The sequence below is a fragment of the Salinisphaera sp. G21_0 genome, assembly GCF_017744115.1.
Taxonomy (GTDB): domain Bacteria; phylum Pseudomonadota; class Gammaproteobacteria; order Pseudomonadales; family Endozoicomonadaceae; genus Endozoicomonas.
In genome coordinates, this window is sequence record NZ_JAGHQW010000039.1 from 1 (window position 1) to 57,671 (window position 57,671).

51 protein-coding genes and 2 tRNA genes (1 of these 53 running past the window's edge) are annotated in these 57,671 nt (G+C 48.2%); 21 read left to right on the forward strand and 32 right to left on the reverse strand.

Annotated elements, in window-relative coordinates:
* Positions 1 to 288: 288 nt before the first annotated feature.
* The 6 genes from J7439_RS17225 to J7439_RS17250 form a co-directional block, all read right to left on the reverse strand.
* Positions 289 to 375, reverse strand: a tRNA-Leu gene (locus J7439_RS17225).
* A gap of 33 nt (positions 376 to 408) precedes the next feature.
* Positions 409 to 495 (reverse strand) — tRNA-Leu (locus J7439_RS17230).
* Between the two features lie 82 nt (positions 496 to 577).
* Positions 578 to 760 (reverse strand): hypothetical protein, encoded by a 183-nt coding sequence (locus J7439_RS17235; RefSeq protein WP_209203197.1) that lies wholly within the window; start codon positions 758 to 760, stop codon positions 578 to 580.
* Positions 761 to 888: 128 nt separating this feature from the next.
* The gene (locus J7439_RS17240; protein ID WP_209203198.1) at positions 889 to 1,212 is read right to left on the reverse strand and encodes a helicase; all 324 of its coding nucleotides are present in this window, start codon (positions 1,210 to 1,212) and stop codon (positions 889 to 891) included.
* Between the two features lie 217 nt (positions 1,213 to 1,429).
* Entirely contained in the window at positions 1,430 to 1,702 is a 273-nt protein-coding gene (locus J7439_RS17245; RefSeq protein WP_209203199.1) for an HU family DNA-binding protein, read from the reverse strand.
* Between the two features lie 202 nt (positions 1,703 to 1,904).
* Positions 1,905 to 2,072 carry a rubredoxin gene (locus J7439_RS17250; RefSeq protein ID WP_101748276.1) on the reverse strand — a complete coding sequence of 56 codons (168 nt, stop codon included), beginning with the start codon at positions 2,070 to 2,072 and terminating at the stop codon, positions 1,905 to 1,907.
* Between the two features lie 367 nt (positions 2,073 to 2,439).
* Between J7439_RS17250 and J7439_RS17255 the strand changes: the two genes are divergently transcribed.
* The 5 genes from J7439_RS17255 (at position 2,440) to J7439_RS17275 (ending at position 7,956) form a co-directional block, all read left to right on the forward strand.
* Positions 2,440 to 4,122 carry an ABC transporter ATP-binding protein gene (locus J7439_RS17255; RefSeq protein ID WP_209203200.1) on the forward strand — a complete coding sequence of 561 codons (1,683 nt, stop codon included), beginning with the start codon at positions 2,440 to 2,442 and terminating at the stop codon, positions 4,120 to 4,122.
* Positions 4,122 to 5,222 (forward strand): ABC transporter permease, encoded by a 1,101-nt coding sequence (locus J7439_RS17260; RefSeq protein ID WP_209203201.1) that lies wholly within the window; start codon positions 4,122 to 4,124, stop codon positions 5,220 to 5,222. Before J7439_RS17255 ends, J7439_RS17260 begins: the two co-directional genes overlap by 1 nt.
* Positions 5,222 to 6,148, forward strand: coding sequence for an ABC transporter permease (locus J7439_RS17265; protein WP_209203202.1), 927 nt, complete (start codon positions 5,222 to 5,224; stop codon positions 6,146 to 6,148). The genes J7439_RS17260 and J7439_RS17265 overlap by 1 nt, the downstream gene beginning before the upstream one ends.
* Before the next feature lie 85 nt (positions 6,149 to 6,233).
* Positions 6,234 to 7,319: a BMP family ABC transporter substrate-binding protein gene (locus J7439_RS17270; RefSeq protein WP_209203203.1), complete on the forward strand. Its 1,086-nt coding sequence runs from the start codon at positions 6,234 to 6,236 to the stop codon at positions 7,317 to 7,319.
* Between the two features lie 7 nt (positions 7,320 to 7,326).
* Complete coding sequence (locus J7439_RS17275) at positions 7,327 to 7,956, forward strand: chorismate--pyruvate lyase family protein (RefSeq protein ID WP_209203204.1); 630 nt, start codon at positions 7,327 to 7,329, stop codon at positions 7,954 to 7,956.
* A 43-nt stretch (positions 7,957 to 7,999) separates the two neighbouring features.
* On the opposite strand, the gene J7439_RS17280 is transcribed toward J7439_RS17275, so the two are convergent.
* The 3 genes from J7439_RS17280 to J7439_RS17290 form a co-directional block, all read right to left on the reverse strand.
* Positions 8,000 to 8,890, reverse strand: coding sequence for an ankyrin repeat domain-containing protein (locus J7439_RS17280; protein ID WP_209203205.1), 891 nt, complete (start codon positions 8,888 to 8,890; stop codon positions 8,000 to 8,002).
* Between the two features lie 32 nt (positions 8,891 to 8,922).
* Positions 8,923 to 9,951 carry an ankyrin repeat domain-containing protein gene (locus tag J7439_RS17285; protein WP_209203206.1) on the reverse strand — a complete coding sequence of 343 codons (1,029 nt, stop codon included), beginning with the start codon at positions 9,949 to 9,951 and terminating at the stop codon, positions 8,923 to 8,925.
* A 190-nt stretch (positions 9,952 to 10,141) separates the two neighbouring features.
* Positions 10,142 to 10,954 (reverse strand): DUF3050 domain-containing protein, encoded by an 813-nt coding sequence (locus tag J7439_RS17290; protein WP_209203207.1) that lies wholly within the window; start codon positions 10,952 to 10,954, stop codon positions 10,142 to 10,144.
* Positions 10,955 to 11,113: 159 nt separating this feature from the next.
* On the opposite strand from J7439_RS17290, the gene ubiA reads away from it, so the two are divergent.
* From ubiA to phoR, 3 genes are all read left to right on the forward strand, one after another.
* Positions 11,114 to 12,022, forward strand: coding sequence for a 4-hydroxybenzoate octaprenyltransferase (ubiA, locus tag J7439_RS17295; protein WP_209203208.1), 909 nt, complete (start codon positions 11,114 to 11,116; stop codon positions 12,020 to 12,022).
* A gap of 230 nt (positions 12,023 to 12,252) precedes the next feature.
* Positions 12,253 to 12,942: a phosphate regulon transcriptional regulator PhoB gene (phoB, locus tag J7439_RS17300; protein WP_209203209.1), complete on the forward strand. Its 690-nt coding sequence runs from the start codon at positions 12,253 to 12,255 to the stop codon at positions 12,940 to 12,942.
* A gap of 115 nt (positions 12,943 to 13,057) precedes the next feature.
* Positions 13,058 to 14,386 carry a phosphate regulon sensor histidine kinase PhoR gene (gene phoR / locus J7439_RS17305; protein WP_209203210.1) on the forward strand — a complete coding sequence of 443 codons (1,329 nt, stop codon included), beginning with the start codon at positions 13,058 to 13,060 and terminating at the stop codon, positions 14,384 to 14,386.
* A 122-nt stretch (positions 14,387 to 14,508) separates the two neighbouring features.
* On the opposite strand, the gene J7439_RS17310 is transcribed toward phoR, so the two are convergent.
* The 8 genes from J7439_RS17310 to J7439_RS17345 form a co-directional block, all read right to left on the reverse strand.
* Complete coding sequence (locus J7439_RS17310; protein WP_101748265.1) at positions 14,509 to 14,949, reverse strand: H-NS family histone-like protein; 441 nt, start codon at positions 14,947 to 14,949, stop codon at positions 14,509 to 14,511.
* Positions 14,950 to 15,318: 369 nt separating this feature from the next.
* Positions 15,319 to 16,821 carry a SpoVR family protein gene (locus J7439_RS17315; protein ID WP_209203211.1) on the reverse strand — a complete coding sequence of 501 codons (1,503 nt, stop codon included), beginning with the start codon at positions 16,819 to 16,821 and terminating at the stop codon, positions 15,319 to 15,321.
* Entirely contained in the window at positions 16,818 to 18,095 is a 1,278-nt protein-coding gene (locus tag J7439_RS17320) for a YeaH/YhbH family protein (protein ID WP_209203212.1), read from the reverse strand. Before J7439_RS17320 ends, J7439_RS17315 begins: the two co-directional genes overlap by 4 nt.
* Positions 18,096 to 18,171: 76 nt before the next feature.
* Positions 18,172 to 20,094 (reverse strand): PrkA family serine protein kinase, encoded by a 1,923-nt coding sequence (locus J7439_RS17325; protein ID WP_101748262.1) that lies wholly within the window; start codon positions 20,092 to 20,094, stop codon positions 18,172 to 18,174.
* 523 nt (positions 20,095 to 20,617) lie between these two features.
* Complete coding sequence (locus tag J7439_RS17330; protein ID WP_209203213.1) at positions 20,618 to 21,709, reverse strand: dihydrolipoamide acetyltransferase family protein; 1,092 nt, start codon at positions 21,707 to 21,709, stop codon at positions 20,618 to 20,620.
* Between the two features lie 118 nt (positions 21,710 to 21,827).
* Positions 21,828 to 22,811 carry an alpha-ketoacid dehydrogenase subunit beta gene (locus J7439_RS17335; RefSeq protein ID WP_209203214.1) on the reverse strand — a complete coding sequence of 328 codons (984 nt, stop codon included), beginning with the start codon at positions 22,809 to 22,811 and terminating at the stop codon, positions 21,828 to 21,830.
* Positions 22,804 to 23,928 carry a pyruvate dehydrogenase (acetyl-transferring) E1 component subunit alpha gene (gene pdhA / locus J7439_RS17340; RefSeq protein ID WP_209203215.1) on the reverse strand — a complete coding sequence of 375 codons (1,125 nt, stop codon included), beginning with the start codon at positions 23,926 to 23,928 and terminating at the stop codon, positions 22,804 to 22,806. The genes J7439_RS17335 and pdhA overlap by 8 nt, the downstream gene beginning before the upstream one ends.
* 11 nt (positions 23,929 to 23,939) lie before the next feature.
* Positions 23,940 to 24,986, reverse strand: coding sequence for a Leu/Phe/Val dehydrogenase (locus J7439_RS17345; RefSeq protein WP_209203216.1), 1,047 nt, complete (start codon positions 24,984 to 24,986; stop codon positions 23,940 to 23,942).
* Positions 24,987 to 25,397: 411 nt separating this feature from the next.
* Here J7439_RS17345 and J7439_RS17350 point away from each other — a divergent pair, with 411 nt between their 5' ends.
* A complete protein-coding gene (locus J7439_RS17350; RefSeq protein WP_209203217.1) occupies positions 25,398 to 25,769 on the forward strand; it encodes a PilZ domain-containing protein in 372 nt (123 codons plus the stop codon).
* A gap of 69 nt (positions 25,770 to 25,838) precedes the next feature.
* Here the strand turns inward: J7439_RS17350 and lrp are convergent, their stop codons facing one another.
* Positions 25,839 to 26,327, reverse strand: coding sequence for a leucine-responsive transcriptional regulator Lrp (lrp, locus tag J7439_RS17355; protein ID WP_020582577.1), 489 nt, complete (start codon positions 26,325 to 26,327; stop codon positions 25,839 to 25,841).
* A gap of 445 nt (positions 26,328 to 26,772) precedes the next feature.
* Here lrp and potA point away from each other — a divergent pair, with 445 nt between their 5' ends.
* From potA to J7439_RS17370, 3 genes are all read left to right on the forward strand, one after another.
* A complete protein-coding gene (potA, locus tag J7439_RS17360) occupies positions 26,773 to 27,942 on the forward strand; it encodes a polyamine ABC transporter ATP-binding protein (protein ID WP_209203218.1) in 1,170 nt (389 codons plus the stop codon).
* A 156-nt stretch (positions 27,943 to 28,098) separates the two neighbouring features.
* Positions 28,099 to 29,049 (forward strand): ABC transporter permease subunit, encoded by a 951-nt coding sequence (locus tag J7439_RS17365; RefSeq protein ID WP_209203219.1) that lies wholly within the window; start codon positions 28,099 to 28,101, stop codon positions 29,047 to 29,049.
* A gap of 77 nt (positions 29,050 to 29,126) precedes the next feature.
* Positions 29,127 to 29,930: an ABC transporter permease subunit gene (locus tag J7439_RS17370; protein WP_209203243.1), complete on the forward strand. Its 804-nt coding sequence runs from the start codon at positions 29,127 to 29,129 to the stop codon at positions 29,928 to 29,930.
* A gap of 248 nt (positions 29,931 to 30,178) precedes the next feature.
* Here J7439_RS17370 and J7439_RS17375 read toward each other — a convergent pair whose 3' ends face one another.
* The 7 genes from J7439_RS17375 to J7439_RS17405 all read right to left on the reverse strand — a co-directional run bounded on the left by J7439_RS17375 (position 30,179) and on the right by J7439_RS17405 (position 39,502).
* Positions 30,179 to 32,500: a macro domain-containing protein gene (locus J7439_RS17375; RefSeq protein WP_209203220.1), complete on the reverse strand. Its 2,322-nt coding sequence runs from the start codon at positions 32,498 to 32,500 to the stop codon at positions 30,179 to 30,181.
* 313 nt (positions 32,501 to 32,813) lie between these two features.
* Positions 32,814 to 33,230: a hypothetical protein gene (locus tag J7439_RS17380; RefSeq protein ID WP_209203221.1), complete on the reverse strand. Its 417-nt coding sequence runs from the start codon at positions 33,228 to 33,230 to the stop codon at positions 32,814 to 32,816.
* Positions 33,231 to 33,507: 277 nt separating this feature from the next.
* Positions 33,508 to 34,536: a hypothetical protein gene (locus tag J7439_RS17385; protein WP_209203222.1), complete on the reverse strand. Its 1,029-nt coding sequence runs from the start codon at positions 34,534 to 34,536 to the stop codon at positions 33,508 to 33,510.
* Between the two features lie 157 nt (positions 34,537 to 34,693).
* Positions 34,694 to 35,560, reverse strand: a complete 867-nt coding sequence (locus tag J7439_RS17390; protein WP_209203223.1) for a hypothetical protein — start codon at positions 35,558 to 35,560, stop codon at positions 34,694 to 34,696.
* An 85-nt stretch (positions 35,561 to 35,645) separates the two neighbouring features.
* On the reverse strand, positions 35,646 to 36,776 hold the full coding sequence (gene alr, locus J7439_RS17395; protein ID WP_209203224.1) for an alanine racemase: 1,131 nt from the start codon (positions 36,774 to 36,776) through the stop codon (positions 35,646 to 35,648).
* Between the two features lie 276 nt (positions 36,777 to 37,052).
* A complete protein-coding gene (locus J7439_RS17400; protein ID WP_209203225.1) occupies positions 37,053 to 38,057 on the reverse strand; it encodes a YcjF family protein in 1,005 nt (334 codons plus the stop codon).
* Positions 38,054 to 39,502 (reverse strand): YcjX family protein, encoded by a 1,449-nt coding sequence (locus tag J7439_RS17405; RefSeq protein WP_209203226.1) that lies wholly within the window; start codon positions 39,500 to 39,502, stop codon positions 38,054 to 38,056. The genes J7439_RS17400 and J7439_RS17405 overlap by 4 nt, the downstream gene beginning before the upstream one ends.
* A 162-nt stretch (positions 39,503 to 39,664) precedes the next feature.
* Between J7439_RS17405 and J7439_RS17410 the strand changes: the two genes are divergently transcribed.
* Positions 39,665 to 42,430: a hypothetical protein gene (locus J7439_RS17410; protein ID WP_209203227.1), complete on the forward strand. Its 2,766-nt coding sequence runs from the start codon at positions 39,665 to 39,667 to the stop codon at positions 42,428 to 42,430.
* 64 nt (positions 42,431 to 42,494) lie between these two features.
* Here the strand turns inward: J7439_RS17410 and J7439_RS17415 are convergent, their stop codons facing one another.
* Positions 42,495 to 44,639: a hypothetical protein gene (locus J7439_RS17415; protein ID WP_209203228.1), complete on the reverse strand. Its 2,145-nt coding sequence runs from the start codon at positions 44,637 to 44,639 to the stop codon at positions 42,495 to 42,497.
* Positions 44,640 to 44,938: 299 nt separating this feature from the next.
* Between J7439_RS17415 and J7439_RS17420 the strand changes: the two genes are divergently transcribed.
* Both J7439_RS17420 and J7439_RS17425 read left to right on the forward strand, forming a co-directional pair.
* Positions 44,939 to 45,373 carry a hypothetical protein gene (locus tag J7439_RS17420; RefSeq protein ID WP_209203229.1) on the forward strand — a complete coding sequence of 145 codons (435 nt, stop codon included), beginning with the start codon at positions 44,939 to 44,941 and terminating at the stop codon, positions 45,371 to 45,373.
* A 243-nt stretch (positions 45,374 to 45,616) separates the two neighbouring features.
* The gene (locus tag J7439_RS17425; protein WP_209203230.1) at positions 45,617 to 46,009 is read left to right on the forward strand and encodes a hypothetical protein; all 393 of its coding nucleotides are present in this window, start codon (positions 45,617 to 45,619) and stop codon (positions 46,007 to 46,009) included.
* Between the two features lie 41 nt (positions 46,010 to 46,050).
* Here the strand turns inward: J7439_RS17425 and J7439_RS17430 are convergent, their stop codons facing one another.
* Positions 46,051 to 46,503, reverse strand: a complete 453-nt coding sequence (locus J7439_RS17430) for an Lrp/AsnC family transcriptional regulator (RefSeq protein ID WP_209203231.1) — start codon at positions 46,501 to 46,503, stop codon at positions 46,051 to 46,053.
* The gene (locus J7439_RS17435; RefSeq protein WP_209203232.1) at positions 46,496 to 47,422 is read right to left on the reverse strand and encodes an SIS domain-containing protein; all 927 of its coding nucleotides are present in this window, start codon (positions 47,420 to 47,422) and stop codon (positions 46,496 to 46,498) included. Before J7439_RS17435 ends, J7439_RS17430 begins: the two co-directional genes overlap by 8 nt.
* 136 nt (positions 47,423 to 47,558) lie before the next feature.
* On the opposite strand from J7439_RS17435, the gene J7439_RS17440 reads away from it, so the two are divergent.
* Complete coding sequence (locus J7439_RS17440) at positions 47,559 to 48,035, forward strand: hypothetical protein (protein WP_209203233.1); 477 nt, start codon at positions 47,559 to 47,561, stop codon at positions 48,033 to 48,035.
* 148 nt (positions 48,036 to 48,183) lie between these two features.
* Here J7439_RS17440 and J7439_RS17445 read toward each other — a convergent pair whose 3' ends face one another.
* Positions 48,184 to 48,498 carry a Rieske (2Fe-2S) protein gene (locus tag J7439_RS17445; protein WP_209203234.1) on the reverse strand — a complete coding sequence of 105 codons (315 nt, stop codon included), beginning with the start codon at positions 48,496 to 48,498 and terminating at the stop codon, positions 48,184 to 48,186.
* A gap of 100 nt (positions 48,499 to 48,598) precedes the next feature.
* On the reverse strand, positions 48,599 to 48,781 hold the full coding sequence (locus J7439_RS17450; protein ID WP_209203235.1) for a type II toxin-antitoxin system RelB/DinJ family antitoxin: 183 nt from the start codon (positions 48,779 to 48,781) through the stop codon (positions 48,599 to 48,601).
* A gap of 382 nt (positions 48,782 to 49,163) precedes the next feature.
* On the opposite strand from J7439_RS17450, the gene J7439_RS17455 reads away from it, so the two are divergent.
* Entirely contained in the window at positions 49,164 to 51,116 is a 1,953-nt protein-coding gene (locus J7439_RS17455) for a transglycosylase SLT domain-containing protein (protein WP_209203236.1), read from the forward strand.
* Between the two features lie 89 nt (positions 51,117 to 51,205).
* Positions 51,206 to 52,441, forward strand: a complete 1,236-nt coding sequence (gene ispG / locus J7439_RS17460; protein ID WP_209203237.1) for a flavodoxin-dependent (E)-4-hydroxy-3-methylbut-2-enyl-diphosphate synthase — start codon at positions 51,206 to 51,208, stop codon at positions 52,439 to 52,441.
* A gap of 170 nt (positions 52,442 to 52,611) precedes the next feature.
* On the opposite strand, the gene J7439_RS17465 is transcribed toward ispG, so the two are convergent.
* Positions 52,612 to 54,903 (reverse strand): penicillin acylase family protein, encoded by a 2,292-nt coding sequence (locus tag J7439_RS17465; RefSeq protein ID WP_209203238.1) that lies wholly within the window; start codon positions 54,901 to 54,903, stop codon positions 52,612 to 52,614.
* A gap of 373 nt (positions 54,904 to 55,276) precedes the next feature.
* Between J7439_RS17465 and J7439_RS17470 the strand changes: the two genes are divergently transcribed.
* Together J7439_RS17470 and J7439_RS17475 are read left to right on the forward strand one after the other, a co-directional pair.
* Positions 55,277 to 55,936, forward strand: coding sequence for a 7-cyano-7-deazaguanine/7-aminomethyl-7-deazaguanine transporter (locus J7439_RS17470; RefSeq protein WP_209203239.1), 660 nt, complete (start codon positions 55,277 to 55,279; stop codon positions 55,934 to 55,936).
* Positions 55,937 to 56,031: 95 nt separating this feature from the next.
* On the forward strand, positions 56,032 to 56,433 hold the full coding sequence (locus tag J7439_RS17475; protein WP_209203240.1) for a PPC domain-containing DNA-binding protein: 402 nt from the start codon (positions 56,032 to 56,034) through the stop codon (positions 56,431 to 56,433).
* Here the strand turns inward: J7439_RS17475 and J7439_RS17480 are convergent.
* Positions 56,430 to 56,969 (reverse strand): chorismate mutase, encoded by a 540-nt coding sequence (locus J7439_RS17480; protein ID WP_209203241.1) that lies wholly within the window; start codon positions 56,967 to 56,969, stop codon positions 56,430 to 56,432. The genes J7439_RS17475 and J7439_RS17480 overlap by 4 nt on opposite strands.
* A 318-nt stretch (positions 56,970 to 57,287) precedes the next feature.
* Between J7439_RS17480 and J7439_RS17485 the strand changes: the two genes are divergently transcribed.
* Positions 57,288 to 57,671, forward strand: the 5' portion of a protein-coding gene (locus J7439_RS17485) for a hypothetical protein (protein ID WP_209203242.1). 87 nt of this gene lie beyond the right edge of the window; the window shows 384 of its 471 coding nt (coding positions 1-384); the start codon lies at positions 57,288 to 57,290; its stop codon lies off the right edge, out of view.

Here is a 57,671-nt window from a genome sequence, read left to right on the forward strand (position 1 = left end):
TCGCGAGACTGCACTTGCCTTAAGCTAGTGGTTGTCATCAGCAGGCGTCTTTACCGCCAGTCAAATGTAGGTTCTCCCACAGGGGACTTTCACCCCATCAGTTCATGCCCATGCCGGGCGTACCAAAACATTGGAAGCAAAGAAAATCTATATCCGGAAAACCCAGGAAGTACAGGGTACGAGATAATCGCAAGGAAGAGCTATCAAAAGGAAGCGATATGAGAGGTTCAATCACCGGGCAAAAGTCCGGTTTTTTTGCCGTCAATTACACGACATATCTTTGAGAATTGGTGCCCAGGAGAAGACTCGAACTTCCACAACCATACAGTTACTAGCACCTGAAGCTAGCGCGTCTACCAATTCCGCCACCTGGGCATATACGACAATTTACTACTTTTTAACGATGTTTGGTGCCCAGGAGAAGACTCGAACTTCCACACCCTTTCGGATACTAGCACCTGAAGCTAGCGCGTCTACCAATTCCGCCACCTGGGCATCGTCAAAATTTTCGATCAACTTTTTACAACTTTGGCGCTAAAAACTCAAATGTTTTTAGCCGGTTTTTTTAGGAATTTTTTTAGGAAACGACAAAAGTCATATAACTTAAGAAAAAACCTAAACCATTGTTCTGGAAATAAATTTCTTCCAAAACAAGACGACAACCGGTTAATGGCACGTCAGCACCTGAAGCTAGCGCGTCTACCAATTCCGCCACCTGGGCCTTGCCATCGCTGTTCAACATCTCAGCGATGCGGCGCATATTAGAGATCGCTGGGTGGACTGTCAACCACTTAAAATCAGATTAACCAAAGATTATGGAAGCTACGTATCCTGCTATCGGTTATTTACATCGCATCCGATAGCAGGGCGTTAAGAGGATAGAATTTACTACCCCTTCATGGCTCTGGTCATGGTTTGAAACCACATCACTTTACTGAGATCACCGGTTGCCACGATATTCTGCTCCTGAACACCACGCATAAAGGCTTCCTGGGTATTTTTTGCCGTCAGGATTTCAAACCCTTTCGTGGCACTGGAGAAAGAAAGCTCAAATGTTGGCTCGGTGGTGGTTCCGGCAACCGGGTAAACCTGTTTGTCTTTGACAATATAGTGCCGGGCGACACCGTCTTTACTGCTGAGCTGAAAGGTCAGGTCCTGGCCTTCAAGCGTCTTCTGAAATGAGGGTTTCTTTCGACTGGCACGTTTCATCATGAAACCCAGTGCCCATAACAACAATTTGAATTTCACTACTTCAGTCCCGAACTCTATTTAAAAAGAAAACACTTCCCCATGGCGCAACTTGCAAAAGCTGGCAATGGAAAAATGCTTTCTGAGAGGTTGTGCAAACAGTTTTTATGAAGATAGTAAAACCTGTAGCCGGTTTACCATTCTCTGGCACATCAATGGCAGCTGGCCAGATGGAGATCTATCAGTTTACGGCTTCTTTCAGGGCTTTGCCCGGCTTGAAAGCCACCGTCTTACTGGCCTTGATCTGGATGGTTTCACCGGTTTGGGGATTTTTACCGGTACGGGCTGCACGGCTGCGCTGTTCAAAAGTACCAAAGCCAACAAGGTTGACAGAGTCTGCTGATTTCATGGCACCGGTGATGGCTTCAAGTATGGCATTAAGCGCCAAAGAAGCCTTGTCCTTGCTGATATCCGCTTCGTCAGCGATGACATTGACCAGATCGGGTTTACGCATAGGTAATACACTCCGTTTTGTTTTTCTTGTTTCTTCCCTTGAATCAAGGGTTTTTTGCTTCCTGAGCAAGGACTGCAACAGCTCTTGACTGCAGGTGTATGGCTCACAGACAAAAACAGACTAAAACACCGCTGCTCTCAGGGCAATAGTCTGGACCAACTGTTTGTAAGATTTTTGTCAGAAATCCGGGTTTTTCGATCAATTAACTGACTTCCATCATCTCAAAATCAGATTTGCTGGCTCCACAATCCGGACAGAGCCAGTCCTCCGGAACATCCTCCCAGGCAGTTCCGGCAGGTATGCCATCATCAGGCCAACCGACAGACTCATCATAAACAAAACCACAGACGATACACTGCCACTTTTTCATCATTCTCTCCGGTTCATACATGCCAATCGTTGTTTATTTCTGGCACGTTTTGTGCATTTAAAAACACCCCAAATGCTCAACAGGTAAATCCATAAACAAAGATTCACACTGCAACTGCCAGCATAAATCTTTTCTGGTAGTAAAAAACTGTGATCTTCTGGCAAAATGCCCATCCTGAGTTTTGCATTATTGGCTGTTGCATTTCTGCTCTGAACAGAGCACTGCCTACGAGCGATTAAACTGTGCAAACCGTGAGATCCAGCAACATTATGTTTAGCAAAAAAAATCAAAAAAGCGCTGTATCAAACAGACTCCAGTGATAAACGGATTCACCAAGAAGAATAAATATACGTCATCAGAGATCATCATGCCCGCAAGTCACCAGCCGGAATCCAGCCGGTCACACCGCCTGGACAGTAAAGGCGCTGTTTTTGACAACCGCAGCGGTGGAGACCGCTGCTACCGTATTCGCTGTGCAGGAATCACCAAAGTCTATCCCGGGGTTGTTGCCAATGACCAGGTCAGCCTTGCCATCCAACCCGGTGAAATCCATGCGCTGCTGGGCGAAAATGGTGCAGGCAAAAGCACCTTGATGAAAATTCTCTATGGTGTGACGCAGCCAGACAGCGGAAGTATCTGGTTTGATGGCCAGCAGCACACCCTTAAATCTCCAGCCCATGCAAGACGCCTTGGCATCGGCATGGTATTCCAGCACTTCTCATTGTTTGAAACCTTAACCGTGGTGGAAAACATTGCACTCTCTTTTTACGGGAAGGCGATGGATAAAAGAGCAGCAGGCCAACTGAAGGATCTAGCCCGACGCATCGAGGAAATCTCCAGCCATTACGGCATGCCCATTGATCCTCATCGCCATGTGCACAGTTTATCCACCGGAGAACGCCAGCGGGTTGAGATCATTCGCTGTCTGGTACAAGACATTAGTCTTTTGATTCTGGATGAGCCCACCTCGGTGCTGACACCACAGGAAGTCAGCAGCTTGTTTGTCACCTTGAAAAAGCTGGCCGCTGAAGGCTGCAGTCTGCTGTTTATCAGCCACAAGCTTCAGGAAGTTAAAGCCCTGTGTGATAGCGCCACAGTGCTGAGACACGGAAAAATTGCCGGAACCTGTGACCCTAAAACCACCAGCACTGAGGATATGGCCAGTATGATGGTGGGCAGCCAGACGACACTGGGTCAGCGCTACAGTTTTTCCACCAGTAAGAATGAAGATAAACGCCTCGCCGTCACAGGGCTGACGGAAGCGGCAATGGGTGAGTTTGGCGCTCCATTGCACGACATCCATTTTTCGGTAAAACCCGGGGAGATTCTTGGCATCGCCGGTGTTGCTGGCAATGGCCAGAGAGAATTAATTCAACTGCTCAGTGGGGAGAGACTGGCTACTTCACCCGACTTTATCACGCTGGATAACCAGGCCATTGGCCAGTTAACTCCCGGTAAACGACGACGCCTGGGCATGGCCGTAGTGCCGGAAGAACGCCTTGGTCGCGGAGCGGTGCCTGATATGTCGCTGTCAGAAAATGGCCTGCTCACCGGCTTTTTACAAAACCTTGTGTCCGGGGGTTTTTTAAGACAGCGACGAATTCACGGATTTGCCAACAACGTTATCAGCCGCTTTCGGGTAAAAGCCCACGGCAACTCAGCGGATGCCAAAAGCCTTTCCGGCGGTAATCTGCAGAAGTTCATCATTGGCCGGGAAATTTTACAAGATCCCAAACTGCTAATCTGTGCCAGCCCTACCTGGGGCGTTGATGTTGGTGCCGCCAACCTGATCCATCAGTCCCTGATTGCTCTGCGGGACAAGGGCACGGCCATCGTCGTGCTTTCTGAAGACCTGGATGAGCTGTTCCAGATTTCGGACCGAATTGGTGCACTCTGCCACGGCAAACTGTCGCCGGTGAAACCGGTCAGGGAAACCTCCATTAACGAAGTGGGTCAGTGGATGGCCGGTGTATTTGATCATCCGGAAAAATCAGCCTCAGCACCGATGGCAATGGAACCTGACAGACAGGCAAAGGAGTATACCCCCTGATGAAGATTGCCATTGAAAGACGGCCACAAGACTCCAGCCTGATGAAATATCTATCCCCCGTTCTGGCGGTGTTGCTCACCTTGATGGCCGGGAGTGTGATTTTTGCCTTGCAGGGGCAGGACCCATGGACCGGCTTATATACCTTCTTCATTCTGCCCGTCAGCGATAGCTATGGCCTGTCCGAGCTGGGTGTCAAAGCCGCCCCGATACTGCTCTGTGCCATGGGTCTGGCGGTGTGCTTTAGAGCCAATATCTGGAACATCGGCGCGGAAGGACAGTTACTGATGGGGGCTCTAATGGGCAGCTGGGCCGCCCTGAGCTGGATGGATTCAGAAGGCGTCTGGGTACTCCCCGCTGTACTGATAACCGGTACTGTGGCCGGTTTGCTCTGGGCATTGATCCCTGCGGTGCTGAGGAATCATTTCAATACCAATGAAATCCTCACCACCATTATGTTGAACTATATTGCCCTGAATCTGCTGCTGTATGCCGTGCACGGCCCCCTGAAAGATCCCCATGGTTTTAACTTCCCGGAATCCGCTCTATTTACCAATGCGGTTACGCTGCCACTGTTGCTGGAGGGAAGCCGCCTGCATATTGGCCTGGCCTTCGGACTGCTGGCCGGGGTGTGCATCTGGGTCTTGATGACCAGGACCTTTCTGGGCTTTCAGCTGAAGGTCATTGGTCTGGATGCCAGTGCCGGGCACTTTGCCGGTTTCCGTGAGCGCCGACTGGTGTATTTCAGTCTGTTGCTGTGCGGTGCTTTGGCCGGGCTTGCCGGTATCTCGGAAGTCAGTGGCCCGATTGGTCAGCTGGTGCCATCGGTCTCCCCCGGCTACGGTTATGCCGCTATTATTGTTGCCTTTCTTGGTCGCCTGCACCCTATTGGTATTTTACTGGCCAGCCTGCTGATGGCGCTGGTTTATATGGGGGGCGAGATGGGTCAGATTGATCTTGGCCTGCCTCTGGCCATGGGCAGCCTGTTTCAGGGGATGTTGCTGTTCTTCCTGCTGGCCTGTGACTTTCTGATCAGTTACCGCTTGAAAATCTCTGCTCATCAACCCCCGGCTCACGGACATCATGCAGGAGTCAACGGCTAATGGATATGGACCTGATTACTAACATTCTGTTTGCCATGGTTCGAACCGGCACGCCACTGCTGCTGGTCGCCCTGGGGGAACTGGTCTGTGAAAAGAGCGGTGTGCTCAACCTGGGGCAGGAGGGCATGATGCTGATGGGCGCGGTGATCGGCTTTATTGCCGCACTCACCACAGGCAGCCTGATCTTCGGGGTGATAATGAGCCTGCTGGTTGGCATGGCCATGGCTATGTTGTTTGGCCTGCTGGCGATCCAGTTACGGGCCAATCAGGTGGCCACCGGCCTGGCCCTGACCATTTTTGGTGCAGGCCTGAGCGCTTATGTGGGCACTGACTACATCGGTCAGGCACTGGCAGGCTTCCAGCCAATGTTGATCCCGCTGTTATCAGACATACCAATTCTGGGCAAAGCCCTGTTCAGTCAGGACATTCTGGTTTACTGCTCTTTGGGTATCGCGTTGGCTATCTGGCTGTTCTTCCGCTTCAGCCGTCCCGGCCTGATGGTGAAAGCCATCGGGGAAAGCCCATATTCAGCCACGGCCGTAGGCTTACCGGTGATAATGACCCGGTGGCTGGCCTTGCTGTTTGGTGGTGCCATGGCTGGCCTCGGGGGCGCTTATCTGTCACTGGCTTATACGCCACTGTGGGCGGAAGGCATGACTGCAGGGCGCGGCTGGATTGCCCTGGCCCTGGTGGTATTTGCCAGCTGGAAGGTAGAGCGGGTATTACTGGGGGCCTGGCTGTTTGGTTTGGCAAGCATTATGCATCTGGTACTGCAGGGGATGGGTGCCTCCATCTCATCCAATCTGCTGGCGACCCTGCCTTATCTGGCAACGATTGTGGTGCTGGTACTGCTATCAAGCAACCAGTCCAGAAGCCGGTTGCTGGCACCAATGTCCCTTGGCAAACCCTACCATCCGGCGGGGTAGTCATTGACGTTTTCACTCTGGCCTGACAGGGAACCCGGGCCATTATTCTAACGATAAAACAGACCTGTAAGGAGTTGATCATCCCATGAAATCCCTGATTAAAAAGGCCCTCGTCTGTGTGGCAACGGCCGGATTGATGACCCTGTCGACACTCTCGTCGGCGGTTGAAAAGCCGCTGAAAGTGGGCTTTGTCTATGTCGGCCCGGTGGGTGATGCCGGCTGGACCTATGGTCATGATGAAGGCCGACTGGAGATGGTTGAGAAGCTGGGCAAGAATATCGAAACCACTTATGTTGAGAGTGTCTCTGAAGGTGCCGATGCCGAGCGTGTCATCCGTAAACTGGCACAACAGGGACACGACCTGATCTTTACCACCTCGTTTGGCTACATGAACCCAACACTGAAAGTGGCCAGGCAATTTCCCAACGTTAAGTTCCAGCACGCCACGGGTTACAAGCGTGGCAAGAATGTTGGTACCTACTCTGCCCGCTTCTATGAAGGCCGTTACCTGACGGGCGTTATTGCCGGACACATGACCAAGAACAATGTGATTGGCTATGTGGGTTCATTCCCGATTCCTGAAGTGGTTCAGGGGATCAATGCCTTTACCCTCGGCCTGCGCAGTGTCAACCCGGATGCCACCGTGAAAGTGGTCTGGATCAACAGCTGGTACGACCCAGCCAAAGAGCGTGAAGCGGCTGAGTCACTGATTGCCCAGGGTGCCGACATCATCAACCAGCACACCGACTCTCCCGCTCCGGTGCAGGCCGCCCAGGACAAAGGGGTGTATGCCTTTGGCTATGATACGGACATGACACGTTTTGGTCCCGATGCCCACCTGACCGGCAGCATGGTTCACTGGGGTGGCTTCTATACCGACACCGCCAAAGCGGTACTGGATAAGCAGTGGAAGGCAGAAGATGTATGGGGTGGCTTCTCCGCAGGTATGGTTGAAATGGCCCCTTATAACAAAGCCATTCCTGAAACCGTCGTGGCCCAGGTTGAAGCCTTCAAGGCACAGATTGCCGATGGCACCTTTACCATTTTTGAAGGCCCCATCAAGGCACAGGATGGTTCCATTAAAGTTTCAGAGGGTACAAAGCTTAACGATGGTGATATTCTGTCCATGAACTGGTATGTGGAGGGTGTTGAAGGCTCTTTGCCTAACTGATCCTCACTTGATTGACAGATCCCGGAGTCATCGGTTTGGCTCCGGGCAGGATGTACTGCCGATGCCCTTTGCTGACATGAACTGGCAACCCGCCCAAGATGCCAAAGCGATACCCAGCGCACTGCGTGACATGATACTGGATCAACATTCGTTGACCCGACGGCTGAAGCAGGCACACAACAACGATTTTTTTGTCCGGGTCATCTCCCATGATTGGCAGGAGCCGGATGCATCAGAGAAAGCCTTTCTTCATTGCGATGATCAGCGTGCCAGTATAAGAGAAGTCCTGCTGTTTGGTTCAGGTCAACCGGTGGTTTTTGCCCGCAGTGTGTTACCGGAGTCCAGTCTGTCCGGTGAGAATAAAATACTTCTGGAACTGGGAGACCGGCCATTAGGTGAATACATTTTCAGTCAGCCCGGCCTGCGCCGTGGACCGATTGAAGTCGCCGATATAAAAGCCAGTGAATTTAACGCACACCTTGATGTGGAATTTACCGCAGAAATCGCCTGGGCCAGACGATCCCTGTTTTATTTGCGGGAGAAACCTATTTCTGTTTGTGAGGTTTTTTTGCCGGAATGTGAGAGCTCAGAGAGGCTGTCTGAGAATAGCGCATGTTTACCTCCCCGAAGCATGTGAAGGGGTATTCCAGTAAGCCGGTAAATTTTTCGCTGCTAATGCCCTAAGAGCAAACGCTACCAGGCCGGGGCTTTAACTTGCAGTTTACGTAAATAAACTTATCTGGATTAAGGATATTATCAAGAAAATTGTCTATGGATTCAGGATTTACATAAAGCCCCATTCCAGGCACTCCTTTAATGAAACAGGTACAAAAATCGGGTTTTTTAAATTGTTCATAATTTCTTTGTTCACGATATTCCCTTAATAAATTGCTGATAAGGGCCTGTTTAGCTCCCTCGTTAAAAGCTAAATTAATTTCATCCACCACCATGCCATGGTCATCAAGAATTTCAGTGTCAGCTCCCCACCCTAATAATTGCTTCACTACGTCTATATGCCCGTACATAACCACCAACATGAGCGCAGTACGTCCATGAGTCCCGTTTTCGCAGTGAAATGCCTGGTTTACTTGTTCCTGGTTGGCATAAAGCCCCTTGGCTAACGCCAACTGACCGAATCTGCAGGCAAGGGCAAAAGGGGTGATATCAGGGTAAGTTTTATCTTCGAAAGAAAATGAGCATCGGTACCTGGCCAGTTCTTTGGCACAGTATATGGATATCAGCCTTTCAGCCCTGGAGGTATCATTGTTGTTTACAGCGTCTATAAGCGCCTTCACCAGATTGTCCAATAACTGCTCATTGAGTACCGGCATACAGCGCCGTTCGTGCATCTGACTGACAAACGGTATTTGGTCACCTTCGTATAAATAAAATCGTTGCAGATAAAGATGTTCAAGGAGTGCTGTGTTGACCTTGAATATACCAAAGTAAGCTTTATTGCCAGAGCCTTTACCTTCTCTTTGTGCCACATGATCCTGCGGTTTTTGAGAAGAAGCCTTAACGGTCGTACCACCAAAATCTGATGGCTGATAGCTAATTTCAGATGTAAGCATGTTGAAGAGTATCAGTAAATTCTACAGTCGCTTTATTTGGAGAATAACCTGGCGAACAGGCCGAGCTTATGGGAACCTTCTTGAAGTTTGTTGTAGTCAGGATTTAAATAAGCAAACTCCTCATTATTCATACAACCTATACCATCCTCATCAGTGAATTCATTGTAACCAAGGCGGATAGGGGAATCTTTACAAGATATCAGGTCATTTTCTTTATAATATTCTATTACTAAATTTCTGATTTTTTCACGTGTATCTCCCTGGTTAAGAACTTCACCCATTTCATCAACCACATTGCCATCTTTATCAAGAGATTGAGGTTCAGCTCCCCACATTAATAATTGCCTGATCAAGTCAAAATTCCCGCTCACAGTAGTTAACATGAGTGATGTTTGTCCAACACCTTCGTTTGTGGTATCAAATGTCTGGTTTAGTTGTTCCGGATTGACGTATAGCTCCTTGACCAAATCCAACTTGCCAAGTCTGCACGCAAGAGCAAAAGGCGTGATGTCAAGGTAAGTTGTACCTTCAAAGGAAAACGAGCATCGACACCCGGAAAGTTTAGTGGCACCGTGTTCGGATATTAATCTTTTGGCGTTGGAAGTATCAGTGTCGGTAATCGCCGTTAACAGCGTTTTTATAGAACTGCCCTGTTCGGTGCGGTCTGCAGAGGAGTTAATAGACTCTCTTTTCATCAATTCACACAGTGTCGATTCATCGTCTGAATCGTTAATGAATGGCCTCTTCAGTGATTCGGAGGCATTCCTGCCAGCGATTGAGGCAGCGTCACCTGAATTGATAACCTTGCAGGATATGCCAGCAATGGGAGTAGTGGGAGATGTCGGAGCACAGCTTTGTGTTGCGATTTGTCGCGGAATTTCGGTAATTGCAACAATGGAATCCGCAAAACGTTGATCACTTTTAGTTTGTTTATTTAAATCTGCATCAGAAGATTTATCATATTTCGGTAGCTGAGGAGGGTAAGTATTTGTTGCCTGCATTTTAAAATCTCCATCAATGGTTATTTTTATCGAATACAAATGCCCGGCAGAGTCGATCATGAGCATTTGTAATGTGATGAAGAAGGTGTCTGAACAAAAACTTGTTTATAATCCCGTAAATATTATTTTGACTGGAATATACAAATTTCGGACTAGAACTTTCCTGGAAACCTCAGAAACCATCACATATGAATACTCTGACAGTAATTATCAGCCAAAGTTCCTTCTTGAATTGAAAAAACGCAATGTCTCAAATAAAACCGGGAAGTCTAGTCTCTGCTTTATGAACAGCCCCCTGCCCCTCTTCAGAGGTGACCTCGTCTAATTGCTTCTCTAGACCATCCCAAAATTTTATTCGTGCTGAAATAGACTCTTTCGCCTTGGCAACTGCAGATATTTCTGCCGTTTTGTCCCCGTTAATGCACTGTTTCAGCAGGTTCTCTGCTGCCGGGCCATGTTCATTCCCATCAAGGTCGATATGTCTCTTAAGATAGTAGGTCATGGCAGGGACGGACTCCGGGGGGATTTCCCAATGATTCAAAAGGGAAGAAAACATCTGCGGAATGGCATCTTCACGTCCGAAAAGAAAATAACTGGCCACTTCCGGTAACGAGCCATACTGGGCTACCTTCATGGTATCCGCAACAAATGCCTGAATGTATTCCGGTACCTCAGCAACCACCAGGGCCTGCTGCCAGGGAACACCGGTCCTGATGCTATAGATTACCTGCTGGATTTTGCTGGTGTCTGCAGATACTTCACCCATGGCTGCGAGATACATTTCCAAGTGACTCATGGGCGTGCCATGAAGATCCTTATCCGTCTCTTCATAGAGAATAATTTCATTAATGAAGCGGGCAGACGGGGCATCCGTAACTGGCACCCAGGGTAGCGGCATGGAAGTAAACTCAAGCTGCAATCTTTTCGCCAGCGACATAAAATCCCATACAGCAAAGACATGAGCTTCCATAAAGGCCGACAACGTCTCCACACTGGTAATTTTCTGGTAGATGGAGTGATGGAAAAGTTGTTCTTGAAGAGGGCGTAAGTCTTCTGTAAACATGATAGTCTCCCGCGATAAGCAATTTGCTCTGGCAGGCCGACAAGACTACATAGACATTGGACACATGGCAGCCTGGCTGATCATTTTTTTATCGGCAAAACATGTGTCGGCTGGAAGGCCCTGACTATATTTCCAAAACACAGAACGCCAAGGGCGCAGATGAAATTTATACAATCGATAACAGGCGCTGATAAATGTGCAGAGCTGCTGGATCAGCACGTACCACGCTGGAAAGACTTTATTCAACTGGCTCGCCTTGATCGCCCCATCGGCATTTATCTACTGCTATGGCCAACACTCTGGGCGCTCTGGCTCGCGGCCGAAGGCATACCCTCTGTTGGTAATCTGGTGGTTTTCATTCTTGGGGTGGTGCTGACCCGCAGCGCTGGCTGCGTGGTTAATGATTATGCTGACCGACATTTTGATGGTCATGTAAAACGAACCCGGCAACGTCCGTTGGTGACCGGAAAGATAACCCCGAAAGAAGCCCTGATATACGCCGCCAGCCTGTTTTTCGTGGCCTTTCTGCTGGTATTGACCACCAATGCCCTGACCATCTATCTCTCCTTTGCCGCCCTGCTACTCGCCTCAGCCTACCCTTTTGCCAAACGACACACTTATCTGCCGCAGGTGGTATTGGGTGCCGCATTTGGCTGGTCCATCCCCATGGCATTTGCCGCTGAGGCCGACACGTTGACCACCCAGACATGGCTGTTGTTTATCGCCAATCTGTTATGGACTGTCGCCTACGATACCCAGTATGCCATGGTGGACAGAGACGATGATCTGCAGATCGGCATTAAGTCCACCGCCATTTTATTTGGCGAAATGGATAATCTGATTATTGCCTGTTTTCAGACGTTTACCCTGATAGCCCTGGTGATGCTGGGGTTACAGCTGGAATTAGCCTGGCCATTCTATGCCAGCCTTGTTGCAGCAGCCGCAGGTTTTACCCACCAGCAATGGTTAACCCGCAACCGTGAAAGGGACCCTTGTTTTAAAGCCTTTCTTTCTAATCATTGGGTTGGTGCCGCCATATTTCTCGGTCTGGCCTGTTCTCTGTGGTGACCGGCTGAAACACCTGAATTTGAAGGTTGAGCAGAAAGTGCTCAACCTTCACCTTCCCTTTATCACTTCAACGACAGGAAAACAGCAGCTCATGGGTTGGACAGCCAGCAAAAAGTCCATCAAATTTTCCTCAACGTCATTTTTCTGTAACATTCCCTCGCTGTAATACCTGTCATAAAGATAAACGGTTACCAAAGCAATCTTCTCTCATTCAACCCCGGGGTATTCTCATGTCTGGCAAAACAATTCTAATTGTGGATGATGAAGCACCCATCAGGGAAATGGTGGCTATGGCGCTGGAAATGGCTGGTTATCAGTGCCTGGAAGCAGCCGATGCAAGACAGGCGCACTCACTGGTGGTGGATAACCGACCCGATTTGATCCTTCTGGACTGGATGCTACCGGACATCTCGGGTATCGAACTGGCCAGACGACTAAAGCGTGACCAGCTGACAGCAGAAATTCCGATCATTATGTTGACCGCCAAAGGGGAAGAAGACCATAAAATCCAGGGGCTGGAAACCGGTGCGGATGATTACATCACCAAGCCTTTCTCTCCCCGCGAGCTCGCTGCCCGACTTAAGGCCGTACTGCGCAGAACTCATGGAATGGACGAACAGTCGGCTATCGTCGTCAAAGGGCTGGAACTGGACCCTGTCAGCCACCGGGTCAGTATTGATGGCAACCCTGCCGAAATGGGGCCAACGGAATACCGGCTGCTGCAGTTCTTCCTGACTCATCAGGAGCGAGCCTATTCCCGTGGGCAGTTGCTTGACCAGGTCTGGGGTGGCAATGTGTACGTTGAAGAGAGAACGGTGGATGTCCATATTCGCCGCCTGAGAAAAGCGCTGGGCAGTGGCTATGAGAATTACATTCAAACCGTCAGAGGTACTGGCTACCGTTTTTCCACTAAAGCGTAGAATGCTGGAATTCAATGAAAATGGCTTCAGTGACGTTTTCCTCATCACCGCCTGATGACATAAGAATGATGGTCAGGATCAATCACCATAAGCTCAACAAACTGCGGAACTGCCTGTGACCACCTCTGTCCGATCCTGGTTTACCGGTAGAATAGTGTCAATACTTGCCATCGGGCTACTGGTCGGCTGGCTGGCTGACCGGATTTTTCTGGGGCTTTTTCTTGCCACATTGTTCTACCTTCTCTGGAGCCACCAGCAACTGCACCGATTGCTGATATGGCTTGAAAAGGCGGCCCATAAAGAGCTGGATCCTCCGGAAAGCACCGGCGTATGGGGTGAGATCTTTGACGGTATTTATAGAATTCAGCGCAAACACAACCGCTCAAAACAGCGACTTTCCAGCGTGATAGAACGCATACAGGAATCAACGGCAGCATTAAACGACGGAATCGTCATGGCCGACCAGAATGGTTCCCTTGAGTGGTGGAACCGTGCCGCCGGAGAGTTACTGGGCCTGCAAATGCCCGATGACCAGGGACAGCTCCTGACAAACCTGGTCAGAAATCCAAAATTTGCCCGCTATATGGACAATAGCCACGGCAAAGAGCCCATTAAGATCGATTCACCGGTGCATGAGAGTCGGCAGCTTCAAATAGCCATTACCGTTTATGGGCAGGGCAATCGACTTCTGTTGGTCAGGGATGTCAGCCGGTTGCATCAGCTTGAAATCATGAGAACCGATTTTGTTGCCAATGTTTCCCATGAATTGAGAACACCTCTAACCGTGATTTCCGGTTATCTGGAGACCATGAGTGATGGTATGGCAATGAATCCGGATACACCGCCCATCTTTAATCGTGCCCTTGGTCAAATGCAGGAGCAGGCAACCAGAATGCAGCGACTGATTGAGGATCTTTTGTTACTTTCACGGCTTGAAGCAACGGAACCCGAAAGAATAAGTCAATCAGTGACGCTTAATTCTCTGCTTGCCGGTATCGTTAACGACGCCAAAGCATTGAGCGGTGAAAATCAGCACCAGTTACAACTTGAATGCGACGATGATGCCTTATTAACGGGGGATGCCGTGGAGCTGCGCAGTGCCTTTTCTAACCTGGTTTATAACGCTATCCGCTATACCCCGTCTGGAGGAAAGGTGCAGGTGAAGTGGTGGCAGGATAAGGAAGGTGGACACCTGATGGTTCAGGACAATGGTGTTGGCATTGACCCTGTTCACATCCCAAGACTGACTGAACGTTTTTACCGGGTGGATAAAAGCCGCAGTCATGCGACAGGGGGCACAGGTCTTGGACTGGCGATTGTAAAACATGTTTTATTAAGGCATGAAGGTCGTATCAGTATCAGTAGCCATCCGGGAAAAGGTAGCCGTTTTATTTGTCACTTTCCCTTGTCGAGAATCAAGCAAGCCAACGTCGTCAACGTATAGCAGACCGGTTGAACACGATCTTTCCGGTAAATGGTGATATTAACGCCGTATTTGCCAAAACAAACTCATGAAAATAAAAAAAGGGTCTGCAAGACCCTTTTTTTATTCAGAGCAAATAAAACTTACTCTTCGATCTGTTCCAGAGCGCAGTCCAGACGCTTCTTGCCAGTGCGCTCCAGGTACGCCTGGAAATCACGTGGCAGACGGCCAGTAGTGGCACCTTCCCACTTAATGCGCTCACCCGCTTCGTTCTCGTATTCAAAAGTGTACTTTTGAATATTTCTGCGACGCTTCTGTACTGTCTCTTCCGGTTCCAGATTACCCAGACCCAGATCATTCATGGAAACACCACGGTCAGCCATAATCTGCTTGATGGCTTCAATGCTTTCCTGCTTCTTCTTACGCTTTTCTTCGTCTTTGGCACGAGCTTCCTGCTTCTCAGTCAGCACATCGTTCAGACGGGAAATGATACGCTCCAGATCTTCCGCGTGTACATCTTTAAACAGTGAGCGAATACGGGTTTTGCTGCTGAGGCGATGCAGAACTTCTTCAAAAATATTCATTTACTCTACGACTCCTTGGTCTTGATAGAACTTCCTACTTAGGAATAAAGATGTTCAATTCGATGAACTTTATACAGCAAGATTTTTTTAGATGGAAGTACCATTATATAAATTTTAAAAATAATGTGAATCACTGATAGTAAAAACTGTCAGGTTATTAATCCGAAATCAGGCAGGTTGTTTTTTTGATCAGAAGGAATAAGTTGTATAACTCCGATATGGATCATGTTGAATGGGAATCACAAAACACACAAAGAGCACAAAGGAAAAGAAAAGCTCTTCTTCGTGCTCTTTGTGTCCTTTGTGGTTCAAAAATGAATGGATAGTTGCTTAATATTTACCGTAAATGTATCAGCTATCAATCGACGTTTATTTGCGTTTCTTATTCTCACTGCACTGCCAGCTTTGAGTGACTGTGCCATTTTCAAACGACTCAATCTCCACATCAAACTGCCAGATCCTGTGTATATGCTTCAACAGCTCGTCGGTCTCTTTTCCCAATGGTCGACCTTCATGCTGGTAATGACGGAGCGTCAGCATGCGGTCGCCCCGGACATTGACATTATAAACCTGAATGTTGGGTTCCCTATTACCCAGGTTATACTGAGCGGCCAGTGACTCACGGATGGCCTTATAGCCTGTTTCATCGTGAATGCTGTCCACCTCAAGATAAGTGCGGGACTCATCATCCAGAATTGAAAACAGTCTTAAATCCCGCATCACTTTGGGTGACAGAAACTGCAGGATAAAGCTTTCATCCTTAAAGTTTTTCATGGCAAAGTGAACAGTATCCAGCCAGTCGCTGCCGGCAATATCCGGAAACCACTCCCGGTCTTCATCGGTAGGGTTTTCACAAATACGACGAATATCCATAAACATATGGAAGCCGAGGGTGTATGGGTTGATGCCACTGTATTGCGGGCTATCAAAAGGTGGCTGATAGATAACGCTGGAATGGGAGTGAAGAAACTCCAGCATAAAACCATCGGACACCTTGCCCTCGTTGTACAGCTCATGCAGAAGGTGGTAATGCCAGAAACAGGCCCACCCCTCATTCATCACCTGAGTCTGTTTCTGAGGGTAGTAGTATTGGGCAATTTTTCTGGCTATTCGCAACAGCTCCCGCTGCCAGGTTTCCAATAACGGTGCATTCTTTTCCAGGAAATAGAGCAGGTTTTCTTCCGGGTCTTTAGGAAAGCGCTCTTCCTGTTCCTGCTCATCTTTCTCAACCTTTGGAATGGTGGTCCAAATGTCGTTCAGAGTCCTCTGGATATACTCCGCCCTCTCTTCCTGCCGGGCCTGTTCCTGCTCAGCGGATAAGGGCCGGGGCCGTTTATATCGATTAACCCCCTGATTCATTAATGCATGACAGGCGTCGAGTATTTCCTCAACCGCCTCAATGCCATACTTCTCTTCACATTCCGAAATATAATGTTTAGCAAATAACAGGTAGTCGATAATAGACTCGGCATCGGTCCAGGTTTGAAACAGATAGTTCCCTTTGAAGAATGAGTTATGACCATAGCTGGCATGGGCTAATACCAGCGCCTGCATGGTCATCGTATTTTCTTCCATTAAATAGGCAATGCAGGGATTTGAGTTGATCACAATTTCATAGGCCAGCCCCATTCTGCCCCGTTGGTAGTTTTGCTGGGTATGAAGAAAGTGTTTACCAAAACTCCAGTGGTTATACATTAATGGCATACCCGTTGAGGCATAGGCATCCATCATCTGTTCAGAGCTGATAATCTCAATTTGATTCGGGTAGGTTTCAAGGCGGAAGCGATCAGCAAGACGGGCCAGTTCCCTGTCGTATTCCTGAATCAGCTCAAACGTCCACTCCGGCTCACTGGAAATCAACTGGCTGCTCATGCATTTTCCTTTTTTTCAAACAGTTTACGGAAAACCGGGTAAATATCACTGGGCGATTTAATCTGCTGCATGGCAAAGTGATCTTTAAACTTCTCCGCTACACTCTGGTACTCACGCCACAAATTCTGGTGGGCACGGTCGGTAATTTCCACATAACAGTAATACTGGACCTTTTGCATAATCTGCTCGGTGAGAATCTTGGTGCAGACACTGGAATCCCCTTCCCAGTTATCACCGTCCGATGCCTGGGCAACATAAATATTCCAGTCCACCGGGCTGTAACGCTTATTGATCACATCACGGGTCATTTCCAGGGCACTGGAAACAATGGTTCCCCCGGTTTCCCTGGAATAGAAAAAGTCATCCTCATCCACTTCTTTTGCGGCTGTATGATGACGGATAAAGACCACTTCAATCTCTTTATAATTACGCTGCAAAAACAGATAGAGCAGAATAAAGAAGCGCTTGGCCATGTCTTTGATGTCCTGAGTCATGGATCCGGACACATCCATCACACAAAACATAACGGCCTTATTACTGGGCGAAGGCACTTTGACCATGTTGTTGTATTTCAGGTCAAAGTCATCAATAAATGGTAGCCTTTTCAGCTTGGCATTCAGCTCTTTTATCCGTTCTCTTAACTCAACAACTCGTTGCTGATTCGTTTCATCCGGGCTGACTTCCATTTCCCGGAGCTCTTTTTTCAGTGCCCGTATCTCCCGACGATCACCGCCGGATAAGGCAATACGACGAGCATGGGCTGAACGCAGGGAACGCACCACATTCAGACGGTCCGGAGAGCCTGCTGTCGTATACCCTGCCTGTCGAATCTTGAATTCCGTCATATCCTCCAGCTGTTTCCGAACCAGGTTTGGCAGCTCAAGGTTATCAAACATATGTTCCAGGAACTCATCATGATTGATCTGGAAGCTGAATTCATCCATCCCTTCGCCGCTGTTGCCAGCCTTGCCCTTACCGCTTCCGGAGCCACTGCCGCCCGATGGCCGCTTGATACGATCACCACTGACAAACTCCTTGTTGCCCGGATGAACCTGCTTATAACGCCCACCCTGACCGTGGCGGAATACCGGCTCAGAAAGATCTTTTCGGGGAATGGTGACTTCGCTGCCAGAAACCACATCAGTAATGGAGCGTTTATTTACAGCATCAGACACTGCTTTCTTGATATGCTTCTTATATCTCTCAAGAAACCGCTGGCGATTGACGGTACTTTTATTTTTTCCATTCAACCGTCGATCGATAATAATACTCATGAACACGCTCCTTGTGTGCCCTTTATGACAAACAGGGCGAGAATCCATTCGCCCTGCCTCTCTACCCGGACGGCAGTTACTGCGACTTGCGCACCCGGATATACCATTCAGCCAGCAACCTGACCTGCTTCTCGGTATACCCTCTCTCTACCATGCGCTTAACAAACTCATTGTGTTTGCGCTGATCTTCCTGACTGCCTTTGGCATTGAATGAAATCACCGGAAGCAGGTCTTCCGTATTGGAGAACATTTTCTTCTCAATCACGGTGCGCATTTTTTCGTAGCTGAGCCAGCTCGGGTTTTGTCCATTGTGATTGGCCCTGGCCCTGAGCACGAAATTAACGACTTCGTTACGAAAATCTTTTGGATTGGCGATACTGGCCGCTTTCTCGATTTTCTCCAGCTCATCATTGATTGCCGAGCGGTCGAGAATATCGCCAGTTTCAGGGTCACGATATTCCTGATCCTGAATCCAGAAGTCAGCATAGGTGATGTATCGGTCAAAAATATTCTGTCCATACTCGGAGTACGACTCAAGATAGGCAGTCTGAATCTCTTTGCCCAGGGACTCAATGTATTTGGGTGCCAGGAACTCTTTCACATAGCGCAGATAACGTTCATGCACCTCTTTCGGATACTGCTGCTGCTCAATCTGCTGCTCCAGTACGTAGAGCATGTGCACGGGGTTAGCGGCAATTTCCGTAGGGTCAAAGTTGAATACCTTGGAAAGAATCTTGAAAGCAAAACGGGTAGACAAACCTTCCATGCCTTCATCAACACCCGCTGAATCCTTGTACTCCTGTAGTGGCTTGGCATTGGGGTCGGTATCTTTCAGGTTTTCGCCATCATAGATCCGCATCTTGGAATACACATTGGAATTTTCCGGCTCCTTGATACGCGACAGGACCGTGAACTTAGCCAGCATTTTCAAGGTATCCGGTGCACAGGGGGATTCCTTGAGCGAGCTGTTGGCCAGCAGCTTTTCATAAATATGAATTTCTTCCGTCACCCGGGTGCAGTAAGGCACCTTGACGATGTTCACCCGGTCAATAAAGGCTTCATTGGTCTTATTATTCCTGAATGACTGCCACTCGGATTCATTAGAGTGGGCAAGAATAATACCGTTATAAGGAATGGCACCCATACCTTCGGTACTGTTGTAGTTTCCTTCCTGGGTAGCGGTCAGCAGCGGGTGGAGTACCTTGATGGGAGCCTTGAACATTTCCACAAACTCCATCATGCCCTGATTGGCACGGCACAGTGCGCCAGAGAAGCTGTAGGCATCAGGGTCATCCTGAGAGTATTCTTCCAACTGTCGTATATCCACCTTGCCCACAAGGCTGGATATATCCTGGTTGTTCTCATCGCCGGGTTCGGTCTTGGCAATACCCACTTGATTCAGAATACTGGGATGCAGCTTCACCACTCTGAACTTGGTGATATCACCGCCAAACTCATTTAACCGCTTAACCGCCCATGGTGACATGATGCCGCCCAGGTAACGATTGGGAATGCCATATTCTTTTTCCAGAATGTCGGCATCTTCATCAGGATTAAACAGATTCAGAGGCGACTCAAAAACCGGTGAACCTTTTATCGCGTAGAACGGGACTTTCTCCATCAACGCCTTCAGCTTTTCAGCCAGAGAAGACTTACCGCCACCCACTGGCCCCAAGAGGTAAAGTATCTGCTTCTTCTCTTCTAACCCCTGGGCAGCGTGCATAAAATAGGAAACGATCTGCTCAATCGCCTCTTCCATACCATAGAATTCACGGAATGCCGGATAACGCTTAATCAGTTTATTGGAAAATATACGACTGAGCCTTGGGTCCCTTGAGGTATCCACCATCTCCGGCTCACCAATGGCCATAAGCATGCGCTCAGCCGCATTGGCATAGGCAGAAGAATCCTGCCTGCACAGTGCCAGATACTCTTCGATGGTCAGCTCTTCCTGCTGGGTTGATTGAAATCTCTGCTGATATGTATTGAAGATGTCCATGCCTTCACCCACCTTTGTCTGCTTGATTTCCTGAAATCATTACCAGGAACGTTTGACCGATAGCTCATCTGGAAGCTTAACCTTCTCAAATACGCTATCGGCAGAGTCAGAACTTTGACCACATTTTTTTATAACTTTTATCGAGCAGGTCTGAATGCCAGAAAAGCAGTTCATACTGATCAACAATGCTATAGAAAAAGGTGACATAAAATGCCTGTCCGACAAACCAGAGAACTCGGTGTCATGACCGGCAAAAGCGGGATACGAACATTCAGTCGAAAAAATCTGGCCTACATTGATGCACTTTTCATAACAACAGTCTTATAACAACGGACTTCCTTGCAGCATGCTGGCAGAGATATTATTCTTCATCGCTCGCAACTTCTGATGGTCTCGCACTTAGCCTTTTCGTCCTGGAAAAGCTGCCCGACAGGCATGGCACTATTAACACAGCCCTGCTTTTTTAACAGCAAGCTGATAGCGCATTTTTCTTTGCCCCAGAATTTATAATGTGGATTTTTAACTACTTCTGCAACTGTTGAATCATTGCATGGAGGAAACGTGTTGCTTCACCACCCGTTGCTGCGCGGTGATCAAACGACAGTGACAAAGGCAGGGTACGGTGGCTCTCAGGCTTGCCATCAACGCTGACGATTTCTTCCCTTAACCTGCCAACACCGATAATACAAACGGTTGGCGGCACAACAACCGGTGTCGCATATTTTCCGGCAAAGACACCAAAATTACTCAGCGTGATGGTTGCCCCCTGAAGCTCTGAGTTTGGCAGACTTCTGTCTTTCACCCCTTCCCTGAGCTTATTGATACTTTCACGTACTTCTTCTTTCTTCATTTTTGCCACATCACGCATCACCGGAACGAAGAGTCCCTCTTCACTATCTACCGCCAGTCCCAGGTCAACAGCATCGTGAAGCTGACGGCTCATGGAAGCGCCATCAAACCAGGCATTAAGCGCAGGCTCCACGGCACTGGCATTGGCAATCGCCTGAATCAGACGAACGGTGATGTCTTCTTTATCATCCCAGTGATCAATATCCACATCATCAAACAGCGTTACCTGGACGACGGAAGCATGAGACTCTGCCATGGTGCGGGCCATATGCTTGCGGACACCTTTCAATGGCTCTGGATGTTCCAGGGGATAGGAAATGGCAGTTTGTGCAGCGGTTCTATGATTGGTCACCGCAGCAAGGTCCACCTGAAATTGCTCAGCCAGTGATTGCAGTCCACTTTGAACCATGTGAGTTGAAGACGACGATTGCATCTGGCCATCCGCTGGTGAACCAATAATAAAAGCATCATCGCTATTGGTGCTGGCATCATCAATGGCCAGTTTACCCACTACCGTACCGCTATCTTCCTCATCGGTTACAAACTCCACCAGCGGGGCTCCGGTAAGAATAGTGTCACCAGGTTGACCACAGAGACGGGCAATCACTCCGGTGCAGGGTGCGGGAACTTCCACAACGGCTTTGGCTGTTTCGACAGAGACCATAGGCTGGTCTTCCCTGATGCTATCCCCTTCTCCCACGTGCCATTCAACAATATCGGCTTCAGGTATACCTTCCCCTAAATCGGGTAAATTGAAAAAACGCATGAATGTACCTTTTTATTATAAAAATACCGCCTACTTCTGGTTTTGCAGTCCTACAGTTCTGGCAGTATTTGCCGCTCAGGGCTATTGAAATAATGATTCCGGTATTAACAAATGATGGTTAGTGTCTGGCAAGACTCTTGATCGATGCCCTGACAATATCATCGACCTGAGGCAGATAATGGTCTTCCATCCTGTAGTAGGGCATTGTCGTATCAAAACCGGTCACCCGTTCAACGGGTGCCTTCAGATCATCAAATGCCCTTTCCATAAGACCGGCAGCAATCTCGGCCCCCACACCAAAACTCCGACAAGCTTCATGAACGATGACACAGCGTCCGGTCTTTCTGACTGACGTCAGAATTGTCTCCATATCAAGAGGCTTGATGGTAGCCACATCAATCACTTCTGCAAAAATGCCATGACCCTCCAGAATGTCGGCTGCCTCCATTGTTTCACGAACCGATGCCCCCCAACTGACCAATGTGACATCTTGCCCGACTTTTAACGTGAAACAGGTGTCCAGTGGCAGAGGGTCACTGGCAGCATCAATTATCTGTTTACTTGCCCGGTAGATACGCTTTGGCTCCAGGAAGATAACCGGATCCGGTTCATTAATGGCAGCACGTAGCAAACCGTAGGCTCTGACCGGTGACGATGGAATAACCACTCTTAACCCCGGAATATGGGCAAACAGTGCTTCCGTGCTTTCCGAATGATGTTCCGGGGCATGGATACCTCCGCCGAAAGGAGCCCGCAGCACCAGGGGACACGCCAACCGCCCCCGGGTTCGGTTTCTCATGCGGGCTGCGTGGCAGATTAATTGTTCCATTGCCGGAAAAATAAACCCCATAAACTGTATTTCCGCTACCGGTTTCATCCCCTGGGCAGCCATACCCACACTGATACCGGCAATCAGGGTTTCCGCCAGCGGAGTATCCATCACCCGCTTGAGGCCATATTTATCCCGCAGCCCCTGGGTTGCCCGAAAGACACCACCATTGACCCCAATGTCTTCGCCAAGCAACACAACATCCGGATCATTGTCCATAGCATGATCAAGCGCCAGGTTGACGGCCTCAACCATGGTCAGTTTGTTATCCATTGAGATGACCTCCGGCTGATTTCATGTTTTCCTGACGCATCTGTTCTCTGGCAAGCGCCTCGTTTTTCTGCTGCTCCAGTTGGGCTGGCATATTCGCGTAGTGATAATCAAACAGGTCTTCAATAGCAGGCAGCGGAGTGTTCAGGTAGGTTGCCACGGCCTGCTCAATGATACGGTCAGCCTCATCTTTTAAAGCCTGTTCTTTGCGCTCATCCCACAACCCCCGGTGATGCAGGAAGTTACGGAGCCGCTTGATGGGTTCTTGTTGCCAGGCATCCTTGAGTTCTTCACTGGCGCGGTAACGGCTGGCATCATCGGCCGTGGTGTGATCGCAAAGCCGGTAGCTGACCGCTTCTATTACGGTAGCGCCTTTACCCTGGCGAGCACGGTCAATAGCGGCGCTGACCACTTCATGAAGGGCAATGACATCATTTCCATCAACTTGGTAAGACGGCAGGCCAGCGGCCAGCCCTTTCTGGGCCAACGTCGGTGCACCGGACTGAATTTTTCTGGGAACCGAAATCGCCCACTGATTGTTGTTAATGATATAAACCACGGGCAGCTGCCAGGCACCGGCCAGATTCACGGCTTCGCCAAAATCCCCTTTCGAGGTAGCGCCATCACCCAGTGCACATAAGGCCACTTGCAACGGGTCACCGGCCTCGTGGCGGATTTTAATGGCGGTGGCGATACCTGCCGCGTGGCCAGCCTGTGTCGCAATGGGGACACAATTCGGCAGATCCTGACCCCAGGCCGGACTGGCACTCCCGCGTTCATCACCACCCCAGTAGAGCATGACATCACTCAGAGCAATGCCACGTCGCATCAACCCCGGAAGATCCCGGTAATAAGGAATCAGAACATCTTCTTTTTCCAGCAGGGCAGCACACACCGTGCTGATGGCCTCCTGTCCAAGACAGGAAGGGTAAGTGCCCATCTTACCGGTCCGCTGCAATGCCACCGCTTTCTGATCTGCCTGCCGGGCGGTCACCATGGATCGGTAGTAATCAATGAGAATGTCTTGATTACTGACCCAGGCTGGCAGTCGTTTGATGACTTCGCCTTCAGCATCCAGAAACTGCTCCATGGCGAGGGAAGGGTTTGCTGTTAAATCCATTTCTGTTCTCCCTATGCCGTCAATTGTGAAGAGTTATCACCATGCACAATGGCTTCGGCCATCTGGTCAGCAATAACACTGGCGGGTAACCCGGCCTGATTCTGTCGGCTGAAAATCTCTAACAGGGTGTCATGAATGCCACGGAGGCGACGGTGCATATCACTCTGACTGCTTTGCAGGTAAGTCATGGCCACAAAAATCAATCCACCGGAATTAATCAGGTAGTCCGGGGCAAAGAGAATGTCACGGTCGAAGAGGGCAATACCGTCTTCCTCAGTCAGCAGCTGGTTATTGGCTGAGCCGGCAACAGCAGCACACTGTAACTTGCCAATGGTGTCGCTATTGAGGATGCCGCCAAGGCCACAGGGGCTGAACAGATCGCAGGGCACCGAATATATGTCATCCGGTGCAACCACTTTGGCACCGAACTCCCGGACACACTGATCAACACGATCCTGATTGATATCGGCAACAATCAATTGAGCCCCATCGTTAAACAGTCGCTGACAAAGGGCATAGCCAACATTACCCAGCCCCTGAACAGCAACCCTTAAACCTTTCAGATTATCTGGCAGAGAAGGATGAGCTTTAAGGCAGGCAAGCACTCCATAATAAACCCCTTCAGCGGTAAAAGGTGCCGGGCTGCCACCGGATGAAGTACAGGTCACATGGGCTGACTGAGTAGCAATGGTGTCCATATCCGCCACCGTTGTGCCACTGTCCATAGCCGTTGCATAACGACCGCCAAGCTCATTGAGAAAACGCCCGAACGCTTTGAAAAGCGCTGTCCGGTCATAGTCTCCTTCCGGTTCCATAATGACCGCTTTGCCGCCCCCGAGATCCAGACCAGCCAGTGCTGATTTGTAGCTCATACCACGGGCAAGGCGAATGGCATCAGTGATGGCTTCGTCAGGGGAAGAATAGGGAATGATTCGACACCCACCGAGGGCTGGACCTCTGCGGGTACTGTGAATAGCGATGACGGATTTGAGGCCGGATTCTTCATCAAATTTGCAATGAAGATCGTTGATACGCGCCTCGGCAATCTGTCTGAACATGACGGGATCCCTCCGTATGTTGCAGAGCAGCAGGCTCTGGTTTAGTGCCCTGTCTATCGGCATCCCGGGGTTAGGGCAAGCTGGCAGACGTGGCTATTTATTGTTGTTTTGTATGGTAGAACTTTAATCACAGTCAGCGGTTAACGTTCTATCAACAACCAGGCTTTCTGATAACGCCTTATTCGATTACAGAGGAAGTTAAGTCCTGTTGTCAACAGTCAATAAGTTTTAGGAAACGTCATGCTCTGCCGCCATTGGCCGCTATTTAAATCAACTAATTGACTTAAAATCTCACCAGCCATAAAGCACGTTTTCATAAAAACCTGTTTTGGCAAAACAGGTAAAAGATGCATTTTGAAAACAAAAGGTGATAACTTAGTTCTTCCTTCCCTCTAATCCATGGAGGCCAAAATGTCGCAAACACAACAAGAAAAGCGTCGATTTCCCAGAAAAACACTGGAAAAAACCGCAGAAGTGCTGGATAACGACACCGGTCTGTCTATCGGCATTCTTGAAGATGTCTCAAAAGGAGGATTCAGCATACTGACCAATCAGGGTGTCAGGCCATCAGAAACCCGGAATGTCACACTGATCTTGCCAGGGCCACAGGAAGGTGCTTATCGAGTATCCATGAGTGCAGAGTGCGTCTGGTGTCAAACCGTCAGTGAACAGGCTGATTTCGCCGCAGGTTTTGTTTTACGCAGTATCGAAGATCAGGACGAAGTCGCATTGAACTACTACATAAGGGATTATCAGGTAGCGGGCGAACTTCAGGAAGGTTAGATACCTTTCTGAAGCTGATCAGAGTAGAAGTAAACACTCACAAACAATCTTAAACAAGCCAGGAAACAGTTAATCTGCAATTGGCAGGCTGAGCGTTTCCTTGAGTTCTTCCATCACGATATAGCTCTTGGACTCCCTGACCCCTGGCAACTTCAGAAGAATATCCCCTAACAGCTCACGGTAAGAGGCCATCTCTGAAATCCTGGCTTTGACCAGATAGTCAAAGTGACCAGAGACCAGATGGCACTCCAGCACGTTTGGCAGCTTGATGACCGCTTTGCGGAAGTCATCAAAGATATCAGCGGATTTGGTATAGAGGCTGATTTCCACAAACACAAGAAGCCCTGCCTGAAGATACTTCGGGTTCAGGCGTGCGGAATAGCCCTGGATAATGCCTTCCCTTTCCAGGCGCTTGACCCGTTCCATACACGGCGTCGTACTCAGCCCGACCTTATCCGCCAGCTCTACATACGATATACGCCCTTGCTCTTGCAGGGTACGGAGAATATTACGATCGATACGATCCAACTGGCGAACAACTTCTTTTCGGCTTCTCATGATTTCAGTCGTTTATTGACAATGCGTGTTCAGGCACTAAGAAAAGTGGAACACAATAGCATAAGGGATTAGTGAGCTTTGTATTCATCTTTTTTAGGACAGATCCTGATTAAGACAACCGTTATTCTAATATCTAATGGGTAAATCACCTCCCCTTCTAGCAGAGGGAGGTTAGGGTACCAATGATGAATCTGCAAGTGAGGATTACTAATATCCTCCATCAGGGTTTATCGCAAAATCATTTTCAATCCCTGCATTTTTATGGACAATGCGCGGGCTTTTCACTTCCTTGAGGGTTTGAAGGCTCTTTTCATAAGCAAAGAACCCATGGTCGCCACAAGCGAACCTGAGTTTCTAACGATAAACTTATGTCAACAGAACCTATTAAAGCACACTCACCGGGTTCTACCCTGTTCTTTATATTCCGGGCTGGAGAAAATTTTAGATGAGTACAGCATCTGCCTCCCCGAAACATTCCCCAACGCCGTCGACGCTTTCGACACCTGCGACAAAAAGTCGCTCAGGCAATGAGATACTGGTCAAAATCGACCAGGTCACCAAAAAGTTCGATGACGTTATCGCTGTTGATAATGTCAGTCTGAATATTAAAAAGGGTGAGATTTTCGCACTGCTGGGTGGCTCCGGATCTGGAAAATCCACATTACTGCGGATGCTCGCGGGCTTTGAAACACCGTCTGAGGGCAAAATTTTCCTGGATGGGCAGAATATTACTCACCTGCCACCGTATCTGCGCCCCATCAATATGATGTTTCAGTCCTATGCCCTGTTCCCTCATATGACCGTGGAGCAAAACGTGGCATTTGGATTAAAGCAGGACCGCCTGCCCAAAGACATCATTGCCCATCGTGTTGAGGAGATGCTGACACTGGTACATATGCAAAAGTATGCCCGCCGTAAACCCCATCAGCTTTCTGGTGGCCAGCGCCAGCGTGTGGCCCTGGCGAGAAGCCTGGCAAAGCAACCAAAGTTGCTGTTGCTGGATGAGCCCATGGGTGCGCTGGATAAGAAGCTGCGCAGCCGCATGCAGCTTGAGGTTGTGGATATCATCGAAGAGGTGGGCGTCACCTGCATTATGGTGACCCATGATCAGGAAGAGGCGATGACCATGGCCGAGCGCATTGGCATTATGGATGCCGGCTGGATTGTTCAGGTGGGTACCCCTATCGATATCTACGAAAACCCCAACAGCCGCATGACCGCCGAATTCATTGGCTCCGTCAATATGTTTGAAGGAGAAATCACCGAAGAAGAAGCGGGTTACGTCATCATTCAATCGCAACAGGTGCAACAGCCGATCTACATTGGCCACGGTATCATGGCACCACTGGAAGACCGCAAAGTCTGGATTGCCGTGCGTCCTGAAAAAACCATGGTGACCCGGGAGCAACCGGAAGGGAACTACAACTGGAGCAAGGGTGTGGTACACGACATTGCCTATCTGGGAGGACATTCGGTTTATCATATCCGGCTTCCGTCGGGCATGACTGTACAGTCCAACATGGCGAATGTGATCCGGACCGCCGACAACCCGACCTGGGGTGATGAAGTCTATATCAGCTGGGATGATGACAGTGGTGTCGTCCTGAATAGCTGATCAATCACCGCTAACCTTATTCAATATTTTTCGTGTTTAAGAACAGTCTGAAGGCTTTCCATTGGCTAAAAGCCGAAGGCTTTCTATTTTGTAAACTATTCAGGCTTACCGTCGTACATGTAAGCCACTGGTAACGGATATTGTGTGGAATCTGTCATGTCCAACCTGTTAACAAAAGGTGCCTCCGCGATAGCGTGTGGACCAGAGAGGCTAAACGCCTTAAGGGAGCTGTGGGGACGTCGCCTCGTTCTTGGCGTCCCCTATCTCTGGCTACTGTTATTCTTTCTTGTCCCCTTCCTGATTGTGGTCAAGATCAGCTTTTCATCGGCAGAAATTGCCATTCCGCCCTATTCGGCCATCTTTGAGTACTTTGATGAAGTACTGACACTGAATTTAAATCTGGGCAACTACCTGTTCCTGGCCGAGGATGAGATGTACCTGCAGGCCTATCTGACCTCGATCAGGCTGGCCCTGGTTGCTACCTTTTTCTGCCTTCTACTGGGCTATCCCATGGCCTACGCCATGGCTCAGGCACCGGGAAGAAAACAAAGTTTCCTGCTCATGCTGGTGCTACTGCCATCATGGACCTCATTCCTGATCCGCATATACGCCTGGATGGGAATACTGAAAAATAACGGGTTATTGAACAACCTGCTGATGTGGTGTGGCCTGATTGACCAGCCCCTGCAGATCCTGAACACCAACATTGCCGTTTATATAGGCATCGTTTATGCCTATCTGCCCTTTATGGTGCTCCCTATTTATGCCAACCTGACCCAGCTGGACAAATCACTGCTGGAGGCGGCCAATGATCTGGGCTGTCGTCCATGGGAAACCTTTTTCAGGGTTACACTGCCACTGTCCATGGGTGGCATTGTCGCAGGCTGTATGCTGGTCTTTATCCCTGCCGTGGGTGAATACGTGATTCCTGAGCTGCTGGGTGGGCCTGAGAGCCTGATGATCGGTAAAGTGCTCTGGCAGGAGTTTTTCAACAATCGTGACTGGCCGCTGGCCAGTGCCCTGGCCATGATCATGCTGTTGATCCTGTGCTTGCCCATCGCCTTCTTCAATCGCCAGCAGGCGAATCAATTGGAGGCCAGCCTGTAATGACGCTTTCTACAGAAACAGGAACTGAACGCACAAGCGCCCTGGGAAGAATCAAAACACCGGGTTTTTCCACCATCATGCTGATACTTGGGCTGACCTTCCTCTATCTACCCATGTTTATCCTTGTGTTTTACTCCTTTAACGCTTCACGACTGGTGACCGTCTGGGCGGGCTTCTCAACCAAATGGTACGTGGAGCTGTTTCAGGATGAACAACTGATGGGCGCGGTATGGATCAGCTTGAGAATTGCTTTCTATAACGCATCCATGGCGGTCATTCTGGGTACTGTGTCGGCTTTTGCCCTTGACCGCTTTGGCAAATTCCGTGGCAGAACCGCCTTCAACAGCATGTTGACGGCTCCCCTGGTGATGCCCGATGTGATTACCGGCCTGTCGCTGCTGCTGCTGTTTGTCACCATGGCCGACCTGATCGGCTGGCCCATGGAACGGGGCATGCTGACCATCTGGATCGCCCACGTCACCTTCTCCACCGCTTATGTGGCTGTTGTCGTTAGTGCCAGGTTGCGGGAGGTAGATCGCTCTATTGAAGAGGCGGCGATGGATCTCGGTGCAACACCACTGCGGACGTTCTTTCTGATCACGATTCCAACCATTGCCCCATCGTTAGCCGCTGGCTGGTTACTGGCGTTCACCCTGTCTCTGGATGATCTGGTGATTGCCAGCTTTGTCTCCGGCCCGGGCTCGACCACTCTGCCAATGGTGGTATTCTCTTCGGTGCGCCTGGGGATCTCACCGAAAATTAACGCCATGGCGACACTGATTATTCTGGTGGTCTCTCTGGCAGCCCTGTTTGGCTGGTGGTTTATGCGCCGCTCAGAAAGGGAAAGAAGGGCCAGCCTGGAAAGGTTTGGCACCAGTTAGCATGATAATCAGAAGCCGGATCTACTCCGGCTTTTTAATTCGTTCCTCAACTTTTACCAGACCCGGATGCTCCGGGACTGTCCCGACGTGCATTTCTGCTTGACGTCCTCACCCCGAAAGCCTGAGTCACACTCAGTCTGGCTACATCAAGCTCGTGCGACAAGAAACGCCTGCTCCCTGGATGGCCTCTGCCCGAACCCGTTGTCGTTTGTGTAAAAGCATCACCCGGCATCAACGACACCTCGCCTTTATTTATCGACAAAATAGAGTTTTGGCAGCGTCCCTTGCCTGGCCATCGATAATACCTTAGGATCTGAATAAACCTGCTTCAGTACAGCTTTGAGTTCACTATCTGTAGCCCCTCCAAGCTCATACAGTGGGAACACCAGCCTTTTTTCCGAAGCAGCGTTGATGATTAACGTTACCAGCTGCTGCGAAAACCCACTTATATCCGTTACTTTTGGAAAGAGCACCGAATGAATTTTCTGGCAGCCTTTAAAGCCCTCAGTCTCTTTATATAGCCATGCCTCACATTGATAGTACCCCTTGCTATTGAAGGTAGCCTGACCACCGTCCACGATCATATGCTCTATATAACCCTCTCTGGCCCCCCCCTGAAGCGCCACATCAGTTTTCAGCAGATCATCAGGTTTCTGCACGGCATTTACCAGTGAAAATGGCTCACTATTGCCATAGTATCTCCGAGCAAAGCCAAGCACCCCAACCGGATGACTAAACAGCCTGGCAGCGCTTTTTGGTATGGGCGAATCGGCTGGTGTTGAAACCCGGGATTGAGGCTGAGACCTTGAGGGCACTGCTGGTTCAGATCTGACCGCTCCCGATTGGGCTGCCTGGAAATAAGAGGCGGTTTTCTTTGGGATTGCACCATGTCCTACTGCAAGCATAGTGCCAGAAACACCTGCCGGGTGGGTACCGACAGGTGTTATACCCGTGGGTAAATGTACCGGTTTAGCCGCGTTCAGGCTCTTGAAAGCTTTAATAAAATCGTCGTGTACTTCCTTATCCTTATTATTCTTATTATCCCAACCCACGAGTATTAATTTGGGTACTTTGGATAACTTCTGTATACGAGGATCCTGATAAGCCGCATGGAGCGCACGGGCCATATCCTCACCACTGCCACCAAAAATTGCACAGCCTATAAAACAACTGACAATGGTATTGCTGCCATTGTCACTGGCTCCAAGGAGCAGTGAAACAAAAGCATTGGTGAAATCCCGCTGATATTTTTCTACCCCTACACCAGAACGGTTAACACTCAAATCATAATCTTTCTTATTTGGGGCAACCACGTTATGAATATGCTGGCAATGGCGCAAACCACGGGTGGAATCAGTGGCATATCCATAGGGCCCGGTGGTATAACACTTGCCAGTTCCAACCTTATGAATACTGGTATCGTGGTTAAATTGAGCGCCAAGATCACTTGAAAATTGTCCTGCGACACCCCCGCTATGTCTCATTTCACGATTTGCAGCATTGACCAGATCGAATGGTTTTCCTTGTTTCGAGAGTTCTCTGGCACGACCAAACATACCTTTATCAGGGTGCATTGCTATTTCCAGCTGATTAGGAAACAGCTCTGTCGATGCCTTGTCAGCACGGCCTGTGCTTGCTGCCGTGTTAATTGCCGTGGCCACAGCCGCGGAGCTGCTCATTGCAGCGGGCGTTGTTACACTGCGAACCGGTGAACCTGTTGCAGAATTGCGTTGAGCCAGCACATCCCAGCGACTTGCAAAGTCTCGGCATGCTGTCCGGTCACTGGCTGCAGAAGACCTGCCCACCAGAATCAGTTCTGGTGCTTGCCTGCCTGTTGATTCAAATTTAGCCTTGGCTTTCGAAATCGCTTCTGCCAAATCTTTTCCTGTGCCACCCGCAAGGCCGCAACTGAGCAGAGGGCAGTAAATCCGAGATAGTTCCGGGTGGACATCAGCCGCTTTAAATAACTCAAAAAACGTTTTTTCAAGCTTTTCTGCAAACCTCCCATCATTCGCTAAAGGAACCAACACATTGTGAACCGCCCGGCAATTATTGAGATCAGATGGTTTGTCACCACGAATACAGTCATAAGTAAAACATTCACCGTGATTGATAAGATTCCCGGGCTGCTGAGACACCTGAACATAGTTACTATTGTTGCCACCAAACTTTTCTTTGATAACCTTTGCAATACCTCTATGAAATTGCATGTTCAGGTCCACAGAGTTCACTATCCCATAGGGGACAAGGTCATCTTTACGCTCTACCCATCTCAATAATCCCTCATTACAAGTAACCAGTGTTACCCTGCCAGGCAATCTTTGTTCAGTCTCATTAGCCAGATTGATATAATATCGTGACACATCCTCTTTTTTGACAACCTTTTTGCCAACTATATGCCTAAGGGATGGATACTTTTCCAGTTGTTTAAGCAGGCAATCATTATCAACTTTACGAACTGCTAGCCCAAAGACCAGCTGTTGCCATTCTTCATTAATGCCACACTCCTTCATATTAAGAGAACTGTGTCTCACTACCCGAGCACAGAATGTTTCAATGGCACCATCCATTTCAGCCTCCTTAAATTATCGTGAAATTAGTATTGATTTGTGCAATCAAATTAAGGGCAACTGTAGACCCAATAATTGAGTTAGACTGAAAATCGGTAATATAGTTCCAAAATTAGCAAGCATTTTCTCTCACGCGATTCCTGGCAGGTAAAGTGACTGGTATGAGTTTCCTTTATTTTTCAAGTATTACCGGAAGCCGCTGATGACTTAGGGCTCGTTCTCCTGTAGCTTTCTGCAACAATGACATAGTGGCCAGAAACAGGGAGAACAAGACGTGTGTTCACACCTCAAATATGTTTATGAAATATCCGGGTTAGCTGCTGTGTGAGCCATTTTGATCCATCAGCGTCAGCGGTAAAGGTTCCTGAACAGACTCAACAGACCTTGCACCAATAGCCTTTTTACAGGCAAATACACAACACACCCCTGCGGCATATACCATTAAACCGGTCAGGGCACCGTAGATGACATTAACTTGTGTATCAACCTCATTCGCCTCCAGCCCCCGGGAGTGGGAATAGAGAAAACCACCGCCCACACCACCACTAACCATCAGAACATATCCACCCAATAACCCGACAGTAGAATTCAGACAACAACGCCGCCCAAATGCAGTCACTCTCGAAGCCAGGGTAGCCGAAGCTTCATTGGCCCCGCTGGGTTGAGCAGCCTGTGGATATACGATACCTCCGGAAACGCCGTTCACTGACCGGTCACCTCGTGATTTCACCTGCAAATTCCCGTGACAGGCATAGCCGGTCTTGAGAATTGGTAATCTGACTTTTTATAAAAAGCAGAGCGTGGACAGCCTTTAAATCGAAAAGTTCCAAATTGATGTTAACCCGGATACTTCATAAACTGCCCCGAATCTCGCGCCGGACTTTGTCGCTCTATGGGATTTTGTGAGGAAGCGCTGTACCGGGGAGCACGGTCGACTGAACAAAACTCCCTCAGAGCGGCAAAGGACAAGCAAGAGCGGGAGCACGTTTATGAAATATCCGGTTTAACTACTTAGTCAGCCCATTAATAAATGTGTCCCAATCGAACTCATCATCATTAATTAATTTTTTATTAAAATGTGCCTTTCTCAGTCTGCCCGGGTGGATTCTATTATTTTCAATCATGTTAGCTAATGAATCCACCTTGTCAGCTTTATCTTCAGTTTTTATTACTTTCTTAACTTGTAATGCAATGTGTAAAAAAGACAAAGCAAATGTTGTGGCATATTTCTCACCTTTTAAACTCATTCTGTTATTAATATCTATCGCTAATGAACAAATATGTGCTGTAAACAAGACATCTTCTGGATCTAACTGCACATTTTTGACTGGTAAAACCTCAGTTTCCGTCATCACTTCAGCAATTTTACCGGGCTGTAGAGGATTGCATGTAGAATCTAACTGCTCATCTTTGACTGACAAAACCTCAATTTCTGTCATCATTTCAGCAACTCTATCAGGCTGCAGAGGATCATCTGTAGAATCTTCCGGTCGTTTGTGCTCAGTTACCGATGAATCACCCTTGGCGAGCATGCATAGTTGTTGAAATAATTTAACAAAATCGTATGGTTGATAGTCATTAATGCCAAAAATATTATTTATGATAAGTCTTGCCGGCCCCGGAGATAGGGCTACAGATGGTATAAGTACATTAAGATGCTGATCAGTTTTAATCTTTTCATCAATATCAAAAGGGTATTTTTCTGCTCTTTGTTTTAAATCATCAAACCTTTCAAGCATTCTTACTTTTGGTTTATTTTTAAAAGCCATTTTTACTAAAAGATCGTCCGATCTAAGAGAAAGGTAATTATCCACATTGATTGAGCTAAAGGCAAGAAAGTCCTTCAAACTAAGGTGTTGGGCAATTTTAAATTTTAATTCCTGGGAGAATGGCAAATAATTGTTTTCTGCAGGCTCTGATTTCACCTTTCGTAACGGGGTGAATATATTAGCTGTTGGATTTTTTACAAATTCACTTGACCTATGATACTCAGAAATATTGGCAAAACTATCAACAATGGCATTTTCAAAATTCATACTTATGCCTACATTTCTGCAATTCCATATTGGTTTGATCATCAGATTGGGAAAAAGTTCCGCTTCGAATTGATCAATGAAAATCCTGAGTCAAATCCCCACTTCATCGCCAGTTTTATTTTTTGCTGGATACCCTAAAAAATAGATCGTGGACAGCCTAAAGATCGGAAAGTTCCAGTTTTTTATTCTTCTTTATTCGCAGATAATCAATAAACTTTTCCCAATCAAACTCGTTCTTATTTCTTAATACTGATTTAAAATAATAAACTTCACTCAGATTAGCTATTATAATTTCATTATTTTCAATCATATTGGCTAATGTATGTAGCTTCTTATCTTTTTCTTCAATACTTATCAGTTGGTTTACTTTTGATGCAATCTCTATAAAATATAACGCACGAAGTGTAGCACCTTCAGTTTTTTTACCGTATTTTAAACTCATTCTGTTATTAATATCTATTGTTAACGAACAAATATGTGCTCTAAAAAAGACATCCGTTGAATCATCATTGGCAAGCGTACATAGACATTGAAATAATTTAACAAAATTAGCTGATTGATATTTATAGTATACAGGATCTTTCTTTAAGATAAGTCGTGCAGGCCCGGGAGATGTGGCCACAGGCGGTATTATTGCGTCATGATTCTCATTCAATTTAATTGGCCCATTAATTTCGAAGGGATATTGTCGTGCTTTTTGTTTCAAATCATTGAGTCTTTCAAACAATACTACCTGCGGTTCATTTTCAAGAACTCTTCTTACCAAAAGGTCGTCCGATCTAAGCGAAAAATAATTATCAACATTGATTGAACTAAAGGCGATAAAGTCCTTCAAATTAAGATATCTGGCAATTTCAAACTTTAAGTCGTGACTCAATGGTAAATAATTATTTCTTGCAGGCTCTGAACTTACCTTTCGTAACGGACTGAATATATTGGCTGTTGGATTTTTTACAAATTCACTTGACCTTTGATAATCAGAAAAACTGACAAAACGATCAATAATAGCATTTGCAGCGTTCATGATTATGCCTTTACTTTTTTCCCTTCCTTCAGAGCATAGGTTTGGGAAAAAGTTCCGCTTCAGAAATTTGCAAATAGCATTGGTATCAGATCTCCATTTGATCAAAATCCAGTTGCTCAGGGATGAGAATGCCGTGATATAGCACAGGAACACGGTTCAAATTGCAAAGCAGCTGATAAGGAATAGTACCTGCACCCTTTGCCACCTCATTAATGGGCAAGTCATCTCCCCACAGGATGGCACGGTCCCCTATCTGCACATCGGACAAATCGGTTAAGTCCACCGTCAGCATATCCATGGATACTCTGCCCACCAGCGGTACACGGCAGCCGTTAATATACACCGGTGTACCATTGGCGGCATGGCGGGGGTAACCATCTGCATAGCCAATAGCCACCACACCGATCCGGGTGGTTCTCCGGGCGATCCACTGACTGCCATAACCCACGGAACTCCCGGCAGGGATGGTTTTGATGCTGATGATGGCTGAACTCAGTTCCATCACCGGTTTTATTGTTTGCTGGATATCATGAATTTGCGCAAATGGAGAAACCCCATACAGCAGCAGACCAGGACGATTCCACTCACTCTGCACTTCTTTCAGGGCAACCAGCCCGGCAGAGTTACAGAAACTGCGCTCACCAGGCAGGCCATGGGTATAAGTATTGAACGTTGTCAGCTGCTGTTGTGCATGATCACTGTCCGGCTCGTCGGCACAGGCGAAATGACTCATCAACACAATGTCTTTGACAAAAGGGAGGTCATTGAGTTGTTCCCACACTTTGCGGTACTCATCAGGAGCAAAACCAACCCGCCCCATACCGGAATCCATTTTCAGCCACAGCCTTACCGGATGTTTGGGACGGTGGGCGACTAATGCATCAATCTGATACTGATGATGGATCACCGTATCCAGACGATACTGGTCAATCATTTCCAGTTCTGAAGGTTCAAAGAAACCTTCCAGCAGCAGTATGGGTTGTTTGATGCCAGCAGCACGAAGTTCCAGGGCTTCCTCAATAAAGGCAACGGCAAACCCGCTGGCAATATCCGCCAGCGCGGTTGCACAGGCTGTTGCACCATGGCCATAGGCGTCTGCCTTGACCACTGCCATCACCTGACCATTACCAGTGCCCCTGGCAGACAGTTGTTGGATAATACGATAATTATGACGCAGTGCATCAAGATTTATCTTTGCTGTTGCTGGTCGGCCCATGCCTTTTGAGACTCCCCCGGAAATGCCAGTTAAGGGCAGCATCCTATCAATTAATAACTAACAGCTCTTTATGTGTTTATCGAAATCATTATATTGAATAAATAATACCCTTTGATCGTATTTATCCATAGCTTTGATTGCTTTTTAATCTTTATTAGACCGTAATAGTCCACTGAACAGAGTCAGTTTCTCAGTGAAAATGCAGACGTCATTGGGAATAGAGATTAAGGAGCAACCTGTAGCTGCAGGTGCTCCTTCAATGAGCTGGGAATAAAACTATTCTGCTTTTTTTCCGGGATCAGCCATAGTCCGAAACCGGGCGTCCATGGCAGCGAGAATACTTCTGGCTAAACGACCAATACCAGGTTTCTGACCATCAGCATAAGGAATTGGACGACAGAGCGCCATGGCCCTGAGCCCCATGCGGGCGGAATAGATACCGACGCCAACCCCGCTGGCAGCCTGGGAGCTGACCACGCCAAGCAACCGGTTGGAAGTAAAGTCTGATAGCTGATCAGACAGCAGTTCTGTAGCACCAGCCAGCACCATCTGTTCCAGAACCATGGTTAACAGGTGGCTACGGGCAGGCAATGAAGGCCTGACACCGTAGACCTGACAGATCTCATCGAGCATCCGGATACTGCGCCAGACCGACAGCAGCATATCAACAGCGGCAAATGGGCTGAGAGCCACCATCAAGGCGACTTGCTGGCTATGTTGTGAAATACAGGCAAGTGCCCGCTGGTCCAGTGTCTGGAAAAAATGGCTATCCAGGTAAGCCAGCAGCTCGCTGTCATCACTGTAATCCGGCATCTCAGACAACACTTGTTCCAGCAGCATCTGCTGGGGCTTACCCTGATAGAGCTTACTCAACTGCCCGGTCCATTGGCTGGTTAATACGGTCGTTCTCTGGCCTCGAAACTGTGCAGCCTGCGCCTGTAGTTCGGTGATCTGTCGAAAGTCCCGTTGATACAGGAAAAACTCCACCACGGCTTTAACGACAGTGACCGCCAGGGCCAGAAAAAGCAAGGCAAACACTAAGGCCAAAGACCAATGCAGTTGATAGAGAAAAAGGCCCAGTTCCACCGTTTGCCAAAGCACCAATATCAACAGCAGGGTCAGAAGCCCGTAACATGCCGACCTGATAAAGCGCAGTGGTTTGGCAGCCAGCTCAGGTCCCTGCAACACCGGATCCTGGAAACCATCACTGATGGACTCCGGAGTCTCCAGGGGTTGCTCTGGTTCCAGAGGGATAAAGTATGGATCGTGATGTCGGGTCATGAAAACCGGTCTCCCAGCAGATCATTAAGAATGCTATCCAGACGAATATGGGGTAATCGGCCACCAGCGACCAACTGCTGCCCCCCGGGCGGCATCAACCGGCGCAGTTGCCATTGGCCCAGAGCCTGCCAGTCATCCAGCGCCGGAATCTGTTCCGGAATATCCGGGTGCAGTATCACTCCCGGCCCCTGCTCCGTCATCCCCTGCAAAGCCTGGTGTCCCTGATAATCGATATATGTCGTTGAGCGAACGGCGGCAACCGCTTCACAGCGGACATCCGTCGCATTAAACGCCGCTCTGCGCCTGGCCTCCTGAACCAGGTTTGCCGTCAGCCCTCGCACCGCTTCATGCTGGTCAGGCAGCACCTGATCAATTTTACTGGCGGCAAAAACGACCCGGTCGATTCGTGGCTGAATTAATCGTCTGAGCAGGCTGTTGCGCCCATAATCGAAACTTTGCAGTACCTGAGTCAACGAGAAGCGAAGATCATCAAACGCTTCCTGGCCACGGTTCAACGACTTGAGCACATCCACCAGCACCAGCTGTCGATCCACCTTCTGAAAGGTATTTTGATAAAAGGGTTTGACCCGGGTTTCCAGGTAACGCTGATAATGCCTTTCACACACTTTGAATAAAGAGCCCTCCACCGCTTTCTCCAACTGATCTTCTGAACAGCCAATAATGGCCAGCAGGGGGATAAACGGCAGTTTACTCTCTTCACCTGAAGGTGCGGCATGCAGCCAGCGTCCGGGTTGAATCATGGTCAAGCCCGCCTGCTGACAAGCCTTGAGAAAGGTCAGTTGTTCCTGCCACAGTACTTGCAGTTCCAGCTCGGAAATGGTCTCCAGAGGATTAATGGACTTCAGCTTTTCGATAAAACTCTGGCCAACAGACCGGCGCATGGCACTGTCAAAAAGGGCGTGACATTGCCCACACCAGGCACGGTAATCCATAGACAGTAGCGGCAGATCCAGCAGCCACTCCCCCGGATAGTCACGAATCTCCAGATAAAGACGACTGATCCCCGGTTTTCCCCGGCGAAATAACCCGGGTGGATGACGGAACTTGATCTCCAGCAGGCAGCCAGACTCATCCCTTGTAGCTTCCGGCCACCGCCCTCTCGACAAAGCGTCAATACCCCGGTGATAAGGAAACAGTGTGACACCATTCAGAGCGGACAGCTTTACCCCCAATAACCGATCCTGCAGAACCGGGGGGAAGGCAGCCAGAAGGGCATCAGGATAGTGCTGTAACTGATGAATAAGGCTGGTGATCAGGGTAGTTTTGCCACTGCCACTGAAGCCGGTCACTCCCAGTGTCATTCGCCGGTTAAGCAGCCGGTCGACGCCATTTTCCAGGGAACTGGCTGCTGACCTGGCAAAATCCACCGCTTTATCTTGTCCAATCAGCAAAGACTGCTTCACCTTGTTCTTTATTGGTTTCATTGAACCATTCTCGATTTTAAGAGTCTATAACTCTAACTAATTGTTAAATCAGCTTATAAATCATTAGATTAGCCCATTCAGCTGAGTGATATTTCATTACATATTCTACCTTTATCAGATTTTTTAATTAATCATTGTGTAACAGTCAAAGGGAAAGTTTTTATGGATCCCCGCTTAGTTCCATGTCTCCAGGTTAATTCATATACTGGATCAGAAGAGGTTACGAATTCAGAAGCAGAGGTTACATTTAAAGGCTCAAAAAGGGTACTGAAGGTAGGAGCCTCAGATGATCCGACCCCATGCAAGCAGCAATCATTAAACTCTGCTGTCAGATGCTGCCCTGAAGAGAAAATCAATGGCAGGTCAGTCACTAGTTTCACACCTTTTTTCTACTCTAAAAACAACAATCCCAGCAAAATGCTTCCATGGAGTGATCATTTCGAGTGTATCTATCATTCCCTTGCGAAACAAAGCACCCTGAACATTGAGGCCCAGTTAAATAATCTCAGTGCTGCTCAGATTAAAAGCCTGTTCACTGTTACCCGCCCCACCCAATCAGGGGGGAAGTGTGGATATCCGGATTCACTTCTGGAATTGGCCTGCACCTCCCAAAAGGCAGGCAGTATTTTTTACCGGGTTTTATTTGACCGGCTACCCTCGGAAGAACTCCGGCATGCACTTTTAGAATCTTTCAATGACAAATTAACGTTATTACATTCAGTAAGCTGTGTTATGGATGAGCCATTATTCAGGAAGCTGGAAGAGAAATTAGATAGGCAAACCCTTTTGGAGATGGTCACCCAACCCATTAATGATCTTGCTTCTCCCCTTGCATTTACCTGTCTTTATAACAAAAATGCCTATCTGTTGGAGACCGTCATTCATGAAAACAAGCAATTGATAAAAAAACTCCTGACGGGGAGTCCCGACATGGATCAAAGCTTACTACAGTTCATGTGCAATGATCTTATACAGCCCTATGGAGAGTTCCAGCTCACTAAAGAAGAATACCATGATCGTATTACATACCTGTTAAATACCCTGACCAGTCAGGAACGCTTTGACGCTCTACTTTTTACCGGAAAATCCAATAAATCGCCTTTGCTATGGGCCTGCTCAAACCAACACTACTCTAGTGATGAATTGATGTTTATATTAACTGAAACGTTGGATGATGGTCAGAAAGCTGACCTTTTTACAGCGCAAGCGGAAACGGGTGATTCACTGATACAAAAGTGCCTTGAACTTGAGAAGCCTGATAACGCTGTCAAATTCTGTATGGCATTCTGTAATCCATTACACAGGTTGCAGGTGTTTTCGATTTGCACATTGGAAGGTCACTCCTTCTTTCAAAAGTGGCATCTTGACTCTGATGAAAAAAATATAGAGTACATGCTGCGTGATATGGATGATAACCTACAGGATCTGATCATTGCTGGTGATGGATCTATTTGGGATCAGACAACCGACAGTACCAAACATAAATACATGACACGGGCACAAGAGCAAACTCCAATTGTAGATGCCATGAACAGGGATGATATGCGCTTTGCTGAATTTCTCTGGAACAAGATTGCGGATCCGGAATTACAAATTAAACTACTGCTTTACAAAACCAAACACCAGTCAACCCTGTTGCAGCACATGCTTGATGATGAGGACCAGTGGCAATGCATCAAAAACAGGTTCGAGAACACCCTTAACGAGGCCTTGCGAAACTCATTTGCTGCTGAATTGAACAGTCATGCCTTAGCAGCCGGACGCTTTGACGATGCTGACTATTACTTCAAACAAATAAGTGATTCAGAATTAAAACGCGACCTATTCGACAATAATCGCAAATATTTTTTATTGAATATTGGTAAGAAAACAAAGGCGGATATTGAACATTTTTTCAGTCAGAAAACTCCATCCCAATGCACAGAATCTGTTATCTATACACTTGAACATAGTCTCTACAATGAAAAAACCTTGACGAAAAAACTTCCTCACCTGATTACATTGCAGAAGGAATCAGGCAATAAAGATACTTTTGTTAAATGGGCTACAAGACCGCAACAAGAAAAAAAGTGTCCCCTAACCACAGCCCTGAATCGATTTGACATAGCTTACCACAAAATAAATTTTCCTGATAAATTCCGAGACATTAGAGATAAGAAAACCGTAAAAAAGGAAGCCCTCTTGAATAAGCAGATATTCCAGGGAATGATTAGCATGATGAGTGAGGAACAAATAAAGGAATTCTTATTATCTTTAAAGGATGAGCGTTCTCTACATCTGCTTGGTTGTAAAAATATCCTTGAAGCTATCGTTGATACCCTGGGTGATTCGGGCAGCTCCTTTCTTGAAAAAATAAATCCTGCGACCGGTGGAAATTTATTGCATATCCTGTTTGAAGCTGACTTTTTTTACTGTACAGATATAGATCCGAACGAACTCGTTAATACCGTTGAATGGCTGAATCAAAACTATGAACTACTCTCATTTTTGCAAGGTCGTTTGAAAAACGATGGCTCAACCCCTTTACACGTACTTTTGGTAACTCCCCCAAAAACAACACGTTCTTTGGGCAGTATGTTTCCAAAATCACAAAAGTATATTATGGAGCAGCTATGTCAACTAATTGCAAATGGTCTTCCGCTAGTTGAGTTACTTAAACTAAAAGACAACGACGGCTGCACACCTCTACACAAATTCTTTTCCTGTGAAGCTTCCCGTGATGAAATCGGTGATCTGTTAATTCATAGACTTGGTCCTGAAACATTTTTCAAGCTGATGCATATCAAAGACAAACAAGGCAATACTGTTATGGATCATTGTTCAAAACTCCACAATCATTTGCATAAGGAATACAAAAATTTGTTTCTGAAACTTCCCGCTGCAGTTAAAGTTCAGGAGCCCGATTATGAAGTATCCGCTGATGCATAAGTAGTTAAAAGAGAACATGAAAAAATTACGAAAAGCAATCAGTGGCTCTTCATTAAATCAAAATCTAAAGTTGATCAGAACTGACTGAATTTGTAGCAACACCTTCGGATAATATCAGATTCCAGTCTTTTCCGGTCAACTTGGCCAGGCCGCAATAAATTGCATTATTTTTGGATTCCATCATCAGTTCACGCACCTGTTGGAAGAAAGTCCCTCCAAACTCACCTCGCAAAAACAACGCCAGGTCATCATCAGGGCTGCCTGCCTTTGGCTCAAGAAGCGATCTTATCTCTGCATCATAAGTCATGTTCCCATAAAACAATTGCCCAATAATTTTATCCAACAGACTTTGCCGACCGTCCCCATCCCTGAACAATGACGCCAGTAAGGCATCATCCGAAAAATCCGCCCTGAGGATCTGAAATAAAGTGGGAATCAAGAGTGAAAAATTATCACAAATATCACCAACCAACTCATTCACATCTATATCACGTCCAGCATCTTCCGTACTCACAGGACACTCAACAGTCGTTGCCCTGAAAACATCAAAACGTCTGAAAGACAGGGGGGCAAGTTGCGATCTGAGATCGGGCATATTTAAACCTGAAGTGCGATAAGCAATCAGCTTCTCCAAATTCACGTTGTTTCTTCGTAACTCTTTGCCACACCCTATGAGTTTTACCTTAAGGGCTTCAGGAATCGCCCCGGGTAACAGACTATTGGCCAGAGAGAGGCATGCCAGCCATTCCTGCAGGTCTTCGCTCAACAACCCACGGCTATACGTGATCGCTTCCAGGAGACATGGACGAAAGTGTGATTCAGCAAAATGATTTGCGCCAACCATTCCTGCAAACCCGGACACCAAATCCTGAGTTGCTATCGGGGATAACAATGGCCTTAGCTTTTTACACAGGTCCAGAGCGACAGAATAGTAGTTGTATGCCTGCAAATCATGGGTGAGGCTTCTGCCAAGCTGCTCAATTCTTGCTCGCTCAACACTGGCAACAGGGTTATGCACGGCAGAAGCATACTGCTTTTTGGCTGGGGGTGAGCCAGGCAGCTCAGGCAGCGGAGTATCGCCATCAGGCCGCAAAGGCAGATAAGCCTTGCCCAGCAGATTCATAAACGTAGCGCTGTTAGCCCCTTCCTGAATCAGGGGGCGATCAACACTGCTGATCCATTCAAATAATGGTTTGGGTACCGGGCCACAATACAGAAGCTCGACAGGTTCATGAACAGAGTTCTCCCATTCCCTGTTCTGCAAATCATAAAATGGCACCTGCAACGATTTTTGTAATACCCGGAGCCGTTCAAGGCTTGCCAGTGGACTCAATACCAAAACAACCGTTTTCTCCAACTCTGAGGTATGGCTTTTCACGACCCCTGACAGCAATCTTCTGATAATCACGTCATGGGCAGGCTCCAGGGCATGATGGTGAATACCATAAAGTGGCAGCAAATGAATTCTGCCGGCTTCCGTCTCTCTCAGGATTTTTATCAGGCTGGCGGCTCTTGAGTCGCCCTTCATTAGCGCCGGGATATCCGGTTTTTGCAGTAAATAAGCGGTCTGATAGTTTGCCAGCGCCGGAAGGTCCAGGTTCTGATGCATGCCATTGCACCGCTCGATTCTGGGCGTCGTGTTGCTCCATTTAAAGGGCGGGATAACAATCGCCACTTTTGACACCAACCATGAGCGGTTACCGTTCATGGCCCAGAAACCAAGGGGTTGCTCCAAAGGTCTGTGGTTAATAGTGCAATGATCCGCCAACTGTTTAAAAGGAATGCACTCACACACCAGGCCAGAATAATGCAAAGTCTGTACGCCATCATTCCCGGGGTTAAATTCTGGCAGGAATAACCGGAGCTTATCCTTCATCCGCTGCCATTCATCCTCCCCATTAAATTTCAGAACCAGCTCAACCCTGCCTTTAAAGCCAAGGTGAGCCAGCCCTTCGATGATACTGAATGCAGCCGAATGGTCTCCCTGGCCGGGACTCTCGGCCAGCCCCACCCGGATAACAGGAATGGCACCCAGCTTCTCGGACAGGCTACTCTCCGCAGTATCAACCTTCCTCTTACCCAACAGGGTTTGATTAATGTCTATTTTGGGCGACTCATTAGCACAACCGGGTAAATGGTTGCGAACAGCGTTAGCTCGAATGGATGAATAAACTGGAGAATCAGGAGGTCGCTTGCCACCCCTACCCATCGATCGCCTGGTCAGGGCATTTACAGACAGTGACGAATTCACGGCTACATCCGATTAACAAAATTCCTGAATATAGCTTGTCCCTGGTCCCGCTGCCCTGACAAGGCGGCAAGTTATACTGACAATCAACTTGGGAAACCTTTCAACCGAAACAAATAAACAGACCCTCCCCAAATGGTCTACTTTTCTAACGGCGTTCCTGCTGCAGCATAAAAAGTCAATTGGACTGTGATACGGGGTTCTATTCCCTGCTGTGGTGGCCGCTGATTCAATCACATTTAATGAATGGTCTGCTACCCATGAAACGTTTACTGACATTTATAGTGACGCTGTCACTGTGTTCAATTTCACAGTTCTCAATTGCTGCCCAGTATCTGGATATGCCGCCCAGCTATGAAGATGCAACTACCTATACGATTCACCTGAAACCGGGTGATGACAGGGAAATCAGTATGAGTGAAATCTTTCGTCTTTCCAGTGAGGGCTATACGTCAATAAGAATCAAAGTGGCTACTACTAACAGGGTTAATAGAACCAAGCCAACCAGGCGGTATCCGTTTTACCATAACGACATAGTTGAACGAATCCCTCATTGCCGCCTGTTAAGGCAGCATGACTACGATGATAATTATCGGGTATTACTGGACAACACCATTTATCAGTCCAATCTCAGCTACGATGATGCCGTTTTATTGATTGGCAAACTCGTATCGGTGAACTCCTGTACATTTTGATGTCCTTGGGCACAGCTTAAAAAATCCTGACCCGGCCCTTCATCACAGGGCCAGGGAGCAGGACGCTATAACCTATTGATTAAATTACTGATATTAAGAATCTGACTGGCTCGGGAAACCATTTCGGCTCTACATTCACTCTCTTAATGTTTCAATAAGGAACTATTTTCCAATTTATCAGTCTGATTTTTAGTGAAAACCCTTTAATTTTTACTAATTGAATAATTTACAAGGACTGATTCCATGAAACTCACCTACTCACTGTTCAGGCTATTTTCCCTGATACTTTGTACTACTGTACTGTCAGCCGGGGCTTTTGACCTTGCAGCACCTGCTTACCATAATGATTTACCGCCCAGCTATGAAGATTCCGTGGCCCATTCCACGTATACCATCCAGCTCAAGCCCGGTGACAACAGATTCATTAGCTTCGTTGAACTTTTTGGTCGGGGCTATTACAACCTGAGAGTCAATGTAGCCAGTGATTTGAAACAGCCACACTGCCGTCTCTTTAAGCAGAGCAACGGTTATTACCGTGTTCAACTGGATAATATGATTTATGATTCAAACCTGCATTATGACGATGCCGTCCTGGAGATTGGTAAACTCGTCTCTGTGAACGCCTGTCGATTCTGATCTCTGCAAAGATTGTAATAATGGGAGCCGTATTGCTCCCTTTACAGAGGAAGCGCAGTGGTGAACTTCATCTGTTCCATGGCGAAACTGGAGGTTACATCGGTCAGTCCCTCCACGCTGTTGACCAGTGCCTTATAGAAGCGATCAAACGACTGAATATCTTTTACGACAACCCTGAGTAAATAGTCGTATTCACCACTCATTCGATAGCACTCAGCAATTTCCGGAAAGCTGGCCACCACCTTGCTAAAAGATGCCAGCCATTCACTGTTGTGATGACGGGTTTTAATATGAACAAAAACAGAAACCCCTAACCCAACCTTGTCAGGATTGACCAGGGCGACACGCCTTGTGATATAGCCTTCAGCCTCCAGACGCTTAATGCGCTTCCAGCAGGGTGTTGGAGACAGACTGACTTTTTCAGCCAGTTCAGCCAACGAGGGAGTCGTATCCTCCTGCAACTCTCGTAATATGTCACGGTCAATTTTATCCATTCAGCAGACCCACCACATTCTGGTCACGATCTTTCACCACCAGCGTATGAACTCCCTGTTCTTTCATTAACAGCCGGGCCTCTTCAGCACTGATATTTTCCTGAACGCAGACCGGTGCACCATTCATAATATTTCTTGCATTGATACCCTTAAGATTCTCAACACCCGCCAGATTACGGCGCAAGTCACCATCAGTAATAATGCCACACAGTAAATCGCCTTCCATGACCAGACACAGGTTGGTTCGATGGTTGGTCATGGTCTGCATGACCTGCGTGAGACTACAATCCGGGGTTACTGTTGCCAGGTCACCACGGCGGATCACATCACGGACCCAGACCATTTTCTGGTCACTTTGCTGCGCTTGCGGGGAACTGAAAAGGCGTCGGCGAATCAGGGTTTCAGCCAACAGGTCGCCAATAGCCAGCAGAACCGTGGTATAGGTCGTGGGGGCCTGCTCCCGCTCTTCACGACTCTCAACCACACTGGCATCCAGCACGATATCCGCCTGCTCAGCAACCGGACCCGCCGGATCACCGGTAATGGCAATCACTTTGTTACCCATTTGCCGAATTGCCGGATAAAGCCGTAGCAACTCCCCAGTCCTGCCACTGTACGACAACATGATAATAACGTCACCGGGACCAATCATACTCAGATTGTCTTCCCAGGTTTCAGCGGCATTCAGTATGTGCGTAGACAAGCCTGTGGCATAAAGCGTTGCAGCGATTTTCTGTCCCACCAGGCCAGACTGCTTCATACCAAACAGGATAGCGCGTCCACGGCACTCGGCTAACAACTCCAGAGCAGCAGTAAAGCTACCATTGATTCTGGCTTCCAGTGATTTGAGCGCTTCGATCTGTCCGGCAACACTGTTACGCATGGCATCAGAAACCAGCATGTTGTTGTCTAAATTCATGGTCCATCTCTTCTAATCATTTTCCCTCAGTGTGACACAAAGGCCTTGATAAATAATTGATCAGGAGCATTGATGCATAAAACATTTGGTCTTAGGAACCTTTTACTGTGTTTAAGTGTCGGACCAGGTGTCATTAATGAAAACGGGAGACGCCATGAATATTGGCAATATGGCAACAGGTTTGGCAGGGGTTGGTCTGGCAGCGGCCGTCAGTCTCAGTACTGATGTTGCTAATTCTTCTATTCTGAAAAAGTGGCGAACCCGTGCTGTCATGGCTCTTTCTAGCACCCTGGGCACCAGCTTAAGTCTGGTGCAATGCATCCGGGAAGGCAGAAACATATCCACCAGAACACTGGCAACACTGGCAACGAACGCTGGCGTTCTCGCATACAGTTACCTGCAACCCTGGGCTGATGATTTCAAACATGATCTATTGGCTATTGAATCGATTTGGAAAAAAAAATGTCTTAAGGATTATTGGACGTATGGCGAAATGCCCAGCCCGATATGCGATCGTTTTCTTGATAATGTTGAAGTGATCGAATGGAAGAAAGAGCAAGTCACTGGCAAATCGTACAAGCTGCAAAAAGTGACATGGACTCGTTTCGGGTAGCTGCCGATTTTCAATCCAGGGGTGCTGGCATTATCCAGCCAATTGTATCTTCGGGCATTGCGAGACACTCCAGGGTAATGCCGTCGTTCATATCACCAGCACGATACCCACGGGACACAAGTAACGTAGATGGCATGTTAAATGGGTATTATTTCAGGTAAACAACTCCCTCAATGACTTCGCACTCCAGGGCAGTCAGCCGGTCTCCCGGGCAAGGTCCTGCTATACACTCCCCCGTCTCAATCAGAAACTGGGCACCGTGGGTGGCACACTGAATCAGCCGCTTTTCAGAATCCAGAAACTGATCCGGCTGCCACTCAAGGTTAATACCAAAATGCGGGCAACTATTTTCGTAGACGTATACCTGATCGCCCTTACGTACGGCAAAGATATGTCCACGCTCATTACGGAAGCCTTTGCTACCGGGATCCTGAAGCTCATCGATAGAACACAAACGAATCATTACTTCACCATGATGTCAAAGACGATAATAATATGGTCGCCCGGCTGAACCCGATCCTGCCAAACCGGTTTGCATGGCTTTACGACAAGTCTGGTCAACCTTATTTTCTTCCGGGCTCTTCTGGCAGACGCACGTCAAAAGGCATACCCCGCTGCAACACAATCTGACTGAAATAGATATTAATGGCCTGGGAAGTGGTTAGCCCGAGTCGGCGCAGAATCTCTTCGGCCTCCTGCTTTAATGGCTCATCAATTCGTGCCCGGACAGTAGTCTCTTTTGCCATAATCACTGCACCTCATGCATCTTTTCTGGAATATTTCTGCAAACAATAAAAATTATAAAAAACATCCCATGCTGCGGGAAAGCGCTACTTTACGCGCAGCCGCTACACCCTGTTATCAATCTGCCGATTGACTGTTCTAAGCTGACAAAATATAACAATGTATAAAGAGTTGCCATGAGACGTTCACCAAACTTCCGTCAATGCTTTCGCAGGGTAAGTGACTCACGGCCAGTGCTTTTATCACACCAAAAGTAAAACAGGACGTTTTACGCAGTCACTAACAGGGATCATAGAGATTGAAGCTTTCGTTATGTTGAACAAATTATCTCATTGCTTACTCCTTTTTTCATTGGCCACATCACTTCTGCTCCCCACATACAGCTTGGCTAACGAGTTAGAACGGCAGCAGATGCTGTTCAAGCGCGTTGAAAAAGCACTGAAGACAGGGGACCATAAACTTTACGAGAGTTATCGATCTGAACTCAGTGATTACCCTCTGGCTCCCTACCTTGAGTACCTCAGCCTCACCAACGATCTCGAACGTATCAACCAGAGCGATATTGACCAGTTTGCCAGCCAATACCCCGATTTACCGCAAACCAGCCAGCTCCAGTACAAATGGCTGCGGCATCTGGCCAGTAACCAGCGCTGGCAATCCTATCTTGCTGCCTATCAGCAGGATGATGGCGGCCGCTATCAGTGCCTGAAAGGCATAGCCCTGCAAGCACTGGGACAGACCGAACAGGCCTGGCTGGAGGCAAAAAGTCTCTGGCTGAAAGACAAGTCACAACACAAGGCCTGCGATCCGTTATTCGAAAGCTGGAAAGCCTCTGGCGAACTCACCCAAAGCCTGATTATTGCCCGCTTCTGGATGGCTGCAGAGCAAAACAACCTGTCCCTTGCCCGCTACCTGAATAAGTCAATTAAAGATACGTCTTTCAAGGTATCAACAGAGCTGTTCTGGGAGGTCAACAAACATCCCGAACTGCTTCATACCGCCCGCTTTAATGGTGACCTGGAACATCAGCGGATCATTATGCTTCATGGCATCAAGAAACTGATTGCCAAAGATCTGGACCTTGCCGTCAGCACCTGGTTGCCAATGCGCAACCACTATCCTTTTTCCCCGAAACAGCGATCCGCTGTCGACCAGCGAATCGCGATGAAAGCGGCCAAGAACTTTGTGGACAACGCCGAAGAAATTATTGCCAGCATTGACCCCGATTTCCATTATCAAAAGGTCACCGAGTGGCGAATCAGGCTGGCACTGGCTGATCAGGACTGGGAAAGAGTCCTGATACTGTTAGAACATCTGCCCGCGACTATCAGAAACAGCAGCCGCTGGCGCTATTGGAACGAAGTCGCCCTGCTCAAGTTTCAGGAGGCAAGCTATCAGCTGGTCGGGATGGCTCTGCCGAGCAAACCCGCGTTGCTGCAAACACCGACACTGAGCGCGCTGGGCCAGGAGCGGAACTTTTACGCTTTTCTGGTGGCAGACCTGAAAGGACAACCCTTTCAACTGAACCACCAGCAAAAAGCCATTCACCAGCAGGATCTGCACAAGCTCAAGCAATATTACCCGGGTTTTAAACGTATTCGTGAGTGGCTGCACCATAAGCGCTTTTATAACGCCCAGATGGAGCTGAACCGGATAACCCCAAGCCTGGATAAAACCCAGCAACAGTTAATTCCCTATCTCGCCCATCAATGGGAATGGCACCATCAGGCGATTATGGCGGCTGCCCGGGCAACACTCTGGGACGACCTTAGCCTCCGCTTCCCGACACCGGACGCTGATATTTTCAGTGCGCAGGCAGAAAAACGTAAGCTGGATTATCCCTGGGTTCTGGCCATTGCCCGTCAGGAAAGTGCTTTCCATCCCATGGCGCGCTCCAGTGCTGGTGCCATGGGGTTAATGCAGTTGATGCCGACAACCGCAAAGCAGGCGGCGAAACAGGCCGGAATACCGTATAGAAAGAAGTCAGAACTGTTTAAACCAGAAATTAACATCGCACTTGGAACTACCCACCTTGCCTGGTTGTCCAAACGATTTGAAGACAGCCGAATTCTGGCAACAGCGGCATACAACGCCGGGAGTACTCCGGTGAAACGCTGGCAGAAGCAGAGAGGGCATCTGCCACTGGATATCTGGATTGAGACCATTCCCTACGATGAAACTCGTAAGTACGTCCAGAATGTCATGGCTTATCGCGTGATTTACAGTCTGCTGGAAGACCAGCCTGCACGTATGCTCTCATCTCAGGAGATGGCCTCCCTCAGTCTTAACCTGCAGGAGTCCAAGGTCATTGCCCAGAGAGAGCATGGGCAACCATGACAGGATGCTTCGGTTTTCCGCTCAGGAAAAGTCTTCAGGTTCTGATACACTGATTATTTCTAATTTTTATTACTTGGAGAACAACGTTTATGGACAGGCGTCATAAAACCCATGCTGTTCAGGTTGGACACGTCACCATTGGCGGTGATGCTCCCATTGTGGTTCAGTCAATGACGGACACCGATACTGCGGATGTCCAGAAAACCATTGACCAGATTCGCCTGCTGGCGGATGCAGGCTCTGAAATCGTTCGCGTAACGGTGAATTCAGAGGAAGCTGCGGCCGCTATTCCGGCAATCTATGATGGTCTGGCTCGGCACAATTGCAATGTACCCATTGTCGGGGACTTCCATTACAACGGTCACCTCCTGCTGACCAAGTACGATGAAACCGCCAGGCTGCTGCACAAGTACAGAATTAACCCTGGTAATGTCGGATTTGGCGATAAGAAGGATGACCGCTTTAATGCCATGATTGATGTTGCCATCAAATACGATAAGCCGGTGCGCATCGGAGTTAACTGGGGTAGCCTCGACAAAGAGCTCTCTACCCAGCTGATGGATGAAAATGCCCGATCCGCCAACCCAAAGTCTTCCCAGGAAATCCTCCATGAAGCATTGGTACTTTCTTCTCTGACCAGTGCCGATGCTGCTGTTAAGCGTGGCCTTGGAGCCAACAAAATCGTTATCTCCTGTAAGGTCTCCCGGGTACAGGATCTGATCAGCGTCTACCAGATGCTGGCCGATCGGTGTGAATACGCCCTGCACCTTGGATTGACCGAAGCCGGTATGGGCAGCAAGGGTATCGTGGCATCCAGTGTCGCCATGGGCATTCTCCTGCAGCATGGTATTGGCAACACTATCCGCACCTCCCTGACGCCAGAGCCCGGTGCCTCCCGCGATAAAGAGGTGATTGTCTCCCAGCAGATCCTTCAGGCCCTGGACGTTCGCAGTTTTGCTCCGGAAGTGACTGCCTGTCCTGGCTGTGGTCGTACCACCAGCACCTTCTTCCGGGTTCTGACCGATGAAGTGGATGGCTTCCTGCGCAGTAAAATGGTGAACTGGCGCCACCAGTATGTTGGTGTGGAGAATATGAAAGTTGCCGTGATGGGCTGTGTGGTTAATGGTCCGGGGGAAAGCAAGCATGCCAACATCGGTATCAGTCTGCCCGGTACCGGTGAGGCACCTTCTGCCCCGGTATTTGTTGATGGTGAGAAGTTCACCACATTGAAAGGCGAGAATATCGCTGAAGACTATAAGAAACTGATCGAAGAGTATGTTCAGAAAACCTATGCTCCCCGGGAGCAGGTGATCGCCAGCAACTGATGATTACAGACTGATAAATCAGCACCGCTACACTGTGGCGGTGCTACCCTCTTCATTTTTCCCTCAGCAAAATTGACATCCATCTAATTTCAAAACTGAATCGCCAGCTTTGCCCTGATAGGTCTTTCACTTCATCGGAAAGACCGTTATCAGGACAAGCTTCAGGGGATTTAAGGCGTCAGAGTCAGGGTATATTTTGCATCACCCGGTAAGAACGGACTGGCCTTCCCTTCCACCCAGTCCATATAACCTGCGCTAAAGAAAGGAGAGAGCGGGTGACCACTCTGACCACCCGGCATATGAAATATTGCTTCATCTTCACGCCCGGGAGACACCACCAACCGCTCAGATACCCCCTGATCGGCACGCTGGGCCCTGGGCATCCAGACATCACCAGAGAGAGGTACGGCGGGCATCTCCAGCAGTTTGCCAAAAACAGGAATGGCATCACTCAATGGGTGGCGGATATCAGCGGTATTTCTCTGTCCCCAGGTGGCATTGCCCAGCTGATCTTCGCCACCGAGATCACTCACTACCTGATCCACGGTTTCGATCAGCAACTCATCCCAATTTTCGTACTGAGGACTCAGCCAATGTAGCGGGCGTTCTTCCAGAAGACGCCATATCATCTCGCTTTCATGGTTTAACTTCTGCATAAAGCCATCTTCTACATCCTCTTTGGCTTCTGGAGAGAGGGACAGAAAGTAGCGCCCCAGTGATGACATGATCTTCAGTTTAAGAGCATCTTTATACTCACGTACCAAACGGTAACCAACGTCGTCAGTGGCAGCCTTGCCAGACCAGTTGTTCACATAACGATAAAACGTCTGCCGGGAAAGGTTCCCTGCCACCACGTCTTCAGTGAGTGTATCCAGCAACAGCCGCCGCCAGTTATCCATATAGAGAGCACGATGATCCAGGGCAATCTCCAGCAACGCCTGTTCATCAGCACGCTCAAGTGCCATCAGCGCATCACGAATCTGTATCTGTCGAGGTCCGAGGGCATAACCCCCGTTGCCCATCTTGTCGTAGTCTGCTCCGCTTACGATACGGGCATTGGCAGTCCAGACCCGTTGATCCGCAGGGTTATATACGCGGGGATAATGCACATCCGGAAGCCAGCCATCCCAGTTATCATCAGCCTGCTGCCAGGGCAGTGGGTAAGTGGAATCGATACCTGAACGGTTTGGAATCTGTCCGGCAACGGTCCAGCCAATATTCCCTTCACGGTCACCCACCGTAAAGTTCTGGGGTGGAATTCCGCTGCGGTTGGCAATGGCCATTCCCTGTTCTACATTGCGGGCAACTTCCAGGCTCACCAAATTGACATTGGTCGCCTCCGGACGATGGGCAGTCCAGCGCAGGGCATATTGCGTATCGTCGTAGGCCGAATCAACCACCGGCCCCCAATGGGTGCCTGAATATTCAACGACAACCGGTTCCTGATCTTTGATATTGATGGTTTCAGTCCAGCGTTCAAGGGATTTCGGGCCATCATTGGTCATGTACTGGCCATCATCAATATCAAGCTCCACCAGATCAACCCAGTCACCAGCAGTATTGGTAAAGCCCCAGGCGATATGGGTATTGCTGCCAACCACAATAAACGGTGTGCCCGGTAATGTGACTCCGGTAATACTGACCCTGTCCTCTGGCTGGTCCGGGTGTGGATAACTCAAAGAAACCCGATACCAGATGGTGGGCACCCAATGGCTCAAGTGCATATCATCCTGAATGATGGCTCCACCATGGTCCGTTAACTCTCCGGATACCGCCCAGTTGTTACTGCCAATAAGACTGTCTTCCAGCGTCGTTCCACCCAGATTGGCATAGAGCTCTGCCTCTTTACTGCGAAGGTCAACCAGCTCTGCCCCCGGGGTTGGCACATCCGGCAACTCACCAGGTTGCATTGGTGAGTCCCAGCGGGTTTTCAGTGGTGAAAGAAAATCGATAACAGCAGGTACGGTTACACGACTGAGGAAGCCTTTCAGGTTATCCAGTTTTACTTCATCATCATTGAGATCCATATACATGCTGAAGATCGACAGAAAAGAGTCTTCGTTTTTCCAGGGCTCAGGCTCCACACCCAGCAAAAGATATTCAAAAGGCTTCTGTCCAAGATCTTTCAGACCATGATTGACACCATCGGTATAGGCATTCAAAAGAGCCTGATGCTCAGCGCTCATAATCTCAACCGCCTGCTGAGCAACCTTGCGGAAACGATGTTTTCTCTGACGTTTATCGTGATCCAGCGCCAGTTCACCCACCAGTTCAGACAGTTCACCCGCAGAGTTGCGTCGATTCAAATCCATCTGAAAAAATCGTTCCTGGGCATGGAGATAACCAGTAGCAAAGGCAACATCCGTACGATCACTGCCGGATATCAGGGGAATACCCTGAGCATCCCGCTCAATCGTTACCGAAGCATTCAGGAAGGGAGCCTTCACTTCCCCCTCCAACATGGGGAGACTTTGGCGAAGAAGAACAAACGCCGTAAGAATGATCAACAGAGATATTGATACAAGGAGAAAGAAGCCTCTCCTTAACCAGATCAGCATCGATACTACTCCATTATTGTTATTATATGAGGCTGGCAAAATAGCACAGTTTTACCTGGCTGCCCATGGAATCCTAAAACCATACCTGAGAGACGCTGGTCACATACAGATGCTCCAGATACATCGTCAGCCCTGATCAAAATAGCATCATACAAAAATTATCACTTGGTCCAACGTTGTAAATCCCGATAGAATACTGCTCATTTTTAATGGTTCTAACGTACTAATAATTGGTACTGCGCCTGAGTTCCCTCACCTCAACTAAAAAGGACTTGCCATGCAAACCAGCAATCGCGGCCTGAACATTCTGCTTTTATTATCGATATTTCATATCGTGACCATCACTGCCAGTAACTATCTGGTACAAATACCGTTTCAATTCTTTGGTATGCACACCACCTGGGGAGCATTCACCTTTCCTTTTATTTTCCTGGCCACAGACCTGACCGTAAGAATCTACGGGTCTGAGCGGGCCCGGAAGATCATATTTACCGCCATGTTCCCGGCCCTGCTGATCTCCTACCTGGTGTCAGTCATGTTCGTGGATGGAACCTTTCAGGGATTGGCAAGCCTGGCCAGCTTTAATACCTTTGTTGCCAGAATTGCCGTTGCCAGCTTTGCGGCATACCTGGTTGGACAGATCCTGGACATCACCGTTTTCAACCGTTTGCGCCAAAATGCCCTGTGGTGGGTGGCACCGGCCTGTTCAACCATTGCTGGCAACCTGATTGATACCCTCAGCTTCTTCAGTCTGGCCTTTGCCGGTTCATCAGACCCCTTCATGGCGGCACACTGGATGGAAATTGCCCTGGTGGACTACGGCTACAAGCTGGCCATCAGCATGCTGTTCTTCCTGCCTATGTATGGGGTGTTGCTAAACTTCCTGGTGAACAGGTTGAATGTACCCATCCAAATGAACTCTCAACAGGCTGCATAAAAGCCTGTGTATAAAGCAAAGCCCCGTTTAACGGGGCTTTACATAAATCCTGAAAAGGATAAGTTGATTGAGAGATCGGGGGATATAATAAATCAATGAGCATTTCCGTAATAGCTAATCGCCTTACTCAGGGCGCTGACCTGAAAACAGCCGTACAGGAACTGGTTAACAAGCACCGGATTTCTGCAGGTTCACTGGTATCCTGTGTTGGCAGTCTGTCCAGAATAAACCTTCGTCTTGCTGGCGCAGAAACTACGTTAGCGGCCGAAGGTTCGTTTGAAATCGTCTCTATAATGGGAACACTGACACCGGATCATCAGCATATCCACATGGCTGTGGCTGATGCTAAAGGGCATGTTTTTGGAGGGCACCTGCTAGAAGGAAATATCGTTGACAGTACTGCTGAGATGATTATTCACAGTTATCCACAGCTGAGCTTCTCAAGGGCTTTTGATTCATCCACAGGCTACACGGAACTTGTTATTGATAAGCACTAGTTTTTGATTAGACGTATCATCTGAAGGCTTTCAAACATTTTCTTTTTATCGTTTTCCGATAGATGCCTGGTATTTACTGTTCTGACAAAGTCTTTCTGCTGTTTATTGTCAAAAGCCCCTCCACCTTTCAGGTATTCGCTGATTCTCACCACAATTTCATCACCAAGCGCCAAAATCTTTGGCCTGACCTCAGAAGCTAAATCCCGATACTCACTATTTTCAGGATGTGTAGATAACCAGTCAGCCATATAGCGATATTGAATCGCCTTGGCAGCATCCATCTGTGCCTGGAAGAAATCAGCAATAGAGTCCGGTTGCAAACCTGCCTGCTGAGCATCGACCAGTGCCTTCTCAAGCACCTGCTGTTCTCTGGCCAGGTCTTCGACCGCACTGCGGTTCCTGGCTTTGAATAAGGCAACATCCTGCATATAGTTCAACCGCTGGTTGATTAACTGAAAGATTCCATTCGACATTGTATCTGCAACCGCCAAGGTGGAGAGCGTCAAACAGAGCAACCCGGTTACGAAAAGCTTCATACTTCCCCAACAATCCTCAGAGCTTAGAACCAGTTTCATTCCATTGATTCAGCCAGTGACGCCCAGTTCATATTTTACCCAATACCTATAAATATCTGCCAGGAGCCTGTTGGACTTAAGCGTCCCAGGCGACCCCGTAGCGAGGATTGCGAGACATTGAGGATAAAAATTTCTGCTTCTGAGGAGAAATAACTATGCCCCCCAAAAAAACGAAATGATTATGTTAGCACCACTGACCGATCTGTTATCACCATTGCAGGGAACAAAAGGTACTGTCCTCGCATCAAACTCTCTGAAAACCTACTGAGGATCACACCCATGCCAATAAAAACGCACCTGCAAGTATTCATTGCAACACTACTCTGCATTAGTTTTTTCAGCTTTGCTGAGACGGTTCAACCATGGAAAACAGGTAAAGCAAGACGAATCGGCAGGGGCGGGATGCCAGTAATCCAGGTATATGAACATGACGTCAATGGTTTTATTGCCTGTTATTCACATGACGATATTCCACCAGACCTTGTAACAGGAGATAAGCACCTCCAAGGTTTTGTGGCTATGAAGGGAATATACAAAGGACGCATTTTTCATCCCGAGGGGTATTTAGATATGGATATCACCCCTTTTCATACAACGCCCAGCGTCATGTGCCAGGACTACATTCCATCCTGCCAGGATGAGGGCAAGGAATGCTGGGCAGAT

Coding starts and splice junctions, on each gene's coding strand:
- J7439_RS17345 (WP_209203216.1), bottom strand. CDS start 24,986: ATGTTCAGACAGATTGCCGAGGCGCGTATCAACGATCTTCATTGCAAA.
- J7439_RS17365 (WP_209203219.1), top strand. CDS start 28,099: ATGTCCAACCTGTTAACAAAAGGTGCCTCCGCGATAGCGTGTGGACCA.
- ubiA (WP_209203208.1), top strand. CDS start 11,114: ATGAAATTTATACAATCGATAACAGGCGCTGATAAATGTGCAGAGCTG.
- alr (WP_209203224.1), bottom strand. CDS start 36,776: ATGGGCCGACCAGCAACAGCAAAGATAAATCTTGATGCACTGCGTCAT.
- J7439_RS17440 (WP_209203233.1), top strand. CDS start 47,559: ATGAAAACGGGAGACGCCATGAATATTGGCAATATGGCAACAGGTTTG.
- J7439_RS17400 (WP_209203225.1), bottom strand. CDS start 38,057: ATGACCCGACATCACGATCCATACTTTATCCCTCTGGAACCAGAGCAA.
- J7439_RS17445 (WP_209203234.1), bottom strand. CDS start 48,498: ATGATTCGTTTGTGTTCTATCGATGAGCTTCAGGATCCCGGTAGCAAA.
- phoB (WP_209203209.1), top strand. CDS start 12,253: ATGTCTGGCAAAACAATTCTAATTGTGGATGATGAAGCACCCATCAGG.
- J7439_RS17415 (WP_209203228.1), bottom strand. CDS start 44,639: ATGGGTAGGGGTGGCAAGCGACCTCCTGATTCTCCAGTTTATTCATCC.
- J7439_RS17480 (WP_209203241.1), bottom strand. CDS start 56,969: ATGAAGCTTTTCGTAACCGGGTTGCTCTGTTTGACGCTCTCCACCTTG.
- J7439_RS17255 (WP_209203200.1), top strand. CDS start 2,440: ATGCCCGCAAGTCACCAGCCGGAATCCAGCCGGTCACACCGCCTGGAC.
- J7439_RS17320 (WP_209203212.1), bottom strand. CDS start 18,095: ATGAGTATTATTATCGATCGACGGTTGAATGGAAAAAATAAAAGTACC.
- J7439_RS17450 (WP_209203235.1), bottom strand. CDS start 48,781: ATGGCAAAAGAGACTACTGTCCGGGCACGAATTGATGAGCCATTAAAG.
- J7439_RS17235 (WP_209203197.1), bottom strand. CDS start 760: ATGCGCCGCATCGCTGAGATGTTGAACAGCGATGGCAAGGCCCAGGTG.
- J7439_RS17315 (WP_209203211.1), bottom strand. CDS start 16,821: ATGAGCAGCCAGTTGATTTCCAGTGAGCCGGAGTGGACGTTTGAGCTG.
- J7439_RS17405 (WP_209203226.1), bottom strand. CDS start 39,502: ATGAAACCAATAAAGAACAAGGTGAAGCAGTCTTTGCTGATTGGACAA.
- potA (WP_209203218.1), top strand. CDS start 26,773: ATGAGTACAGCATCTGCCTCCCCGAAACATTCCCCAACGCCGTCGACG.
- J7439_RS17280 (WP_209203205.1), bottom strand. CDS start 8,890: ATGCTTACATCTGAAATTAGCTATCAGCCATCAGATTTTGGTGGTACG.
- J7439_RS17290 (WP_209203207.1), bottom strand. CDS start 10,954: ATGTTTACAGAAGACTTACGCCCTCTTCAAGAACAACTTTTCCATCAC.
- J7439_RS17465 (WP_209203238.1), bottom strand. CDS start 54,903: ATGTTGGAGGGGGAAGTGAAGGCTCCCTTCCTGAATGCTTCGGTAACG.
- J7439_RS17285 (WP_209203206.1), bottom strand. CDS start 9,951: ATGATCGACTCTGCCGGGCATTTGTATTCGATAAAAATAACCATTGAT.
- lrp (WP_020582577.1), bottom strand. CDS start 26,327: ATGAGAAGCCGAAAAGAAGTTGTTCGCCAGTTGGATCGTATCGATCGT.
- J7439_RS17325 (WP_101748262.1), bottom strand. CDS start 20,094: ATGGACATCTTCAATACATATCAGCAGAGATTTCAATCAACCCAGCAG.
- J7439_RS17475 (WP_209203240.1), top strand. CDS start 56,032: ATGAGCATTTCCGTAATAGCTAATCGCCTTACTCAGGGCGCTGACCTG.
- J7439_RS17420 (WP_209203229.1), top strand. CDS start 44,939: ATGAAACGTTTACTGACATTTATAGTGACGCTGTCACTGTGTTCAATT.
- J7439_RS17335 (WP_209203214.1), bottom strand. CDS start 22,811: ATGGATAACAAACTGACCATGGTTGAGGCCGTCAACCTGGCGCTTGAT.
- J7439_RS17425 (WP_209203230.1), top strand. CDS start 45,617: ATGAAACTCACCTACTCACTGTTCAGGCTATTTTCCCTGATACTTTGT.
- J7439_RS17310 (WP_101748265.1), bottom strand. CDS start 14,949: ATGAATATTTTTGAAGAAGTTCTGCATCGCCTCAGCAGCAAAACCCGT.
- J7439_RS17410 (WP_209203227.1), top strand. CDS start 39,665: ATGGATCCCCGCTTAGTTCCATGTCTCCAGGTTAATTCATATACTGGA.
- J7439_RS17370 (WP_209203243.1), top strand. CDS start 29,127: ATGCTGATACTTGGGCTGACCTTCCTCTATCTACCCATGTTTATCCTT.
- J7439_RS17260 (WP_209203201.1), top strand. CDS start 4,122: ATGAAGATTGCCATTGAAAGACGGCCACAAGACTCCAGCCTGATGAAA.
- J7439_RS17265 (WP_209203202.1), top strand. CDS start 5,222: ATGGATATGGACCTGATTACTAACATTCTGTTTGCCATGGTTCGAACC.
- J7439_RS17250 (WP_101748276.1), bottom strand. CDS start 2,072: ATGAAAAAGTGGCAGTGTATCGTCTGTGGTTTTGTTTATGATGAGTCT.
- ispG (WP_209203237.1), top strand. CDS start 51,206: ATGGACAGGCGTCATAAAACCCATGCTGTTCAGGTTGGACACGTCACC.
- J7439_RS17430 (WP_209203231.1), bottom strand. CDS start 46,503: ATGGATAAAATTGACCGTGACATATTACGAGAGTTGCAGGAGGATACG.
- J7439_RS17330 (WP_209203213.1), bottom strand. CDS start 21,709: ATGCGTTTTTTCAATTTACCCGATTTAGGGGAAGGTATACCTGAAGCC.
- J7439_RS17385 (WP_209203222.1), bottom strand. CDS start 34,536: ATGAATTTTGAAAATGCCATTGTTGATAGTTTTGCCAATATTTCTGAG.
- J7439_RS17435 (WP_209203232.1), bottom strand. CDS start 47,422: ATGAATTTAGACAACAACATGCTGGTTTCTGATGCCATGCGTAACAGT.
- J7439_RS17240 (WP_209203198.1), bottom strand. CDS start 1,212: ATGATGAAACGTGCCAGTCGAAAGAAACCCTCATTTCAGAAGACGCTT.
- J7439_RS17270 (WP_209203203.1), top strand. CDS start 6,234: ATGAAATCCCTGATTAAAAAGGCCCTCGTCTGTGTGGCAACGGCCGGA.
- pdhA (WP_209203215.1), bottom strand. CDS start 23,928: ATGGATTTAACAGCAAACCCTTCCCTCGCCATGGAGCAGTTTCTGGAT.
- J7439_RS17390 (WP_209203223.1), bottom strand. CDS start 35,560: ATGAACGCTGCAAATGCTATTATTGATCGTTTTGTCAGTTTTTCTGAT.
- J7439_RS17350 (WP_209203217.1), top strand. CDS start 25,398: ATGTCGCAAACACAACAAGAAAAGCGTCGATTTCCCAGAAAAACACTG.
- J7439_RS17375 (WP_209203220.1), bottom strand. CDS start 32,500: ATGGATGGTGCCATTGAAACATTCTGTGCTCGGGTAGTGAGACACAGT.
- J7439_RS17470 (WP_209203239.1), top strand. CDS start 55,277: ATGCAAACCAGCAATCGCGGCCTGAACATTCTGCTTTTATTATCGATA.
- J7439_RS17245 (WP_209203199.1), bottom strand. CDS start 1,702: ATGCGTAAACCCGATCTGGTCAATGTCATCGCTGACGAAGCGGATATC.